Here is a 54,885-nt window from a genome sequence, read left to right as displayed (position 1 = left end):
CCGCCGTGGGGGCCGAGACGGCGGTGATCAGCGCCTGCGTCAGCCGCGAATAATAGGGCCGCGCCGCCAGGGGACGCGGCCCGTCCGAGCCTTCCGCCCCCTGGGCATCATAGATCACGATCAGGTCCAGGTCCGATCCGGCGTTCAGCGTGCGCGCGCCCAGCGATCCCATGCCCAGCACCACCGCGCCCCGTCCCGGCGGCGTGCCATGCTTGCGCGCGAAATCGGCCAAAGTCACGGGAACCAGCGCCGCGATGCAGGCGTCGGCGATGTCGGCGTACTGGACCGCCGCCTCGTCCGCGTCGATCAGCCCGCGCAGGTGGTGAACGCCGACGCGGAAATGCCATTCATGCGCCCAGCGGCGGGCGGCATCCAGGGCGGCCTCGTATCCGCCCCCCGGCCCCGTCAGTGCCGATTGAAGCATCTGCTCCGCTTCCGTGCGCAACCCTTGCGCGCCGGGCCAGGGCGAGAAGAAGCTGCCCCCCAGCACGGCGTCAAGGACCGCCGAATGGCGCGACAGATAGGCCGCAAGGCCCGGCGCGCTGCCGCAGATGTCGACCAGAAGGTCGATCAACTGGGGATTGGCCTCGAACAGCGAGAAGATCTGCACGCCGGCGGGCAGGCCCGACAGGAAGCCGTCGAATCGGCCAAGCGCCTCGGCCGGGTGGCCGGTGCGGGCCATGCGCGACAGAAGCTGCGGCTCGACCCGCTTGAAGATCTGCTGCGCGCGGAGCGACCGAAGCGCAGGATAGGCGTGCCAGCGGTCGATGATCGCCTGCGATTCCGCCGAGATCGAGGGCCGCTGGACGATTTCTCCGGGGGCGAAGAAGGTTTCGGTAAGCTCGTGCACATGCTCCAGCCGCGTGCGCAGGCGGGCCGACCAGGCGTCGGGGTCATCCTTTCCCATCATCGCGGCGATGAGGGCAATGCCGGACCTGTCCTTGGGCAGGCAGTGGGTCTGGGCGTCGTTGACCATCTGGATGCGATGCTCGATGTCGCGGTGTTCGCGATAGTGGTCGGTCAGGTGCTGCGCCACGTCCGCGGGAATCCAGCCCTTTGCCGCCAGTGCCGCAAGCCCGCCCACGGTGTCGCGCTGGCGCAGGCCGGGGTCGCGCCCGCCCGCGATCAGTTGGCGCGTCTGGGTGAAGAACTCGATCTCCCGGATGCCGCCCCGGCCCAGCTTCATGTTGTGGCTTGGAATCTCCAGCCGCCCGCCCAGGCCCTTGTGGTCGCGGATGCGCAGGCGCATGTCGTGCGCGTCCTGGATGGCGGCGAAATCCAGGTGCTTGCGCCAGACGAAGGGCCGCAGCTCGCGCAGGAAGCGCTCGCCCGCCGCGACATCGCCCGCCGCCGCGCGGGCCTTGATGAAGGCGGCGCGTTCCCAGGTCCGCCCTTCGGCCTCGTAATAGGCCAGCGCCGCCGCGGTCGAGATACAGACCGGCGTGACCGAGGCATCGGGCCGCAGCCGCAGGTCGGTGCGGAAGACATAGCCATGCGCCGTGACCTCGGACAGCAGGGCGGTCATCTTGCGCGTGGCCCGGATCAGGGCGGCCCGCGCCTCTTGCTGGTCCGCCTCGGCATAGGCGGTTTCATCGAACAGGACGATCAGGTCGATGTCGGAGCTGTAGTTCAGCTCTCGCGCGCCGCCCTTGCCCATCGCCAGGGCGAACAGGCCGCCGCATTCGGCGTCGCTGGGCGGCAGCTTGCCGCGTCGGCGTTCCTGCGCGACATGGGCGCGCAAGGCCAGATCGACCGCCCGGTCGGCAAGGTCGGACAGCACGGCCGTGACCTGCTCCAGCGGCCAGACGCCGCCCAGGTCGGCCAGTGCGGTGTAAAGCGCAACGCGGCGCTTGGCCCGGCGCAGGGCGATGGCCAGATCCTCGGCACCCAGGTCCTCGAAGCCCGCCGTTTCCCGCGCGACCACGTCGTCGTGGCCTAGGGCGCCGGGCAGCCACTCGGCTTCCTGCTGCAAGAGACCTGCCAGATAGGGGCTGCATCCCGCCGCGCCGCCGACAAGGGCGGCCAGGGACGGGTCCAGCGCAGGGAGCAGGGAAAGGACATGCTGCGCCCGGTCCGGGTCGGCGGCAAGGGGATGGCGGGTGATGCGGGCTGCGAAATCCATGCGCCGCATGGTTAGCCAAAGCCCCCGCCACGTCAATCTGAGCCCGTCAATCTGAGCCCGTCAATCTGAGCCCGTCAATCTGGGCCCATCAATCCGGGCCTGTCGATCCGGGCCGCCGGCGCCGGGTGCAGCGGCAGTTCGGCCTTTAACTCTTTCCCCGCTTGGCGTGTCACGCTTTCATTGTTAGGCTTTCGGCCAAATCCACAGTTGGGCAGACGGATCCTTTTCGGCGCATGATCAGTTCTGGAACGACAAACCGCCACAAGGGCCGCCGTTGATGCGCCATACCCTTCCCCATGCGCCGCAGTTCTATGTCACGGCTCCGCAGCCGTGCCCCTATCTGCATGGCCGGGCGGAACGCAAGCTGTTCACAGCGCTGCATGGCGACAACGCGTCCGACCTGAACAACGCCCTGTCCCGGCAGGGCTTCCGCCGGTCCCAGAATGTGCTGTACCGCCCCAGTTGCGAAAGCTGCGTCGCCTGCATGTCGGCGCGGATCCGCGTGGCGGATTTCCAGCCGTCGCGCACGCAGCGCCGTCTGCTGCGGCGCAACGCGGGCCTGCGGCGCCTTGCCACCAGCGCCTGGGCGACCGAGGAGCAGTTCGAACTGTTCCGCCGCTACCTCGACAGCCGCCATGCCGATGGCGGGATGGCCGACATGGACATCTTCGAATTCGCCGCGATGATCGAGGAAACGCCGGTCAAGACCCGCGTCATCGAATACCGTTGCAGCGCCGACCGGCCGGAACGGCTGGCGCCCGGCGACGACTTCCTGGCCGCCGTCTGCCTGACCGACGTGCTGGATGACGGCCTCAGCCTTGTCTACAGCTTCTACCATCCGATCCTGCAACCGGCCAGCCTGGGAACCTACCTGATCCTGGATCATATCGAGATCGCGCGCGCCGCGAAGCTGCCCTTCATCTACCTGGGCTATTGGGTGCCCGGCAGCCGCAAGATGGACTACAAGGCCAAGTTCTCGGCCCTGGAAATCTACAAGGGCGGCGTCTGGCAGAACATCGGCGACCCGCAGGATCACTCGAACGAGGCCCATCCCCTGTCGGTCGATCCGATCGTGGAACAGGTCGCCCGCATCGCCCTGCCGCAGTTCGATCGCTGAAATAGGCGAAAGAAAATTACAAATTTTGCGTGATTGGCGCCATTTTATCCGCGCCAGCCCATTGACCCCGCCCTGCCGTCTCCATAGTTTGCGCCGACGCGCGGGCGGGCTGCCTGCGTCGTCTTGATCTGATGGAGGAAGGCATGTCCCGAATGATGACGGGTGCAAGAATGGTTGTCGAAGCGCTGCGCGATCAGGGCGTCGACACGGTATTCGGCTATCCGGGCGGGGCGGTACTACCCATCTATGACGAGCTGTTCCAGCAGAACGACATCACCCACGTCCTGGTGCGCCACGAACAGGGCGCCGTCCACATGGCCGAGGGCTATGCCCGGTCCACGGGCAAGCCGGGGGTTGTCATCGTCACCTCGGGTCCTGGTGCCACGAATGCGGTGACCGGGCTGACCGACGCGCTGCTGGATTCGATTCCGCTGGTCGTGCTGTCGGGCCAGGTGCCGACCTTCATGATCGGCACCGACGGCTTCCAGGAAGCCGACACGGTCGGCATCACGCGTCCCTGCACCAAGCACAACTGGCTGGTCAAGGACACGGGCAAGCTGGCCGAGACGATCCACAAGGCGTTCCAGGTCGCCACCTCGGGGCGTCCGGGGCCGGTCCTGGTCGATATCCCGAAGGACGTGCAGTTCGCGACCGACGCCTATGTCGGCCCCAAGCAGGTCGATCCCGGCCGCTATCAGCCGGTCCGCAAGGGCGACATCAACGCGATCACGCGTCTGGTCGAGTTGATGGAGGGGGCCGAGCGTCCGATCCTTTATACCGGCGGCGGCGTCATCAACTCGGGTCCGGGGGCAAGCCAGCTTCTGCGCGAACTGGCCGAGGCTACGGGCTTTCCCGTCACCTCGACCCTGATGGGGCTTGGCGCCTATCCGGCGTCCGGCCGGAACTGGCTGGGGATGCTGGGGATGCACGGCCTTTACGAGGCCAACCTGGCGATGCACGGCTGCGACCTGATGATCAACATCGGCGCGCGCTTCGACGACCGCATCACCGGGCGCGTGGCGGATTTCAGCCCCCATTCGATCAAGGCGCATATCGACATCGACCCGTCCTCGATCAACAAGGTCATCCATGTCGACATTCCCATTGTCGGCGACGTGGGCCATGTGCTGGAGGATCTGCTGAAGGTCTGGAAGTCGCGCGGCCGCAAGGTGAACAGCCCGGCGCTTGCCCAGTGGTGGCAGCAGATCGAGGGCTGGAAAGCCAAGAACTGCCTTGGTTATCGGAACAGCGACACGCTGATCAAGCCGCAATACGCGCTGGAACGGCTGGAGGCGCTGACCAAGGGCCGCGACCGCTACATCACGACCGAAGTGGGCCAGCACCAGATGTGGGCCGCGCAATACCTGCATTTCGAGGGGCCGAACCGCTGGATGACCTCGGGCGGGCTGGGGACCATGGGCTATGGCCTGCCCGCCAGCATCGGCGTGCAGATGGCCCACCCGGATGCCCTGGTCATCAACGTCGCGGGCGATGCAAGCTGGCTGATGAACATGCAGGAGATGGGCACCGCGGTGCAGTTCCGCCTGCCGGTCAAGCAGTTCATCCTGAACAACGAACGGCTGGGCATGGTCCGCCAGTGGCAGCAGCTTCTGCATGGCGAACGCTACAGCCAAAGCTGGTCGGACAGCCTGCCCGACTTCGTCAAGCTGGCCGAGGCCTTTGGCTGCAAGGGCGCGGTGGTCAAGGACCCCGGGGATCTGGACGCGGCGATCCAGGCGATGCTGGACTATGACGGGCCGTTCATCCTGGATGTCCTGGTCGAGAAGCACGAGAACTGCTTCCCGATGATCCCCTCGGGCAAGCCGCACAATGAAATGCTGCTGGGCGAGGCCGCAACTTTCGGCGTGATCGAATCCGAAGGCGCCGTGCTGGTCTGATCGTCGGTGGGGGCGCTGCCCCCACACCCCCGGGATATTTGTGCCAAGATGAAGGCAAAACCATGAACGCTTTGAACATCCAGAAGGGCGCGTCCAGCCATTCGGCCTATGACCTGCGCGATCCGAACGCCCAGCTTGAGGAAAGCCATACCCTTGCCGTCCTGGTCGAGAACGAGCCGGGCGTCCTGGCCCGCGTGATCGGGCTGTTCTCGGGGCGCGGCTACAACATCGACAGCCTGACCGTGGCCGAGGTGGATCACACCGGCCACCGCTCGCGCATCACCCTGGTCACGCGCGGGACGCCTGCCGTCATTGCGCAGGTCAAGACGCAGCTTGGACGGATCGTGCCGGTGCACGAGGTCCATGACCTGACCGTCGAGGGTCCGGCCGTGGAACGGGAACTGGGCCTGTTCAAGGTTCGCGGCCAGGGCGAAAAGCGGGTCGAGGCCCTGCGCATCGCCGAGATCTTCCGCGCCAACGTGGTCGATTCGACGCTGGAAAGCTTTGTCTTCGAACTGGTCGGCACTCCGTCGAAGCTGGACGCCTTCGCGGACCTGATGCGTCCCCTGGGGCTTGCCGATCTGGCGCGGACGGGCGTTGCCGCGCTGTCGCGCGGCGTCTGACGGTCAGCGGGCGACCGAGGCCAGGGACGACTCGGCCTCGCCCGCGATCCGGTCCTGCATGTCGGGGGACGGGTTGCAGGCCACGAGGCGCAGATGCGGGCCCGATGGAATGCTGGCGCGCAGCATCTCGGGAAGGCCGGAATATTCCTGTTCGGACAACAGCGTGACGCGTCGGGCGTTACGCAGGGAGCCGACGACCTCGCTGTCCAGTTCGACCAGATCGCCCGGCTGCGGCCACCATGCGGCATTAACCATGTTTTCGCGGCCTTGGAGATAGGCCAAGGCTGCATGATCCTCGCACCAGATCACGGCCTTTTCGCGAACAACGCAACTCCACACAACGACGCCGATCATTCCGCATCTCCAAGCGGACGCCGTCGAGCGTCACGCGAACCATCAACCCACAGACATTTAATGTACGTGGTAAATACGACATAAGCAGAAATTCGCCACCCGGTCAGCATTTTTTTACACGCACATGCAGAAGCACGTTTACTGCGGTTGTATTGCAATACTTCGCTGCATTGCATCCGAAAATTTTGTGTAAATTTAAATAACTCGGTCGCATCGGCGGAATCAGGCCCGTTTTCAATGCTGCAAACAGGTCACGTGCCGTGACAATTCCGTTGCCGCGATGAGGAATTGGCTTGGCTAGCGAATGCGGCCGCTGCGCACGTCGTCCACCGCGCGGCGGACCTGCTCCAGCCGGGCGGCGCGCGCGGGGTGCGTTCCTAGGATGTGATCGCCCGGGTCGGGTATCCGCTGGAAGAACTGCGATCCCTTGATCGGATCGAATCCGGCATTCAGCGTCATCACCGCGCCCAAATAATCCGCCTGCAATTCCCAGTCTCGCGAGTAATAGCGCGACCCCACCGAGGCACCGATTCGCTGTGCCGTCTCGATAGCTTCCTGGTTGTTGCCGTAGACCGAGGCGATGCTGCCCAGGATCACCGCCCCTGCCGCCGCGGCGCCGGCCTTCTGGTCCAGGTGATTCAGCACATGGTGGCTTGCCTCATGGCCGACCACAAAGGCGAGTTCGTCGCCATTGTAGGCCTGCGCGATCAGCGACAGCGTGAAGCCGATGATCGGACGGCCGGCGGGGTCGATGGTCTGGAAGGCGTTCGCCTCTTGCCCGGGGCGGTCGTCCACAACGAACTGGAAGTCGCAGTTGATCGGCTGGGTGCGGCGCTGCAGGCATTCGCGTTCGACGGCGGGCTCCATCCGGCGCATGACGCCCACGAACATCCGGGCGGCGGATTGCGGGCTGCCGTCGTTGGTCAGGGACGGCGCGGGCTGGGGGGCGGCAGCGGGACCGGACGGCAGCGGCGCCTGTTCCGGCGGCAGGGGGGCGCAAGCCGCCAAGCCAAGAAGACCCGCACCCAGGATTGCCGCGACCTGCTTCATTGCTGTCCCCTGCCCATGCCGCATCTTGGCCCCGACGCGGTCGCTGCCTTGTTCCGGTCCGATCTTATCCTGTCGTGAAAAGGCGCGCAAACCCCACAGGCTTGCCCATCCCGGCACATCACGCGAATGTCGGCACAAACCGAGGGAGTTTGCGATGTTCACCATCGAGCATGATTTCGACGCCACCGTCATCACCCTGATCGACGAGGCGGACCCCGACACCGGCCCCTTGAACGAGGACGTGGTGATCCTGTCCTTCGACGACCGCGTGGTGCTTGAACAGGTGGGTCCCGATGACGAGGTGGTGCGCATCACCCTGTCGATGCACCAGCTGACCGAGCTGCGCCTGGCGCTGAACCTGCCCGAGGGGAACTATCGCATCGACAGGGGCTAGGCCGATCGCTTGCACGGGACACCGCTTTCGGAAAGAACGGGCGGGAAGGAGACTGCCATGACCTATCGCAACGATGCCGCGCTGGACTTCCTGGCGACCCGCCGGTCCCATCCGCCCAGGATGCTGCGCGCGCCCGCCCCTGACCGGGCCGAGATCCTGCGCCTGCTGACCCTTGCCGCGCGGACCCCCGACCACGGCAAGCTGGAGCCCTGGCGCTTCATCGTGCTGGAGCGCGCGGCGCTTGACCGGCTGGCGCCGATCCTGCGCGACCAGGTGCTGGCTTCGGGCCAGGATCAGGCGGTGGCGGACAAGGCGGCATCGGCCTTCGAATCGCCGGTGATCGTGGCGGTCGTCTCGGCCCCGGTCGCCAGCGACAAGGTTCCGGGATGGGAACAGTTCCTGTCTGCGGGCGCGGTCTGCCTGGGGCTGGTCAACGCGGCGCTCGCCTCGGGCTGGGGCGCGGCCTGGCTGACGGGACCGGCGGTGCTGGATGAAACCTTTGGCCGCACCCATCTGGGCCTGTCCGAGCAAGAGCGGATCGTCGGCCTGGTCCACCTGGGCAGCCGCGGGGAAACGCCGCCGGAACGGCCACGCCCGGATGTCGCGGCCAAGACAAGCTGGCTGGAATGATCGTCTTTCGCGCGCTGCTGCTGGGCTGGCTGGATCTGCTGCGCCCGCGCATCCTGACGCTGGCGCTGACGGGCGTGGCGCTGACAATCCTTTTGTTCGTGGCGCTGCAATCCGCGCTGTTCTGGGCGGTCCGCAGCCTTGTCCCCGGCGACCTGTCGCTGCCCTGGATCGGTACGCTGGATGTCGGATCGGCCCTTTCCTGGGGGTCGCTGGCGCTGTTCCCGCTGATGGGTTTTTTCCTGATGGCGCCGGTCGCCGCTGGCTTTGCCGGGCTGTTCGCCGAGCGTGTCGCCGACGTGGTCGAGGAGATGCACTATCCCACCCGGCGCGGCACCTCGCTGGACTTCCTGGACGGGCTGCTGGAATCGGTCGCTGTCGTGCTGGCGGTCCTGGCCGTCGCGATCCTGTCGCTGTTCCTGACTCCCGTCCTGGGTCCGCTGGCGCCCTTGCTGCTGTTTGCCGCGAATGGCTGGCTTCTGGGGCGCGAGTTCTTCCAGATGGCCGCGCGCCGTCACATGGACGAACCACAGGCCACCGCCCTGCGCAAGGCCAATGCGGGCCGGGTGACGCTGGCGGGCGTGCTGGTTGCCGTGGCCCTGGTCATTCCGGTCGTGAACATCGCCGTGCCCCTGCTGGCGGCGGCGGCCTTCACGCATCTGTTCCACCTGCTCAGCGGATCAGCCGGTCAAGGTTCGCGATATCCGCGCGGGTAACGAAGCCGCCCAGGATGACCGAGGCGATGACGGCCCAGATCAGCGCCGTGACGGCGGTCGTCCAGATCAGCTTGCGCTTCCAGCGCAGGTCGGCGGGGGCGCCGGCGGGGGTGCCGGGCACGATGGCGCCCGCGTCCTGCTGGCTGCGCTGACCGATCAGGACGACGATGAACAGCGTCAGGAACCACAGCACGGCGAACAGGACGATGCCTCCGGTCAGGTTCATCAGACTTGCTCCAGTTCGATCAGGCAGCCGTTGAAGTCCTTGGGATGCAGGAACAGCACGGGCTTGCCATGGGCACCGATCTTCGGTTCCCCATTGCCCAGGACGCGCGCGCCCTCGGCCTGCAGGCGGTCGCGGGCGGCTAGGATGTCGTCCACCTCGAAGCACATGTGATGGATCCCGCCCGAGGGGTTCTTGTCCAGGAAGCCCTTGATGGGGCTGTCCTCGCCCAAGGGATGCAGCAGTTCGACCTTGGTGTTCGGCAGGTCGATGAAGACCACCGTCACGCCATGATCGGGTTCGTCCTGCGGCGCCCCGACCTTTGCGCCCAGGGTGCCGGCATATTGCGCCGAGGCTGCAGCCAGGTCGGGAACCGCGATGGCGACGTGGTTCAGGCGTCCGATCATCATTTCCTCCGTTTGCCATGCTTCTAGGGCCTTCGCCGGGGCGGCGAAAGGAAAACCCTGCGGCGTTAACCGCTTCTTAGCGAATCGGCCGCTAACTGGAAGCGAGACATTGGTAAGGACAATGACATGCAGAACGACATCCTGTCCGACGTGGTCGACCCTTTGCCCATGTGGCGGGCCTCGACGCCGAACCGGCCCCTGGCGGGCCTGACCGTCCTGGTGGTCGAGGATTCGCGCTTTGCCAGCGAGGCCGTGCGCCTTTTGTGCCTGCGGTCGGGCGCGCGGATCCGGCGGGCCGATTGCCTTCGATCCGCCGCGCGACACCTGCAAACCTACCGTCCCGCGGTGGTGATCGTCGATCTGGGCCTGCCCGACGGCGATGGCACGGGGCTGATCCGCCAGATCGCCACGACCGAGCCTCGGGTGCCGGTGCTTCTGGGCATCTCGGGCGATCCGAACCTTGCTGACACGGCGCTTGCGGCCGGGGCGGACGGCTTTCTGGCCAAGCCGATCGAAAGCCTTGCGGTGTTCCAGCAGACGATCCTGTCCGCCCTTCCCGTCGAGGCGCGGGGGCGCGGCCTGCGCATCCTGCCCGACGAGGTGATCCAGCCCGACCCGTCGGGACTGCGCGACGATCTGGCGCATGTGGCGGAAATCCTGTCCAGCGCACAGGACACCACGGCGGTCGACTACATCGCCCATTTCCTTGCAGGCATCGCCCGGTCCTCGCACGATCCGGTGCTGGAGGCCGCGGCAACCGCCCTGGCGCGCGACCGAGAGGCCGGGCACGCCCTGGCAAGCGATCTGGCGCGGATCAGCGGGCTGGTGCAGGAACGGCTGGCTCGGGTCGCGGGCCTCTGATCACGCCGGCCCGTCGCGGCGGCCCGGCAGTGCCCGTTCCGTCAGGGCCGACAGGCTGCGGCGCTGCTGGCCTTGCGCATCGAAGTTGGCGGGGTCCAGCCAGGCGGCATGGGCCGGGGCCAGCAGCGCCCAGTCGTCGTCGGTGATCGCGAACCATGCCGTGTCGCGGTTCCGGCCCTTGACGATCATGTGGTTGCGGAACGTGCCCTCGTAGGTGAAGCCTAGGCGCAGGGCGGCACGGCGCGAAGGCCGGTTCAGCGCGTTGCATTTCCATTCCACCCGCCGATAGCCGTGGTCGAAGGCCCAAGCGATCATCGCCATCAGCGCGGCACTGGCCGTCCGCCCCCGCTGAAGCGCAGGCGTCAACAGGATGTTGCCGATCTCGATCACGCCATTGGCCGTGTCGATGCGCATGAACGACGCATGGCCAAGAGCCCGCGCCGTTTCGGGATCAAGGATGGCAAGGTAGAACGGGTCCCTCGACGCCTCTGCCCCCTCGACCCAGGTCCGGTATTCGCCGAGGTCCGCGAAGGGACCATAGGGCATGTAGGTCCACAGATCGCCCTGCCCCGCCTGCGCCCGGAACAGGTCGGAGGCGTGGCGGGCAGCCGACAGTGGTTGCAGCACCGGGTTGCCGATGGGCTGCGCCGATGGCCGTGGGGGTGCCACGAACGCCGCCAGGGGCAAGGCCGCTTGCCGGGTCGAACCGCTTTCCTGCATCCCTGCCTCCCTTCCCATCTCACGCCAGGATGCGCGGATTTTCCCCCATGTCGAGGCCGGGAAACACGTTCCGCTCCAGCAAGTCCGGGGCGACGCCGAAAAGATCGTGCAGGACCCAGGCGGCATGGGCGCGGATGTCGCGCAAGGGCATCAGGTCGCGCCCGGCGTAAAGGTCGCCCTCGCCAAGCCCCGGCCAGCCGCCGATCGCCCGGCCGCCCTTGATGTTGCCGCCCGCCACCAGCATCGCGCCGCCGGTGCCATGGTCGGTTCCCCCCGAGCCGTTCTCGCGCACGGTGCGGCCGAACTCGGTCATGGCCAGGATCGTGGTCCGCGACCAGTTCGCCCCCAGGTCCTTCCGCAGGGTCAGGATCGCGGCCGACAACCTTTGCAGCGCACGGTCGATGACCTGCGGCTGCCGTGCATGGCTGTCCCAGCCCGAGATCGAGAAGGTGGCGATCCGCGTCTCGCCGTTCAGGCGATCGGCCGCGAATCGCGCCAAGGCCTGCGCGTCGCGGGTTGGTCCGGTCTCGGTCTCGATCTTGGACAGCTCGTCGTTGATGATCTCGATCGCCTGCTCGCCCGCCGGGCGGAACAGCGGATCGTCGTGCCAGACATGCGTCAGCAGCCGCTGCCCCTGCGCGGAAAGGCGAAAGCGCGTCTGCGGCGCCCAGCTTTTGGCGGGTGCCGCACCGTCCAGGATGCGCATGTCGTCCAGGCCCACCGAATAGGCGGTTTCGGATTGCACGCCCGGCATCGCCTGCAGAAGGCGGTTCAGCCAGCCATCGCGCTGCCGCATGGTGTCGACATCGGTGCCGGTCCCGGCCTCCAGCATGTCCTGGCCGTCGAAATGGCTGCGCTTGTCGCGGTAAGGGGTGGACACGGCAGGCGCGAAGGCCATTTCCCCCCCGCGCCACAGCGGCACAAGCGGCGCAAGCGAGGGATGCAGGGCGAAAAAGCCGTCCAGGTCATGCGCGCCGTTCCCGGGACCGGCGGACAGGGTCTTGCGCAGCGTCCGCAAGGCGGGGTCGCCATAAGGCTGGAAGACGTCAAGACCGTCCATCGCACCCCGCAGGATGATGACGACCAGCCGGTTCTCGCCCGGCGCATTGGCAAAGGCGATCGAGGACAGGAACGGATGCGCGGCGGCCGAACAGCCGATCAGCGCGCTGGATTTCAGGAACAGGCGGCGGGACAGCATGAGGTTCACCTCCGGTTGAAGTCGGGCGAGCCCAGGATCACGGCCATTCCCTCGGCCGGGCTTTCGGCCTTGGGTACCGCCCAGCGAAGATCGTCCGAGGCGCTTTCGCCAAGCGCGGCCTGCATGAAGGCACGCGGATCGGGCAGATCCGGCCGCAGCTTCGGCAGCATCCGCATGGCCCAGTCGATGCGCCCGGCAAGCCCCTGCGCCGTCGCCCAGGCCGAGGCATCCTCGGGCCATCCGTCGGGGCCGCGCGGCAGGCCCCATTGCTGGCCCATGGCAAACATGCCGCCCATGACCAGGTTGTGAAAGACGCGCTGCTCCAACGCCATCACCTCCTGCCGCGTGAAGCCGCAGCCCCGCAACGCCGCCACGACGAAGTCGAAGGGCTGGCGGACCTTCTGGCGGAAGCAGTCCCGCAGCTCGGGCGCCTCGGCCAGGATCAGGTAGAGGGTCGGAAGATCGCCGTCGGTGTCGCGAAATGCCTGCGTCAGGCGCTGGACCAACGCCTCGGGCGGATCGTCCGAGATGAAATGCGCCGCAAGCTTGCGCGCGATGTGCCGCGCGGTGGCGTCGTGCCGGGCCAGGTCGTCGATCACCTCTCCGACCACGCCCTTGCCCCTGCCCCGCACATAGGTCTTGCCCAGAACCTCGAACGGGCCGGGTTCTGCCCAGTTCTTGTTGAAGAAGGCGGTCGCGTCGTGATTGGGCCGCACGGTCAGGCCGGTCAGCAACAAGGCCAACTGCCGCACGTCGCGCTGCGCATAGCCGGAACCCGCGCCCAGGCTGTGCAGCTCGATCATCTCGCGCGCGAGGTTCTCGTTGATGCCGAGGCGCTTGCCGGGGCGGCGACCCGCCACCGAATTGGGGCCGATCGAGTTCATCTGATCCAGGTACATGATCATGCGGGGATGCGTTTCGGCCGCCAGCATCATGGTCGCGTAACGGCCCGTCAGATGCGGACGGATCGCCTCGTCCACGAAGGCCGCCGAGGCCAGCGTGTCGAACAGGTTCGCGTTCGTCACCGTGAAGTGGTCGGCCCAGAACTGCACAAGGCGTTCGCCGAACCCGCCGGGATCGCCCACGGCGCGGGCCATCCTGATCTGTGCCACCCGGATGCCCGTGTCGCGCACCCGGTCGCGCAAGGCGTCGATCGCGGCCTCGTTCCGGTCGGCCTCCTTTGCATTCAGCTCGGCAAAGCGGGACCGGAAAGGCAGGTGGTCCCGAGCCATCGAGAACGCCTGATCATCCGGCCCGGCATCCCGGATCGACCGCACAAGCGCGACGGGATCGGCAGGAGGCGGGGCCAGGGGCGAAAGCCCATAGCCCAGCCTGATCGCCGCGAGTTCGGGATATGCCAGCATTCGCGCCCCCCTTGCCTTGTGAATTTCCTTGGCAGGCTAGGCACAGGGGACGGGAATGTCAGATCACTCTTTTGGCAAGGCGCGCAGGCGCAACTCGCGCAGCTGTTCGTTGGTGGGTTCGCTGGGCGCGCCCATCATCAGATCCTCGGCACGCTGGTTCATCGGGAACATGATGACCTGGCGGATGTTCACCTCATCGGCCAGCAGCATCACGATGCGGTCGATGCCGGCGGCGCAGCCCCCGTGCGGCGGCGCGCCGTATCGGAACGCCTTGACCATGCCGCCAAAGCGCTTTTCCACCTCGGATGCCGGATAGCCCGCCAGTTCGAAGGCCTTGAACATGATCTCGGGCTTGTGGTTGCGGATCGCGCCGGAAATCAGCTCGTAGCCGTTGCAGGCGAGGTCGTACTGGTAGCCCTTGACCTGCAAGGGATCGCCCGACAGCGCGTCAAGGCCGCCCTGCGGCATGGAAAACGGGTTGTGGCTGAAGTCGATCTTCCCGTCTTCGGTTTTCTCGTACATCGGGAAATCGACGATCCAGGCGAACTTGAACTGGTTTTCCTGGGTCAGGCCCAACTCGCGTCCGATCTCGTTGCGGGCGCGGCCCGCGACGGCCTCGAACTGCTCGGGCTTGCCGCCCAGGAAGAACACCGCATCGCCCTCGCCCAGCCCAAGCTGGGTGCGGATCGCCTCGGTCGGTTCATGGCCCAGGGCCTTGGCGATGGGACCGGCGGCCTCGGTGGACCCATCCTCGGCCTTGCGCCAGAAGATGTAGCCCATGCCGGGCAGCCCCTCGCGCTGCGCGAATGCGTTCATGCGGTCGGCGAACTTGCGGCTGCCGCCGGTCGGCGCGGGGATGGCGCGGACCTCGGTCCCCTCCTGCTCCAACAGCTTGGCGAAGATGCCGAAGCCTGATCCGCGGAAATGGTCGCTGACCACCTGCATCTCGATCGGGTTGCGCAGGTCGGGCTTGTCGCTGCCGTATTTCAACATCGATTCCGCGTAGGGGATGCGCGGCCATTCGGCATCGACGGGGCGGCCCCCGAACTCCTCGAACAGGCCCTGGATGACGGGCTGGATCGCGGCGAACACGTCTTCCTGATCCACGAAGGACATTTCCATGTCCAGCTGGTAGAAGTCGGTGGGGCTGCGGTCGGCGCGCGGGTCCTCGTCGCGGAAGCAGGGGGCGATCTGGAAATACTTGTCGAAGCCCGCGACCATGATCAGCTGCTTGAACTGCTGGGGCGCCTGCGGCAGGGCGTAGAACTTGCCCGGATGCAGGCGCGAGGGGACCAGGAAGTCGCGCGCGCCTTCGGGGCTGGAGGCGGTGATGATGGGCGTCTGGAACTCGGTAAAGCCCTGGTCCCACATGCGGTTGCGGATCGACCGGATCACCTTGGACCGCAGCATGATGTTGTCGTGCAGCGACTCGCGGCGCAGGTCCAGGAAGCGATAGGCCAGCCGCGTTTCCTCGGGGTACTCCTGGTCGCCGAAGACCGGCAGCGGCAGTTCGTCCGACGGCCCCAGGACTTCAAGGTCCGTGGCATAGACCTCGATCTCTCCGGTGGGCAGCTTGGGGTTGACCAGCGACGCGTCGCGCAGCTTCACGCGGCCATCGATGCGGACCACGGTTTCCGCCCGCAGCTTGTCCATCGCGGCAAAGGCCGGGCTGTCGCTGTCGGCCAGCACCTGCGTCATGCCGTAATGGTCGCGCAGGTCCACGAACAGAACGCCGCCATGATCGCGGACCCGATGGACCCAGCCCGACAGGCGGACGGTTTCGCCGGCTGAAGCGGCGGTCAGGTCGCCGCAGGTGTGGCTGCGATAGGCGTGCATGGTCGTTCCCCGAATAATCCGCCGTGCATCAAGCGCGGCGGGGACGGGAAGTCAACCTAGAACGGGCGCACCACGTTGCCGGTATAGAAATAGGCGCCCATCCCCACGGTGAACAGCACGTTTCCCGCGACCGCGTGCAGCACCCAGGCGGCGGGGAAGCCGTGGCGCAGATAGGCGCGGGCGAAGATCCAGCCCCCCACGAAGGTCATCACCGCCACCACGGACGACCAGTACATCAGATGCGCAAAGGAAAAGATGCTCGCATTGATCGCGATGGCCCCGTGACCCGAGGGCAGCAGCGCGCCGTAGCGGTGGAAGAACAGCGGCCGGAAGATCAGTTCCTGCGGCAGCGCCGACAGCAGCGGGTAGAAGACCCAGATCAGCGGCAGCATCCCCGACCGCAGCATGGTGAACAGCCGCTCGGGATAGGTGAAATACAGGATCACCGTGCCGGCCAGCAGGGTCGCGAGCGACAGGCCAAGGACCTCCAGCCAGGGCATCCTGCTCCACCCCCGGACAAGGGAACGGAAGCCGAACCCGCCCGTGCGCCACAACAGAAGCAAACCGATGACCGAAAAGACGGCCAGGGCCTCGAACAGGTGGCGGCCCGGCATGAACAGCGCAATGACCAGCGGCGCCCCGATATAGAGCGCCGCGAATTCGACCCGAAGCCAGAAGCTGGGTCTTACCGTGTCAGTCGAGTTTGCAACCATCGCACCCAATCCGCGCGGCTTCCGGCAAAGGCATTGAGGTCCGTGTTGCCCCGAATGCCCGGAACGATGCCGGTCCCGGTATACTGCCAGAAGGCCCAGCGCTGGCCCGGATAAGGTACGCTGGGATGGTTCGCCACCGAGCGCAGCCAGAACTCGGCCCGCATGTCGCCCAGGCGGTTGTCACGATAGAAATCCACCGTCGTGTAGATGATCGGACGCTGGCCGTAATGGCGGCCCACGATGTCCATGAACACCGAGGCCTGCCGCTTGATCTCGGCCGGGGAAGGCCGATACGGGCAGGTCTTCGAATGGGTCCATTCCAGGTCGATGACCGGCGGCAGCGACCCGATCTCGCGCGGGACCTGCTGGATGAACCAGCGGGCCTGCTCTGCCCCGGACCGGCAGAAGTAATAATAGTGATAGGCGCCGCGCGGGATGCGGGCCGCCGCGGCCTCGCGCCAGTAGCGGTGGAAGCTGGGGTCATAATGGTCGCCCCCTTCGGTCGCCTTGATGAAGGCGAAGCTGATGCCTGCATTGCGGACCCGGTTCCAGTCGATGTCCCCCTGCCAGCGCGACACGTCGATCCCGTGAACGGCATGACCATAGGGATGCCGCCCGCCCCAGTCGTGGGGTGCCGAATCGCCCAGTTGCGGATTGGCGCCCGGACCGGGCGCCGCACGATAGCCGCCCCGTTCCGGCGTCCGCGCGCAGGCGACCGCCAGCACAAGCATCAGCCCCATCAATATCTTGCTGAAATACCGCATCCTGCCCCTTCGACCTTGCCTTGGGCGCTTGGCGCGCCCTTTTGGCGCTTATCGCAAGGTCGTGAGGAAAAGTCACCGGGCCGTGACGGTCACGAGTGCGTCAGTCAGTTCGCATCCTCATCGGCAGGCGCGGCGTCTTCCGTGGCGGGCGCCGCTTCGGTGCCGCGCACTTCGCCTTCTTCGGGCTCGGGCAGGCCTTCCGGTGACACCAGCGGCGGAGCCGTGCCGTCGGTTCCCTCGGCATTGGTCACGGGCGTGCCGGCAGGGGGCGGCGTGGTCGCCAGCCCTTCGTTCTGCTCGTCCACTCCCGGCCGGAACACCATGAAGGCCAGGAAGGCCGCGATCAGCACGAAGGCGATGGCGATCAGCGCGGGCTTGTGGCGGCTGGCCGAGCGCTGGACGTTGTTGTCGTTGTGGGACATGGCGTTTTTCTCCGGTGGCTTGGCAAGGAAACTGCCGGGCGCTGGGCCTAGTTCCTGTCGGGCACCAGCTTTCCGGGGTTCAGAATGTCATGGGGGTCCAGCGCCGCCTTGATCTGGCCCATCAGCTCCCACCCCTCGCCATGCTGCGCGCCCATCAGCCCGCGCTTGCCGACGCCGATGCCATGTTCGCCGCTGATCGTGCCCCCCACGGCCAGCGCGCGTTCGGCCATGCGGGTGGCGATGCGCTTGGCCGCCGCGACCTCGTCCGCATTGGCCGGATCGACCAGCAGCAGCGAATGGAAATTGCCGTCGCCGACATGGCCCAGGATGGGACCGATCAGCCCCTCGGCAGCAATGTCGGCGGCGGCGGCATGGACGGCGGCGGGCAGGTGCGACATCGGCACGCAAACATCCGTGATCAGCCCCGAGGCGCCGGGACGCAGCGCCAGACAGGCGTGATAGGCTCCATGCCGCATCCGCCACAGACGCGCGCGATCTTCCGCCGTGGTGGCCCAGTCGAAGCCCTGCGCCCCGAACTCGGCCGCGATCTCTCCGAAGCGGGCGGCGTCCTCGCGCACGGCATTGGGGCTGCCGTGGAACTCGATCATCAGGTGCGGCTGCTCGGGCATGGCGCTGCCGGAATGCAGGTTGAAGGCCCGCGCGCTTGCCGCATCGACGAACTCGATCCGCGCCATAGGGATGCCCGACTGGATCGTGGCGCTGACGCATTCCACCGCATGATCCAGGCTGTCGAAGGCGCAGACGGCGGCGGCCACCTCCTCGGGCTGGCCATGCAGGCGCAGCGTCAGTTCGGTGATGACGCCCAGCGTGCCCTCGGAGCCGACGAACAGCCCCGTCAGGTCATAGCCCGCGCTGGATTTCGCCGCCCGCGTGCCGGTGCGGATGATCCGCCCGTCGGCCAGCACCACCTGCAAGGCCAGCACGTTGTCGCGCATGGTGCCATAGCGCACGGCGGTCGTCCCGCTGGCGCGCGTGGCCGCCATCCCGCCAAGACTGGCATTGGCGCCGGGATCGACGGGGAAGAACAGCCCCGTCGCGCGCAGTTCCGTGTTCAGCGCCTCTCGCGTGACGCCCGGCTGGACGGTGGCCTGCATGTCGGCGGCCCGGATCTCCTCCACCCTGTCCATCCGCGACAGATCGAGGCTGATCCCGCCCCGAAGCGGCAGCGCGTGACCTTCCAGCGAGGTTCCCGTGCCCCAGGCGATCACCGGCACGCGCGCATCGTTGCAGGCCGACAGGATCGCCGCGACCTCCTCGGCGCTGTCGGGCCAGCACACGGCATCGGGCGGGGCCGACCGGTGGAAGCTTTCCGACTGCGCATGGTGGTCGCGATCCGCTGCGATTTCGGACAGGCGTGTTCCCAGGATGCCACGCAGGCGATCGGAAAGTTCGGAGGGCAGGCTCATGATCATTCCCTTGGTTGCGGCGGGCAGGTTAGCCTTTCGGTGAACCCTGGCAATGCCCATGGCGTTCTGTCATCAACGGTTTACAAAAGTGCCATAACGTCGCGCCGAACCGCCGCCAGACTTCTTTGGACTGCCCAGGATACCCGATGGACACCACCCGGATCTCGCCGCTGTACCGCACCGCACCGCAAGGCAGCAACCATTCCCTGCCCGCCGGTCTGCGCGCCGAAACGAAAGCCCTGTCCGACCATGCCTATGTGACGCTGGTCACCAACCCCGACTATCTGCCGGGGGCCGAGGCGCTGCTGCGGTCGCTGAAGCTGACGGGCACCCGGGCCGACCTGGTGGTGATGCATCGCGGCCTTGGCCCAGCCCATCTGGCGCGGCTGCGCGCCCACGGCGCCCGGCTGATCGCGGCCGACCTGCTGCCCACGGGCGAGGCTTTCGACCGCACCCATGCCCGCGACGCCCTTCATGCCCGCGCGGCCTTCACCCGCGGCGGCAAGCCCGACTTCCACACGCCCCTGGACAACTTCGTCAAGCTGCGGCTGTGGCAGCTGGACTACGACCGTTGCGTCTTCATCGACGCCGACGCGGTGGTGCTGCGCCCTGTCGAAAAGCTGTTCGACCTGCCGGAGTTCTGCGCCGCGCCCAACGTCTATGACGGCCTCGACGGGTTCCACCGCATGAACTCGGGCGTGTTCACCGCGCGTCCCGACATCCGCACGTTCAACGCCATGATGGCGCATCTGGACCGGCCGGGCGTCTTCTGGCGGCGCACCGACCAGACCTTCCTGCAGGACTACTTCCCCGACTGGCAGGGCCTGTCGATCCACCACAACATGCTGCAATATGTCTGGATCAACATGCCGGAACTGTGGAGCTGGGAAGACATCCGCATCCTGCATTTCCAGTACGAGAAGCCGTGGCAGGACCACGACAAGGCGCCCCTGCTGCGCCCGCTGATCGACCTGTGGCGCGCGATCGCGGAAGGCCAGCCCGTCCCCGACCTGGCCGCGCAGGTCCGCCCGGCCGCCTGATGCGCATCGCCCTGGCCGGCGCCTCGGGCATCGTGGGCGGCTTCGTGCTGCGCGCCGCGCAGGCAGCGGGCCACCATGTCACGCGCCTGGATCGCGGCACCGGCTTCCACCTGGGCGACGCGCCCGACCTGTCGGGCGTCGATGCGCTGATCCATTGCGCCTTCGCCCACGCGCCCGGACGCTACCGCGGGGGCGAGGGGGACGATCCCGACCGCTTCCTGCGCCTGAACCGCGACGGCACGTTCCGGCTGTTCGACAAGGCGGCACGGGACGGCGTGGGCAGGATCGTCTTCCTGTCCTCGCGCGCCGTCCATGACGGGCATCCTGCGGGCATGACCTTGCCGGACGACCTGCCCGCCCGCCCCGTCAACCTGTATGGCCAAGTCAAGGCAGAGGCCGAGGACCACCTTGCCAACCTTCCCCTCAAGGGCACGTCGGTTCGCGCGACCGGCATCTACGGCCACGCCGCCAAATGGCGCGACCTGTTTGACGACTACCTGGCGGGACATTCTATCCAGCCCCGTGTCGCCACCGAAGTCCATGGCGACGACATGGCCGCAGCGATCCTGCTGCTTCTCTCTCAGACGGACCCGCCGCGACAGGTGAACTGCAGCGACCTGGTTCTGGACCGTCACGATCTGCTGGCCGAGGTCCAGGCGCTGACCGACTGCCCGCATCCCCTACCGCAGCGGGCCGATCCCGCACCCCTGCGCGTGCAGCGCTGCGACCGCCTGCGCACCATAGGCTGGCAACCCGGAGGCACCGCAAGACTGGGCGCCGCCATGCCCGGCCTGCTGGCTTCTTCGTTGTCCAAATACCCTCGGGGGTAGGACGCCCCGGGCGTCCGCAGGGGGTCCAGGACCCCCTGACACTGCCGGACGCGTCAGGCGCGCCGCGCCAGCGCGCGTGCCCGCTTGCGGGGATCGGCATCGAACAGCGCCGCCAGTTGCTCGGTGATCGCACCGGCAAGCTGGTCGGCATCCGTAATCGTCACCGCGCGTTCGTAATAGCGCGTCACGTCATGCCCGATCCCGATGGCCAGCAGTTCGACCATGCGCTTCTTTTCCACCATGGCGATCACGTCGCGCAGGTGCTTTTCCAGATAGTTCGCCGGGTTGACCGACAGCGTCGAATCATCGACCGGCGCCCCGTCCGAGATCACCATCAGGATCTTGCGCACCTCGGACCGGCGGACCAGGCGCTTGTGCGCCCATTCCAGCGCCTCGCCGTCGATGTTCTCCTTCAGCAGGCCTTCCTTCATCATCAGCCCAAGGTTCGGCCGCACCCGCCGCCAAGGCGCGTCGGCGGGCTTGTAGATGATATGGCGCAGGTCGTTCAGACGCCCCGGCTGGGCCGGACGGCCCGCCTGCAACCAGGCTTCGCGCGACTGCCCGCCCTTCCAGGCCCGTGTGGTGAAGCCCAGGATCTCCACCTTGACGCTGCAGCGTTCCAGCGTGCGTGCCAGCACATCGGCGCAGATCGCCGCGATGGAGATGGGACGGCCCCGCATCGACCCGGAGTTGTCGATCAGCAGGGTCACGACCGTGTCGCGGAACTCGGTGTCCTTCTCGACCTTGAAGGACAGGGGCGTGGTCGGGTTCGCCACTACGCGCGCAAGGCGGCCTGCATCCAGCACGCCCTCCTCCTTGTCGAACTCCCAGCTTCGGTTCTGCTGGGCCTGCAGGCGGCGCTGCAGCTTGTTCGCCAGCCGCGACACGGCGCCGCGCAGGGGTTCCAACTGCTTGTCCAGATAGGCACGCAGCCGCTCCAGTTCGGCCGGGTCTGCCAGATCCTCGGCGCGGATTTCCTCGTCCCAGGCTTGCGCGAAGACCTTGTAGTCGGCGCTGGCCTCGCTGACCGGGGGCGGCAGGTCGGGCGGGGTTTCCGACTCGGGCATCTCGGCCTCGTCGGTCAGCTGCTCGTCGGACTGGTCGTCCATGCTGACCTGGGCCTGGCGTTCGTCCTGCTGCTGTTCCTGCGACCGCTCGGGAGAGGCCTCGGCATCCTCGCTGTCGTCCTGGTCGCGGGACTGGTTGTCGCCCGCTTCCTCGTCCTGCTCGGCATTTTCCTCGGCGTCGTCGTCATCCGGCTGGTCGGGATCGTCGCCCAGCTGGTCGCCATAGCCCAGGTCGCTGATGACCTGCCGCGACAGGCGCGCAAAGGCCGCCTGGTCCGCCAGCACGTCGTTGACATGCGACAACGAGCCGCCCGCCTGCTGTTCCACGAAAGGCCGCCACAGGTCGGCCACATGCTGCGCCCCTGCAGGCAGCGCCCGGCCGGTCGCTGCTTGCCGGACGATATACCCCGCAGCCACGGCCAAGGGCGCGTCGGCGGGCGCCTTGATCTGGCCGTAGCCCTTCTTGTCGGCATCCGCGCCGATGCGCGCGTCGATATTGGACAGGGCGCCCGGCATGTCGCGGGCGCCAAGCGCCTCGCAGCGCGCGGTTTCCATGGCCTCGTAAAGCTCGCGCGCCATCGGACCCGCGGGCACGAATCGGGAATGGGTCGCCGCGTCGTGATGGCGCATCCGCATCGCCAAGGCGTCGGCGGTGCCGCGGGCCTGCAGAATCTCGTCCCGGCCCATGCGGCGGCTGACCTGCGGCAGGCGCATCGTGTCGCCCGCCACACCCGAGGGATCGGCGCTGAAGGTCACGTTCAACTCGCGGTCGTCAGCCAGCGCGCGGGTCGCCTCGGACAGGGCCTTCTTGAACGGATCGGCGGGGTTGTCGGACTTTTTCATGCTTTTGATAGACCACCCTGCCGCGTTCCAGGCAAGGCCCGTTGTGCGAAAAGGCGCATGGCGCTGTGCGCCTCCGCCGGTCGATTCTTCGAACCGCGGGCGCAAAGCGGCGTTAGTCTGGCCAGGCACATGAACCAGCAAGGACGGCCAGCATGACCAAGCCCCGCATCGGCGTCATCATCAGTTCCACCCGCGACACCCGCTTCGCCGACAAGCCGGCAGGCTGGCTTATGGAAAAGGTCAAGGATCATCCCGACCTGGCCTTCGAACTGGTCGATTTGCGCGACCAGGACCTGCCCTTCTTCAACGAGCCCGCGTCGAACCTGTGGATGCCCTCAAGCGATCCCCGGGCCGTGGCCTGGCAGGAAAAGCTGGCAGGCTTCGACGGCTTCGTCTTCGTGGTGGCGGAATACAACCGTTCGATCACCGGGGCGCTGAAGAACGCGCTGGACCAGGCCTACAAGGAATGGAACCGCAAACCCTTCGCGGCGCTGGCCTATGGCAGCCTGGGCGGCGCCCGCGCGCTGGAACACCTGCGCCTGATCGGGATCGAGCTTCAGATGGTGCCCTTGCGCAATGCGGTCCATATCGGCGGGGGCGACTTCTTCACGGTTTCGCCGCTTGGCGCGAATGGTCCGATGAGCGAGATCGAGGGGCATCTCGAAGGCTCCCTCAAGGCCATGCTCGAGGAACTGACCTGGTGGGCCAGGACCTTGCAAACGGCGCGCAGCTGAGGTTTCGGGCAGCGCCTGAACGGCGCTGCCCCGCAGGGGATCAGAAGCGATCCAGTTGCGCGTCGATCGCGGATGCGACCTCGCGCCGGATCACCGCCCGCAGATTGGCCGAGAAGCGCTGCCCCAGTTCGCCGTTCAATTCCTCCTGCACCATTTCGCGCAGCAGGTCGCGGATGTCCTGGTCCTTGTCCTCCGGTTCGGCTGCGGCCCTCAGTTCCGCATCGAAGGCTTCGGCCTCGGCCGCCAGCAGGGCGACAGGGTCGGCGTCGAGAGGCCGCGGCGACATGGCCCAGCCGGAAAGCCGCTGCTCGACCGGCTTCGCCTCCGCCGGCGCGGCAGGAACATGCACCTCCAGTTCAGGGCGCATCCGGGCCTTCCAGTCGAACGCCTCGGCGAAATCGTCGGCGTCGTCGGCCATGTCCTGCAGGACTTCGGGACGCAGGCTGACCGGAGGGCTGGCAGGCGCGGGCCCGGGCAGCGCCTCGGCGCCGGCATCGCGCGCCTCGGGGCGCAGCCAGGCCCGCCAGCCCGAAACCTTGGGCGCCTCCGCCTCCTCGATCCGACGCTCGGCCTCCAGCCGCAGCGGGGCGGCGTTCGTCTTGGACACGGTTTCGGGCCGGGCGCGCAGGATGAACTGGGGGATCGCCGGCGCCTCGGCGGATTCGGCCGGAACCGGCGAGGGCAGCGGGCGCACCGATGATTCGACCATCTGACGCGCCAGGGCCGCATTGCCGCCATGGCGACGGGCCAGAAAGTCGCCCGCGTCGTCCTGGACGACGCCCTTGTGCTTGGCCCGGATGTGGTCCCGCGCAGTGCTGAGCGCATCGTCGTCTGCGATCATCCGACGGATGGCGGTCAGAACGTCGCCGATGTCCTCGGACAGGCGGGCGGCGTTTTGCGAGAAGCGGGGGTCAGCCATGGGAACCCCCGCGAATCGTCAGGTCAGTTGCGCCCGATCGCGCGAAGCACGCGGTCGAGGCTTTCGCCCTGCTTGCTGGTGTAGGGCGCGTCGCGCACGGCGTTGTAGTACTGCGAAGGGTCATATGTCGGAATCCCCAGGTTGAGGTGTTCTACCGTCAGACGACCCATAGCAGCCAGAAGTTGATAATGTGCTAATTGCAGGTTGGCTTCCGCCGTGATCTTGTCGGCCCGCGCCTCGAGGAGCGACTGTTCCGCATCCAGCACGTCCAGCGTCGTGCGCGCGCCTAGGGCTGCTTCTTCCCGGACACCGTTATAGGCCTGCTGGGCTGCCGCGATCTGTTCGTCGATCGCACCGATCTGCGCGCGGGCCACGTCGATGTTGGCCCAGGATTCGCCGACCTGCTGGCTGATCTGCCGCGCCACGTTCAGCAGGTTCGCGCGCTGCTGATCCCGGACGGCCATGGCCCTGCGATGCTGCGCGGGCAACCGCCCCCCGGAATAGATGGTCTGGTTCAGTTCCAGCCCGACCGAGGCGCTGTTGCGGTTGTCGTATTCCCCCGTCCCGCCAAACTGGTTCTGCGGGCTGCGCGTCACGCCGGCGCCGATGTTGCCGGTAAAGGTGGGGTTGCGCTCGGCCGCTGCCGCCGCCACGCCCAGCTCCGCCGCGGCGGCCTGACGCTGCGCCTGGGAGATCAGGGGATGGTTGCGCTGCCCGATGGCCCGCGCCTCGTCAACGCTCGCCGGCAGGCGGGGCAAGGGCGGCGGGGCATCAAGCCTGTCCGGGAAACGCCCGGTCGCGGCAAGATAGCCCTCGCGGGCGATCTGCAGGTCGCCCTGCGCCGAAGCCAGCCCGGCCTGCGTCTCGGCAAGCTGCGCGTCGGCCAGGGCCACGTCGGTCACGGTGATCTCGCCCACGTCGAAGCGGTCCTGCGCGGCCTGCCGCTCTCGGGTCAGCACCTCGACCGAGTTCTGTTGCAGGGCCACGCGCTCGGTCGCCTGCTTTATGTCGAAAAAGGCGACCGCGGCCGCCAGAAGAATATCCTGCTCGACGGCGACAAGCCCTTGCCGCGTCGCCAGCACCTGTTCCTTGGCCGAGTCGATCGCCAGTTGCGACCGGCCCCAGTCGTAAAGCGTCATCTGCGCGCCGATCTGCAGCGAGGTCGAGCGGGCCGTGGTATAGCCCAGCAGGTTCTCGCTCCGGGTGACGGTGTGGCTGGCGGTCCATTGCACCACCGGGCGCAACTGGGCGATCGCAGCGGCCACGTCCTCGTCCGCCGCCCGCAGCACGGCGCGGTTCTGTTCGATCAGGGCCGAGTGGCGGTAGGCCGCCACCAACGTGTCGGCCAGGGACTCGGCCGTGGCCGCGCTGCTGAACGACATCAAGGCGATCGCGGCAATGCCGGCGAAGCGACGCAGGCCGATCATAGCGTGAACCCCCGCTCGCGTTCGAAGCCCGCAAGAAGCGGCGCTTGGGCGTTGAAGCCATAGCGCCAGTTGACCCGGCCATGCAGGCGGTGCCCGATCCTGACGACCCCGAGCGCCCCTTCCAGGAACAGGGCCGCGACGCGTCCGCCTTCCTTCAGCTGGTCCAGGATCGCGGCCGGCACCTCCTCGACGCCGCCGCCGATCAGGATCGCGTCATAGGGCCCCTGCTTCGGAGCACCCTCGGCAAGCGGGGCCTTCAGGACGGCGACGTTGAAGACGCCCGCCTCGTTCAGGCGACGCTCGGTCTCGGACGCCATCTCGTCGCTTTCCTCGATGGCGACGACGGCCTGGACCATCCGCGCGACGACCGCCGAGGAATAGCCATAGCCGCAGCCCAGATCCAGCACCATGTCGTCAGGCTGCAGATCCAGCATGTCGATCATCTTGCCCAGCGTCCGCGGCTCCAGCAGGACGCGTCCCTGGCCCAGATCCAGGTTCTCGCCCGAATAGGCCACCGCCCTCAGCGAGGCGGGGACGAAGTCCTCCATCGGGACCGCCAGCATGGCCTCGATCACGGGAAACTTGTTGACATCGTTGGGACGGACCTGGGTATCCACCATCATGGTACGACGCGCGGCGAAATCGCTCATCTTCGGAACCTTTACGACCTTCTTTCAGTCTTATTGGCATGATTCCGTGCACCTAGCAACGCCGCACGTTCCCATCTTGCAAGCCGCCCGCCGATCCTCTATGCCATGCAAACCTCGACGGCGGCGGGTTGGCGGAGAGGTTACGCAGCGGATTGCAAAGCCCCGCTGGTTTCCCACCGAATCAACCGCTTCTCTGAAAATTGTTATCAGGACAGACCGCGAACGGGCGGCGAACGTGATAACAGCCCTTCAAACCCTGAAATTGACACAACTGAAAACCCCGGCGCGCTGGCGGGCGCAACCGGGGCTGATCTGCATTCTTGGCTAGAATGGGTGGATCTTAGCATTCAGCGCGAGGCGGCGGCAAGATCCTTGCTGGAGGCCGTTCTGGCCTGTGATCCGCGCGACCGCATCCCGCTGATGGAACGGTTCATCGAGGCCATGCGGCCCGGCGCTCCGATCCCGGCATTCGGCAGCATCATGGCCGAGGCGGCATTCTGGGCAGATATGGCTTCGACCGCTGAACTGAAAGCCTATTCGGTCGCCTGCTATAACCGCATGTCCCGAACCGATCAGGTAGCCTTTTTGTCCTACGTGCAAAGGGGGGCTGCGGCATGACCAACAATATCTCAAAGCTACCGACTGCCGCAGTCAGCTACTACACCGTCGCCAAGCGCGGGAAAGCCTGGGCTGTGATGCTGGTCACGCCGGTTGAAGGCATGAAGCCCCTTAGGACGGCGCTCTATTCATCGGCAGACCGTGCCACAGCGGCAAATACGGTAAGGAAGTCGCAGCCCGGATGCTGCGCCCATTCAAGGAGGGGCGCGCATGACTGCCTTTCAGCAGCTTGACGACTATGACGCGCAACATCGTGCCGATACAGGCTATTCGCGCAAGAGCAAGATCGTCGGGAGGACTGCGGATATATCCGCAGCCATCCGGCCCGTTCACCGCATCCAGCCTGCCCTACGGTCCCGCTATCTGGTCAAGGGCTGGCTAGATCGAGGTGCTTTCAGCGTTGTTTATGGTGAAAGCAACGTGGGCAAGACCTTCTTTGCGATGGATCTGGCTATTCACGTTGCGGCAGGCGAGGACTGGCACGGCAACCGCGTTCCCGGTGGCGAAAAGTGGACAGGGCCAGTGCTTTACGTCGCAGCCGAGGGCGGCAGCGGCATCAACAACCGTATAGAGGCCATGCGCCGCGAACGCGCCGATCTGATGGACCGGATCAACGACAATGGCGATCTGTGCCTTCTCAATCTGCCGCTGGACCTCTGCACCTCGAACGACGCTCACTTCCTGATCGAGGCGATTCGCGAGGACTTCCCGCAAATGCCATCGCTGATCGTGATCGACACGCTGGCCCGCACGATGGGCAATGGCGACGAAAACGCGGCGAAGGACATGGGCCTGTTCGTCCGCAACATCGACATGCTGCGCAAAGAAACCGGCGCTCATGTCATGGTCATTCATCACAGCGGCAAGGATACAAGCAAGGGCGCGCGAGGCTCTGGCAGCCTACGAGCGGCGGCAGATACCGAGATCGAGCTGACCCGCAATGACGGCGTTGTCATGGCCGAGGCGCGCAAGCAGCGAGACCTGACTTGCGATGGCATCTTTGCCTATCGCCTCAAGTCTGTGTTCCTGGGCTTCGATGAGGACGGCGACAAGGTGACTTCCGCAGTCGTGGAGGCAACCGAACCCGTCAAGCGCAAGGTTAAGCTGACTGGCACCGACAAGATCGCCTTGCAGGCACTAGACGATTGCATCCGCGATCACGGCCAAAAGCTGATCAGCGACAACTACCCCCGCAACCGCCGTTGCGTGTCGCTCGAACGCTGGCGCGAGTATTGCGACCGTCACAGCCTTTCCAGCGGCGAAAGCGATAGCGCCAAGCGCAAGGCCTTCTTCACCGTCAAGAACCGCCTTCACGAAAAGGAACTAGTCCGCATTATCGACGGCTGGCTCTGGCGTGTAGCCCCGGACGATGAAGCGTTACCGGCGTTACCTACCGTTACCAGTAACGATGCTGGCGAAGGTCATGCCACCGTTACCGCCGTTACCGCGCTCTATAGGAGCGGTAACGCGGTAACGCAGACCCAAGCCAAGAACAGTGAACAGGAAGGCATCGTCAAAGTCAGCGTCGGTCATGTCTCTGCACTAGGCCATCGCGGCACGGGCTGCCCCCGTCCCGACCGTGAAAAGGTTGCTAAACTTGCCGACGACATAAAGCAGGCCGGGTTGAGCCATCCGATCCGTGTTGTTCCCGCCAAGGTCTATTTCAACGGTCAGCAGATCGACGGCTATCAGCTGATCGACGGCCTGCATCGCCTGGAAGCCTGCAAGAACCTGGGATGGTCGGAAGTCCCTGTCAGCATCATCGACCCAGACACCTACGACCCCGACATGTGGCGGTAAGCGCCTTAGTTGCGAACTATTCTCAACTAGACTATATTGGAACAAACCGAGACCACGCAAACGATGACCTATACTCGAACCCCTATCAGCCTTGCCGACCCGTTCGACTTAGACGAGGTGAAGCATCACGCGCGCGTTGACGGCGATCACGACGACATGGCCTTGGCCCGGATGGCCCGAGCGGCTGCCCGTGAGATCGAGGCGCATTGTGAACTGGCCCTGCTGCGGCAGTTGATCACCGTGACCGTGCAGGCCGAGGGCGAGGCTATCCCCCTGCCCTGTGGCCCTGCCGTGTCCAATGCTGCGGTAACGGTTGACGGGCTGGCCCTGGTCAATGGCCTGACAGGTGGCCGCTATCCCGTGTTGCACCTGCCCGACGATATGCGCGGCGCTGTTGTCGTGACCTATGAGGCGGGCTTCGGTGACGATGCAGCCAGCATCCCCGACGATCTGCAACTGGCGATCATGGATCAAGCAACCCGGTCCTATGACCTGCGAGGCAGCGAGGATGCAGCGCAAGGTCTATCGCTGGCAGCGTCCCGCATCGCGGCGCGACACCGCAGGGTGCGGGCATGACAGCGGCAGCGACCAAGGCGAAGGGGCGCAAGGGGGCGGTCGCATCTGGTCCCAATGCCCAGAAGCCTGCAAAGGCGGGGGACCGGCGGCGTAGTGTTCCGCTCTCTCTCCCGACCCCCGAAAAGGCCGATCTGGCGATTGCCTTCTTGGAAACCCTGAAAATTCCGGAGGGGAAAATGGCCGGCCAACCCCTCCGGCTGGCCGAGTTTCAGCGGCAATTCGTGCGCGGCGCTCTGGCCGATGGCGTCATGGTCGGCGTCCTGTCTATCGGGCGCGGCAACTCAAAGACTGCCACCTCTGCCGGATTGGCTCTAGGGCATCTGGTCGGCAAATGGGACGATCAGCCCAAGCGGGAAATCCTGTTCTGCGCGCGAAACAGGGACCAATCGAAAACGGCGTTCGCGTTTCTTGTCGGCTTCATTGAAGGGCTGCCCGAGGACGAGCAAGAGCGGTTTATCATCCGGCGCGGCTCCAAGCTGGAAGTCGAATACACCGGCAACGGCGGCGGCTTGGCCCGCTGTATCGCAGCCGATGGAAAATCCATCCTGGGCGGCGCTCCGACGCTTGCCATCATGGACGAACGGGCGGCATGGGAACGCGAGAAGGGCGACAACCTAGAAAACGCCATCCTCTCCGGCCTGGGAAAGCGCGATGGCCGGGCGCTGATCATCAGCACAAGCGCACCCGACGACGCTAACACCTTCTCCCGCTGGCTGGATGAACCCCCGCCCGGAACCTACGTGCAGGAACATCGGCCCGCCTTTGGCCTGCCTGCTGACGATCTGGAAAGCCTGCTGCAAGCCAACCCCGGCGCAACCGAAGGCATCGGATCCACCCCCGAATGGCTTGTGGCCCAAGCCAAGCGGGCCATTGCGCGCGGCGGTTCTGCACTTTCGTCCTTTCGGAACCTCAACAGAAATGAAAGAGTGTCCACGGAAGATCGTTCGGTGCTCGTCACCGTTGACGAGTGGCTAGGTGCAGAGTGCGCGCCAGATGATCTTCCACCCCGCGAGGGACCGTGCATCCTGGGTGTTGACCTGGGCGGCTCTCGCAGCATGTCGGCAGCGGCGTTCTACTGGCCCGACACCGGGCGCTTGGAAGCCATCGGCACTTTCCCGACTTCCCCATCTTTGGCCGACCGTGGGGCCGCTGATGGCGTCTCCGGGCGCTATGTCGAAATGCAGGAACGCGGCGAATTGTCCGTGATGGGTGACGCGACCGTCCCCCCTGGCCCGTGGCTGGCGGAAATCGTGCGCAAGCTGGACGGGATCCAGCCCGCTTGCATCGTGGGCGACCGCTTCCGCCATGCCGAATTTATCGAGGCGATGGAAAAGGCCGGGTTGGCCCGCGTCCCGTTCATCTGGCGGGGCTTTGGCTGGAAGGACGGCTCCGAGGACATTGAACGGTTCCGGCGCGCGCTCTTTGACGGCGAGGTGAAGGTTTCCCCGTCCCTGCTGCTGCGCTCTGCCTTCTCTGACGCCATCGTCCTTCTGGACCCGGCCAACAATGCCAAGCTGGCGAAAGCCCGCTCCCTGGGCCGCATAGACGCTGCTGCGGCGTCCCTGCTGGCTGTGGCCCAAGGGCAGCGCATGAAGGCGGCACCGACGCGGAAAGCGAGGCTGCAATGGGCGTGAAGCGCGACGATTGGCGGCGCTACTCCCGGCCCGTCCTGAAAACCAAACGCTGGCAAGTGCTGCGCCATGTCGTGCTGGAACGGGACGGATGGGCTTGCGTGGATTGCGGCACCCGGCGCGGGCGGCTGGAAATCGACCATGTGAAGCCCGTGCGGACCAACCCCGAACTGGCCTTTGACCCGGCGAATTGCGCCACCCGCTGTCCTTCCTGCCACACGAAGAAAACCCGGATCGAGTGCGGGCATCCCGCGCCGACCGTCACCCCCGAGCGGCAAGCCTGGGGGCAAGCTGTTGCCGAACTGGCGACAAACCCCAACCCGGCAACCACGAGGTAAACATGCTGGACTCTGTGCGACTGCAACGGCGACAGTCTGAAATTCGCCAAGAACTTTCGGCTCTGGTCGGCAAGACCGACACGACCGACGACGAGATCCGTTCCATCGAAAAACTGGACGGGGAATATCGCGCCAACGAAACCAAGTATCGGGCGGCGCTGATTGCCGAGGATCAGGAACGGCGCGAGGCCGGGGCCGATCTGGAAACCCGCTCTGACCGCGAGTTTGCGGAACTGATCGGGCGCTTTGAACTGCGGCAGGTGGCCTTGTCGCTGGACGAAGGCCGGGCGCTCTCTGGCGCGACTGCCGAGGTTGTGCAGGAACTGCGCAGCAAGGGCGGTTATCAGGGCGTCCCGATCCCGCTGGCGGCTCTGGAAACCCGTGCGGGCGAAACCCTGGCGGCGGACGTGCCGAACCCCAAGACGATCCGCCCGATCATTGACCGCATCTTCCCGAACTCGGTTGCCGAGCGTTTGGGGATCCAGCGTATCAACATCACGGCGGGCGAGCTGGCCTTCCCTGTGGCGACCGCTGGCGCTGTCTTTGGCTGGCAGACGACCGAACTTGGCAACGTGGGCGGGCCTTCCGCTTTCGACACCTCCGAACGCAGCCTGAACCCGGACCACACCGGCGGCGCGCAAATGGTCCTTAGCCGCAAAGCGTTGAAACAGGCGGGCGAAGGGCTGGAACAGGCGATCCGGCGCGACCTCAACGCGGCCATCGGCGCGGAACTGGACCGGGTTGTCGTCAACGGCAGCGGCGCAGCTGGTGAACCTCTGGGCATCATTCCCGGCGCGGCAACCTACGGCATCCCCTCGACCGCCGTTGGCGCGACCGCGACCTGGGCAGCCTTCCGAGCGCAGATCGTGGCGTTCATGCAGGACAACGCCATCACGGCAGCCAATCAGGTGAACCTGGGCTTTGACCCCGCCATCTGGGCGGACCTGGACGACGCGCTGATCACCGGCACGGCTGTTTCGGAATGGGACCGCCTGACCAAGCATGTCGGCACCCCGGCAATCTCGAACGTGATCCCGGCGGAAACCGCGATCATGACCGCGACCGTGCAGGGCGTGGCTCCCGGTTATCTGGGCATCTGGGGCGGCGTTGACCTGATCCGCGATCCCTACACCAAGGCGGCATCGGGCCAGCTGGTGCTGACCGGCCTTGTGACGGCCGATTTCACCGTCCCGCGGGGAATGCAAACCCGCATCCTGACCGGCATTGGTGAACCCTGATGCTGTGGGGCGGCAATCTCGGAACGCTGGAAATCCGGGCCGAGGGCGGGACAACCCGCCTGACCGCCCGCTTTCCCTATGGGCTGGAAACCGAACTGGCACCGGGGCGGCATGAGGTTGTCGCCTCGCGGGCTTTCGCTGACCGGATCGAGGCAGGGGGCGAAATCCACCTGCTATCCGGTCACGATTACAACCGCCCGCTGGCATCGACCACGGCGGGCAACCTGACCCTGACAGACGGCGACGACGCGCTGACCGTGCGGGCCGAAATCGACGGTTCGACGAGCTGGTCAAAAGACTTCCTGGCGGCTCATGCCAACGGGCTTATTCGTGGTCTTAGCCCTGGCTTTCGCGTGGAACAGGGCGGCGAACGGATCGAACGGCGAAGCGCCGGCATCCTGCGGACCATCACGCGGGCCAGCCTCTTTGAACTGTCCGCCGTGACCCGGCCCGCCTATCCGGCGGCGCAGATCGAGGCGCGGGCATGGGAAACCCATTGGGACCGGCTGCCCTATCGCGGCCCTGCCCATCACCTGAACCGTTGGAGGGTCTAATGGGCATCATGGATCTATTCCGGCGCAATGCGTCCAAGTCTGGACAGATTGAACAGCGGGCCATCCAGCCGGGCTATACCGCCTCCCTCATGGCAGCCCGTGAAGCCTGGATTTCCGGCACCTGCGGCCTAGCCGAACTGACCGGGGCTGTGCAGACCTCTGTGAGCCTCTGGGAAGCCGGTCTAAGCCTTGCAGACGTGACCGGCACCGACTTGCTGGACCGGCGCACAATGGCTATTGCTGCGCGCTCTCTGGCGCTCCGGGGCGAATGCCTGTTCCTGATCCGCGACCGGCTCATTCCGGCGACTGATTGGGACATATCGACCCGCTACGGCTTGCCCCGCGCCTATCGCGTGGGACTGCCCGAAATCGGCGGCGGCAGGAACGAAACCGTCCTGGCGGGCGAGGTGCTGCATTTCCGCATCGGCTGCGATGCCGTCACCCCCTGGGCTGGCTCTGCCCCCCTGTCGCGGGCGCGGCTGTCGGCGCAACTGCTGGAACAGATCACCGAAGCCTTGCGCGACGTGTTCCGCGATGCCCCCCTTGGCAGTCAGATCGTCCCCGTTCCCGAGGGCAGCGCCGAGGATATGGAAGGGCTGCGGCGATCCTTCCGGGGCAACCGGGGCGCGGCTCTGGTTATCGAGGGCGTAGCGCAGGCGACACAAGCGGGCATGAACCCGAACATCGGAAAGTCACCGGATCAGCTTTCCCCGGATCTGTCCCGCACCCTGGCCGACCGGCTGCTGGCCGAAGCCAAGGGCGAGGTGTTCGGCGTCTTTGGCATCCTGCCCGGCCTGCACAACCCCGCCACGACCGGGCCAATGGTCCGCGAGGCGCAGCGGCACCTGGCGCAGTTGATCCTGCAACCGATCTGCAACTTGATGGCCGAGGAAGCCTCCGAAAAGCTGGCGGCAACCGTGGCGATTGATTGCGTCCGCCCGATGCAGGCTTACGACCACGGCGGCAAGGCGCGGGCGCTCAACACCATGTTGCAGGCGATGGCGCAGGCGAAAGAGGCGGGCCTGGACGACGCGACCGTCAAGGACGCGCTGCAATTCATTGATTGGGCGGACTGATGGAAAGCACCGCGTCCAAACTCAACCGGATGGCCAGCTTCTACAGGCCGGAAACCTACCGCGACCCGGACGGGCAGATGATCCATGACTATGTGCTGCAATTCACCGTTGCGGCCCACGTCCATTACCTGCGCGGCTCCGAGGCCGTGATGCAGGCGCGGTTGCAGTCGAAAAGCCCGGCGATCATCACCGTCCGCCGTTCCGTGCAGGCGCGCGAGATCACCTCCGAATGGCAGGTGAAGGTGGACGACCGGACCTTTGAAATACGCGAAGATCCCCGACCGGATCAGGCGCGGCGAACGCTGGCGATGCTGGCAGAGGCATAGGGCCGGGATGCGCCCTGCGGATCATGTCCACCGCGAAGCATCTGCACAAGACGGCGAGTGTGCGGCTTATGGGAGCCATAACCCCGTCAAGGCGCGGTCCTTACTCTGGGGACGCGGCGCAGGCAGGCACGGCGACACCGGGGCTTGTCACCTGCCCGAGCAAGGGCATTCCCTCCGCCGAGGGACAGGGGCCGGGTGGCGTCGGGACGGCGCACCGGCCCCGCTTCATTCGTTTTCCGGCAGCTTAATCTTGTCGATGATTGATTGCATGGCATCTGCGGAAAGGTTTCCGCCCAGTTCAAACATCAGTCGGCTCATCAGTGCTTTATGAAGACGTTCTTCTAGCCACGCCCTTTCAATGTCAGCGGCGGCTTGGCTCATCTCAGTAAGAGTTTCCTGACTGTAAGTGTCCTGTAATCTTTGGATTATTTCGGCGTTCATGGATCGCCCATTAGCGTCCGCAGATGCCTTGATAAGTTCGCGCATCCCTTCGGGAAGGCGAAGCATGAACTTGTCTTGTTGATCGCTTGGATACGCACTCTTTGCCATGATAGCGACTAGACACTATTTCACCATTGACGCAATAGTGTCGAATCGCTACCTGTATAGTGGCAACTCGACATAGAGGCGTAAAATGACCGACCGAAAGCCCTTGCAGCTGCGCCTGCCAACTGACCTGAAGGCGTGGGTTGCGGCGCAGGCCGCGAAGAACGCTTCCAGCCAGAACTCGGAGATCGTGCGCGCTGTCCGCGAACGGATGGAGCGTCAAGAGGCTGCAACAGCCTGACCATTGAAGGAATGGACTGTTCGCAATTATCCCGCTCGTGGGCAACCTCTTGTAAATCTCAAGAGCACCTCTTGCATTATCCCAGAGCTATGCTATCCTCTGGTAAATACCAAGAGGTGAAACAATGACCAATCTTCCGACTAAGACCAATCTGCTAGCTACTACCAAGCTGGCTTGTGAGATCGCCAACATCAATCCCGACCGCTTCAACGAGTCGATTCATTCTAATTTCTATCCCTGCGCCCCTAAGACCTCGCCGGGAAAGGCTCGCTCGTTCAACGTTGACGATATTGTGGCGCTGCGCCTGTATCAGCGGTCCATTAGCGCAGGCATGAGTGCCGCAGCCGCTGGCACTAAAGCCTGCAAGGTTCGGGAGTTTATGCAGACGAGCCCTGACGCATCCCGCGTCTATATCGTCGCAACCGACTTCGAGGTGGTGGACTATCTGCTGCCCGATTGGGACGTGACCCAGACAAAGATCATGATCAACGCCACGCAGGCCATCGACGTAATCGGCTGCGAAGTGATCGATCTCGATTGGCATCGCGTTCGCGTCGTTCACTACATCACCGAGGCGGACAAGCACCGCGTCGTCGGAGACTAAGCTACATGACCAAGGCATTGCCCCTCTGGGCCAGCGAGAAAACTGCGGCATCGCTTCTCGACATGAAGCCCTGCGAGTTTAGGGCGCTGGTCGCGGATGGGCATCTGCCACGGGGCCGCGAGATCGCCCCCGGATTGATCCGCTGGAACGCTGACGACCTTCGCGCAATCGGGCGGGGCGAAGCCATTGAAGGAGGTATTGGCTGGTGAGGAAAGCAGGCCGAAAGCCCTATGTATTCGAGTCCAAGCCCGGATACCTCTACTTCCGCAAAGGCGGCAAATACCTGCACCGCTTCACTGCCCCAGAAGGCACCGAAGAGTTTGACCGCCAGTATTGGGAGGTCATGACCGGCAAGAAGGCCGAGGCTAAGCGTTCTTGGGGTGCAGCTATCCAGATCCTGCGCGAGTCGGATCGTTGGGCCGAGAAGTCTGTCCGCTACAGGCAAGACCTTGAGCCTGTCCTGGCCTACCTTATCGACAAGATTGGCAAGCGCGATGTATCCCGGCTATCGCAGCCGGACATTTACGCAGCGATGGATGCAAACAAGCATCGCGTTCGTTTCGCCAACTACATCCCCGTTGCCATTAGCATGATCGCCAAGGAAGTGATTCGGCGGCGCTGGCTTGACGACAATCCGGCCAAGGGCATCGAACGCCTGACCGTTCCGAAAGAACGCAAGCAGCCGCATGTTCCTTGGCCTGATGCGGCCGTCGCCAAGTGGCGGGCCGAGGCTGGACCGCTTGAACGGCTGATCTTCGAGATCGGCGTGGGCAGCGTCCAGCGGCCTAGCGATTGGGTCGGCTTCACTTGGGGCGACTATGACCCGGCAGGTGATGGAACGCTGCGGCTGCGGCAGAACAAGACTGACGTGGCCCTGGTCCTGCCCTGCACCGTTGCATTGAAGGCGGCACTAGACGCGGCCAAAGCAGCCTTGCCTTTTGCGCCGCTGCCCGCCCGATACATCATCACTAAGCAGGACGGCAGCCGCATGGACTACCGGCGCATGGCCGAGGTGATGCTGGCCGAGCGACGGAGGCTTGGCCTGGAAGCCTATGACCTTCACGCACTGCGCTATCGCGGCGTCATGGAATTGGCTTGGGCTAACTGCGACGACGACGAGATCATGTCCTACAGCGGCCATTCCACCAAGGCGATGGTGCGGAAGTATGCCGGGGAAGCCCGGCAGATCATGCGGGCGAAACAAGCCCGCGCCAAGCGGTCCTGATCCAGAACAGAACGGGGCCAGAACATGAATGTGATAAATGGAGTGATAACCCCCTTGACCCTCTCAATCGAAAACCTTAGCAAACGCGAGGCTCCGGCGGGTTGGCGGAGAGGTTACGCAGCGGATTGCAAATCCGTGAAGACCGGTTCGATTCCGGTACCCGCCTCCACCTTTCCCCGATCCTGACGGTCAGCCCTTGCCCTGGCGGCGCAGGGTGATCGACATCTGCCACGGCGCGCCATAGGTCAGCCACAGGGCCGAGACCCACCACAGCGCCAGCATCGCCCAGACATCCACGGCCATGCGGCGCGCCACGCCCTGCCCCAGCGGGTTCATCTGGAACGCGTCGCCCAGGACCGACAGCAGCACGCAGGCCAGGAACGAGAACAGCCCGCCACGGCCGATCTGCTGCAGCGCGACGCCCAGGCGGCTGGCGGCCATCCGTTCCATGATGCGGGCCAGGGGCACGGCGACCAGCCAGCTTGCGCCCATGATCGCCATGTAGCGCGTGCCGTCCAGGTCCCACTTGCCGATCTCGCCGCCGTAGATCAGGCGCAGCGCGTCGCGCAGCGGCAGCGCGGGTTCGCCGAACTTGGCGGCGATCACGATGGCAGAGCCGAACACGAACATGCCCGTGGACAGCACCGTCAGCAGCTTTCTGTGCTGCATCAGCACCGGCATGATCTGCTGCCGGTAAAGGCCCATGGCGATGCCGGAAAAGAACAGCATCTGCCAGCCGAAGGGGTTGAACAGCAGCCCGCCCAGCCGGTGGTTGGGCACAAAGGCGTTCAGCACGGGCGCAAAGCACCACAGCGCGAAGGACCCCGCCGCGAAGCTGAGCGGATGGCGCATCATCACCGGCACCAGGATCGGAACCGAGGCAAGCAGGATGACATAGACCGCCAGCACGTCCAGAAGGTTCGGCTGCAGCCACATGGTCGCCAGCACGCCGAAAAAGCCGATCGGATTTTCCAGGACCCAGATCGCGTATTGATGCCAGATCGCGGTGTGGTCCATGTCCATGGCCAGCAACCCGGCGGATACAAGCGCCATGACCAGGCCGCCGAAGACCAGGGCGCGCCACACCTCGAAGGCGCGCCGGGCGAAGCGCCACTGGGCGGCGCGAAGGCCCTGCCTGGTCTCGACCGACAGCCAGACCATGCCGACCAGGAAACCGGACAGCAGCACGAACAGTTCGGCCGCGTCGAAGATGGCGAAGTTCGCCAGCGTGAACCACCGCAAGGCCGAGATCGGCATGTGGTCCAGCATGATGCAGACCAGCGCGTAGCCGCGCAGCATGTCCAGAGCGATCAGCCGCCTCATGAAGGAAGCAGGCTCCATTGCCGCAGCAGGTCGGGATCGGAGACCAGCGCGTCCGTTTCGTCGCGCGTCAGGTAGTTCAGCGCCTCGGTCCGGGTGCGGGCATGGGCGATCTTGGCGCCCGCGGTGATGCGGTTCAGGCGCTTGTCCTCGGGCAGGGGCGGGTTGGCGGGCAGCAGGGCGATGTGACGCTCGATCATGTCGCCGTCGCCTGCCAGCTTCAGAAGGCCGGCGGCGCCCTTCAGGGGCCGGGGCATCGCGCGGAAGACCGCGCCGGCCTCGGACAGGACGGCGGGGGGGTCGCGTTCCTCGGGCGTGACAAGAAGGCCGCGCATCCGGGCCCAGCGGCCGAAGACGGGGCTTGCCGAATAGCGCGAGGTCACGGGCGACAGGATCAGCCCCGCCAGGATGGGCGACAGCCAGATCAGCTGCGCGGGGGAAAACTGCGCCAGCACGATCAGCGTGCCGATGCCCAGCAGCACATGGACCCAGTGGCGCGCGATGACCACGTTCCAGTCGGGCATGGAGCCTGCGCGAACCTGCGCGTTCCAGCCGCTGTCCCGGCCGCGCAGGATCTCGTAGATCTGGCGGGTCTGGATCAGCATCTGCACGGGGGCGATCAGCGCCGACAGGAGGATCTCGAACATGGCGCTGGCAAAGATGCGCACCGGCCCGCCCGAGTTGCGCGCGAGCGGCCGGGACCAGGCGCGGAAGGTGGCGATCAGCTTGGGCAGCAGCAGCAGCGCCATCGATACGACGAACAGCCAGAACATCCGCCGCGCGTCGAAGACCGGCCAGTCGGGGAACAGCTGATAGGCGGTCGGGAAGTATTCGGGCGTCGAAAGCAGCACCGTGGCCGACAGCACCAGACCCACCAGAATCAGGGCCAGCCACAGCGGGCTCATCAGGAAGCCCAGGATGCCGATGGTGAAATGGGCCAGCGTGATGGCGCGCGCGCCCCGCATTCCGAACAGGCGCGAATGCTGCAGGTTGCCCTGCGCCCAGCGGCGTTCCCGCACGGCCATGTCCAGAAGCGTCGGCGGGCAGCCCTCGAAGCTGCCGCGCAGGTCGTGGTCCAGCCGGACCTTCCAGCCCGCCCGGCACAGGGCCGCCGCCTCGACGAAATCGTGGGACAGGATGGTGCCCCCGAAGGGCGGCCTGCCCGGCAGGCGCGGCAAGCCGCAGGATTCGGCAAAGGCCGACAGGCGGATAATGGCGTTGTGGCCCCAGAAGTTGCCGGTATTGCCCGACCAGGCCGACACGCCGCGCGCGATCATCGGGCCATAGACGCGGCCCGCGAACTGGGTCAGGCGCGCAAAGATCGTCTCGCCGCCGACCAGGATGGGCATGGTCTGGATCAGCGCAAGCCGGGGATCGGCGTTCATGCGCGCCGACAAGGCCCGGATCGTGGCGCCGGTCATGATGCTGTCGGCATCCAGCACGACCATCTGGTCATAGCGCCCGCCCCAGCGGCGGATGAAGTCGCTGATGTTGCCGGTCTTGCGGTCCTCGTTGGTGATGCGGCGCCGGTACCAGATCGGCAAGGGCGACATCTTGCGGGCCGCGTCGATCACCATGGTCTCGTTGACCGCGATCACCGGATCGCGGCTGTCGGACAGCACGAAGATCTCGGTCCGGTCGGCCATGCCCTCGCGCTCGATCTCGCGGGCAAGGGCGGTCAGCAGCCCGATGCTTTTGGCGGCATCCTCGTGATAGATCGGCATGACCACGGCCACGCGGGCGTGGTTCGGCTCCTCGGGCGTCGTCAGGCGCGGCGCGAACAGCCCCGCCAAGACCCCGCAGAATGAAAAGCCCACCCAAGCGAAGGTCGGAACGAATAGCGCCAGCAAGGCCCACTGCATCGGCGTCGGGTTGACGCCAAAGGTCTGCAGCATCTGCAGAAAGCCCACGACGGCGATGGCAGCCGTTCCGCCAAAGGCCACGAGCCGGGCCATCCAGACCCGCCAGTCGTTGCGCAGCCGGGGAAAGGCTTGCCGCGGGGGCGCACCGAAGTCCTGGACGGGCATGGCCAGCGGCGATTCGGGCGGGGTGGCCGGCATCGTCGCCGCCGGGGCGGTGGGCTGATCCATGGGGGTCATGCGGTCCAGCGGGCCAGCCAGGTTTCGCTCAGCGCGACGCCTTCTGCGTTGGTCAGCACCGCCTGCAATTCGGCCAGGGTGGCATCGCCCGGTTCGAATTCGAAGGCGAGGCGCAGCACGCCCTGGTCGGGCAAGGCCTTGAGATAGGCATGGACGATGTTGCCGGCCGAGGTCGTGACCTTGGATTCGGGAAGCGTGTCGGAAAACAAGGACAGGTCGAAGTCCACGATCACGCTGCGCGCCGCCTGGGCATTGATCGACTGGCCGGTCCGCGCCTGCACCACCTTGGCCAGCGGAAGATCGTTTGCCGGCAAGGGCGCAAAGGACAGGCGATAGCGGTATTCGTGGCGCTTGTCGCGGACCAGCGGTTCCTTGGGAACCCAGCAGGTGACGATGTTGTCGTTGAACTCGTTCTCGACCGGGATCTCGACCAGCCGGACCTCGCCCTCGCCCCAGGGTTCCTCGGGCTGTATCCACGCCGAGGGACGCAGGTGATACATCGCCTCGGCGTCCTCGTAGTCGTCGAAGGCCCGCTTGCGCTGGATCAGGCCGAAGCCGCGCGGATTGTTGTCGACAAAGGACGAGATCTGCAGCGTCTTGTGCGCGCCAAGCGTCCGCCACAGCGCCTGCCCCGCGCCCGTGTGCATCTCGACCCCGTCGCTGTCATGCACGGAAGGGCGGTAGTCGTCCACCTGGCGCCGGCTGGCCGGGCTGAACCAGAACATCGAGGTCAGGGGCGCAAGCCCGGTGTTCTGCAGATCGACGCGCGGGAACAGCGCGACCCGCACCCGGATCATCGACACCGCGCCGGGATTGATGTCGAACTGGTAGGCGCCCGCCACGGACTTGCTGTCCAGCAGCGCATAGATGCGAATCCATTCCGACGTGTCCGACGGTTCCTGGATCCAGAAATCCGTGAACAACGGGAACTCCTCTCCGTCCGGGCTGCCGGTCTTGATGGCAAGGCCGCGCGCGGACAGGCCATAGATCGTGCCGCGCGCCACGGCGCGGAAATAGGTCGCGCCCTGGAAGACCAGGAACTCGTCCAGAACGCCGGGACGGTTCAGGATCGTCCGCATCCGGAAGCCGGACCAGCCCATCTCGCCCTTGTTCTGCAGGTCCACGCCGTCCGGAAACTGCGACGGATCGAAATCCAGCATCGAGGGGTCGAATTCCAGCCGGTGCGGCACGCCGTTGCGGACCACGTTGATGTTGACCGGCTCGTAATAGATAGAGCCCGGCGGCAGCAGGTCCATCCCGAAGCGGGGATTGCCCGCGAAGGGATCGCGGTCGCGGCGGAACCGGATGGCGCGGTACTGGTCGTAGCTCAGGTTGGCAAAGCTGCCCACCTGCTCGGCCACCGGCTGCTCGTAAACACGCGTGGCGCGTTCCGCCGCAAGCGAGGCAACCTCCTCGAAACCGAAGACAGTCGGTGCGGGCGCCGGCGGGGCGCTGCCCGCTGCGTCTGCCGGTGCCCCCTCGTCCGGTGCGGTCTGGGCCTGCGCGGGCACGGCGGCAAACGAGCCTCCGGCGGCCAGGGCGGTGGCTGCGTTGAGAAATTGACGGCGCTTCATATCAGGTGATGGTTGCCAAAAACCGTTTCACTATAAGGGTGGTGGCTTGCTGCAGCAAGGCGCAAGCCTAACACGATCAGGTTCATCAAGGTTGCCTTTCGCTGGTCCCGGCCATCGGCCGCTGCCTTATCCTGCGGCTTTCCGCCTATTGCTGCGCCAGCCACTCGGTCACGGGGCGTCGAAGATTGGGCAGGCCCGAATCCAGGCCCTCGTCGATGACCCGCCGCAAGTCGGTGATGGACACCCGGCGGATCAGGTGCTTGACCGGCCCGATCGAGGCCGGGCGCATCGACAGGCGCCGGATTCCCAAGGCTGCGAAGGTCAGCGCCTCGACGGGACGGCCCGCATCCTCGCCGCAGAAGGACAAAGGCACGCGGGCGTCCTCGCAACGCTCGATGATCTGGCGCAGCAGCAGCAGGAAGGACGAGTTCAGCGTGTCGTAACGCCGCCGCACCCGCTCGTTCTCGCGGTCGGCGGCGAAGAAGAACTGCTTCAGGTCGTTGCCCCCGATCGAGATGAAGTCGCACATCTCAAAGAACTTCTTGGGCGCGAAGGCCAGCGAGGGCGTTTCCAGCATCGCCCCCACGCGGATGTCCGTGGGCATGGCATGGCCCAGGCGCTGTTCGCGCGACAGTTCCTGCATCAGGATGCGGTAGGCGGCCTCGTATTCGCTGATGTCGGCCACGAAGGGGAACATCACGTGCAGCGGCCGCCCGACAGAGGCGCGGATCAGCGCCTGCAACTGCATCCGCAGCACCCCGCGCTTGTCCAGACCCACCCGGATCGCGCGCCAGCCCATCGCCGGGTTCGGCTCGTCCTGCGGCTTCATGTAGGGCAGGACCTTGTCCGACCCGATGTCCAGGGTCCGGAACATCACCGGCTTGCTGTGGGCGTTGTCCAGGACGCGCCGATACAGTTCGGCCAGTTCGCCCCGGCGGGGGACGTGGTTGCGGATAAGAAATTGCAGCTCGGTGCGGAACAGGCCCACGCCCTCGGCCCCCGACCCGTCGAGCGAGGGCAGATCGGCCATCAGCCCGGCATTCATGTAAAGCTGGATCGTGGTGCCGCAGGTGCCGGTGGCCGGCAGGGTGCGCAGGCTGGCATAGCGGTTCTGCGCCTCGGCCTGCATGGCGATCTTGTCCAGGAAGGCCTTGTAGACCGTTTCCTCGGGGCGCAGGTGGACGATGCCCTGGTCGCCATCGACCAGGATCGTGTCGCCGTTCAGCGCCTCGGTCGTGATGCGGCCGGCATGGATCACCAGCGGGATCGCCAGCGCCCGCGCCACGATGGTCGCATGGCTGCCGACGGAACCGTCCTCCAGCACCACGCCGCGCAAGCGGCGGCCGTATTCCAGCAGTTCGGCCGGGCCGATGTTACGCGCGACCAGGATCGGGTTGTCGGGCATGGCGGCCCCGGTGTCGGCCCCCTGCCCCGTCAGGATCCGCAACAGGCGGTTCGACAGGTCGTCCAGGTCGTGCAGCCGGTCGCGCAGATAGGGATCGGCGGCCATCTCCAGCCGGGCGCGGGCGGCGGACTGTTCCTTTTCCACCGCGGCCTCGGCCGACAGGCCCAGCCGGATGTCCTCCTCCATCCGCTTCAGCCAGCTTCGCGAATGGGCGAACATGCGATAGGTTTCCAGAACGGCCGCGTGTTCGCCGTCGCCACCCATGTCGGCGGCAGCCACCATCGAATCGACGGTGCTGCGCAGCATGTCCACGCCTTCGTGCAGGCGCGCAAGCTCTCGGTCGGGATCGTCGCCCACCGGGTTCGTGACGACCACGCGCGCCTCGTGCAGCCAGACGCGCCCTTCGGCGGCGCCTTCCTGTCCGACCGACCCGCGGATCATCAGCGGAAAGCGGTGCGCCGGGGGCAGGCTGTCGGTCTGCGTGCCCTGGAAGGCGCCAAGCTCGGTCATCTCGGCAAGAACCATGGCCACGACTTCCAGGCCATAGATCTCGTCTTCGGAAAACAGCCGCGCCTCGCGGCACTGGACCACTAGGACGCCCAGGCGTTCGCCGACCCGCTGGATCGGCACGCCAAGGAACGAGGGGAACACTTCCTCGCCCGTTTCCGGCATGAAGCGGAAGCCGGGTTCGGAGGGCGCGTCGGCGGTGTTCACATGCCGCCCGGTGCGCGCCACGCGGCCCACCAGCCCCTCGCCCAGGCGAAGGCGGGTGCGGTGGACGGATTCGGGGCGCAGACCCTCGGTCGCGCACAGTTCCAGCGTGTCGGCATCGCGGAACAGGTAGATCGAGCAGACCTGCGTTCCCATCGAATCGGCGATGTGATGGGTGATCTGGTCAAGCCGGTCCTGGCCGCCGCCGGGCGCGGCCAGAATTCCCTTCAACCGTTGCAGCAACTTGCGAGAGTCGCTGTCCTTGCGGTCTTGCATCGCCGGCCCGCCTTGCTTTGCGATAACCCGCCGCCGCCGCAAAGGGGCGGGCCGTCAGAGAATGTCAGGCCGCTTCCAGGCCAAAGGCATCATGCAGCGCCTGCACGGCCAATTCCATATACTTGCGGTCGATCAGCACCGAAATCTTGATCTCGCTGGTGGCGATGACCTTGATGTTGACGTTTTCGTCGGCAAGCGCCTTGAACATCTTCGCGGCCACGCCCGCATGGCTGCGCATCCCGATGCCCACGACGCTGACCTTGGCGACCTCGGTGTCCACGACCAGTTCGTCATAGGCGATGTGACCCGCGGCCTTGGCGTCCTCCATCGCGCGCTTGGCGCGCTCCACCTGGTTGATCGGGACCGAGAAGGTCATGTCGGTCACCGAACCCGGATGATCCTCGTAGTCCTTTTCCGAGATGTTCTGGACGATCATGTCCACGTTCACGCCCGCCTCCGCCAACGGCGCGAAGATGGCGGCGGAAATGCCGGGCCGGTCCTCGACCGTGACCAGGGTGATCTTGGCTTCGTCGCGCGAGGAGGCGACGCCGTTGACGACTTTCGATTCCATGATTTCCTCCTCGGCACAGATCAGGGTGCCCGAATTTTCGTCCGTGTCCTCGAACGAGGATAGCACGCGCAGCCGCACCTTGAAGCGCATCGCCAGTTCGACGGACCGCGTCTGCAGGACCTTCGCGCCAAGGGACGCCAGTTCCAGCATCTCCTCGAAGGCGATCTTTTCCAGCTTGCGGGCCTTCGTGGTGATGCGCGGGTCGGTCGTGTAGACGCCGTCCACGTCGGTATAGATGTCGCAGCGCTCGGCCTCGAAGGCGGCGGCGAAGGCCACGGCGGTCGTGTCCGACCCGCCCCGGCCCAGCGTGGTGATGCGCCCGTCGGGGCCAAGCCCCTGGAAGCCCGCGACCACCGCGACCTTGAAGCCCTCGGCGAACTTCTGGTCGATGTTGGCGCGCGGGATGTCCACGAACCGCGCCGACGAATGCTGCGCCGTGGTGTTGATCGGCACCTGCCAGCCCTGCCAGGACCGCGCGGGCACGCCCATTTCCTGCAGGGTCAGCGCCATCAGCCCGGCGGTCACGTTCTCGCCGGAACTGACGACCGCGTCGTATTCGCGCGCGTCGAACAGGGGCGAGGTCTGCTCGACCCAGCCCACCAGCTCGTTCGTCTTGCCCGACATGGCGCTGACGATGACGATGACGTCATAGCCGCGCTCGACCTCGCGCTGCACCTTCAGGGCGGCACTCCTGATGCGGTCCAGATCCGCAACCGACGTGCCGCCGAATTTCATCACCAGAAGCGGCATCGCGGGCCTCCAGGCAAGGGTTTCTGCTGGCCGCGGCTTTTATGGGCGGGGGGGCGAAACCGCAAGGGCGGAAAGGGGATAAGCGCGATTGTTCTTGCGATCAGTTCGTCTTCTGGCGCGGAATGAAGGGCAAGGGCGCCACCGGCACGCCCTCCTCGATCAGCTTCCGGGCTTCCTCGGGCCGGGCCTCTCCGTGAATCGCGCGGCTGGGCGCGCGCCCCTCGTGCATGGCGCGGGCCTCGTCCGCGAATTTCAGGCCGACGTAATCGCTGTTCGCCTCGACCTGCTGGCGCAGGGCGTTCAGCGCAGCCTCGACCGGGTTTGCGTCAGACCCGGCCTGCCGGGGCGCGGACACGGCGGGAGCCATCAGCGATTTCTCGACCTTGGTGGACCCGCATCGCGTGCAGGCGGCATGACCCGCCGCCCGCATCGTCTCGAACGCCTCGGACGAGCGGAACCAGCCGTCGAAATCATGTCCCTGGTCGCAGCGCAGGCTATAGCGGATCATCGGTCAAATCCCATTCCCTTCCCTGCCTATATCGTGTCGGCGGGACGTCGCTGCAAGCTGGCGCAGGTGGGCGATCAGGGCGGCAGGATCGCCCGCGCGATCGTCAAGCACCCGCCGCGCCGCCAGCCCCATCCGCCGGGCGTCCCAGGGATCGCCCGCCAGGCGCGTCACCTGGTCCGCCAGGGTCGCCGCATCGACCCGCCTTGCCCCACCCGCCGCATCCAAGGCCGCATAGGCGTCGGTGAAGTTGCCGACATGGGGGCCGTGCAGGATCGCCGATCCGTGCGCGGCGGGCTCCCACGGGGTATGGCCGCCCCGGTCGGTCAGCGATCCCCCGACAAGGCACAGGCCCGCGGCCTCGTACCAGCGATGCATCTCTCCCAGGGTGTCGGCCAGCAGCACATCCCCGTTCGCACCGCCTTGCGACCGGCGCTCGAAGGCGATGCCGCGCCGCGCCAGCAGGGCCGCGACCTCGTCGCCCCGCTGGGGATGGCGGATGGCCAGGATCAGCCGCAGGCCGGGGCAGCGGCGGCGCGCCTGGTCCCACGCCTCCAGCGCCAGGGCTTCCTCGCCCTCGTGGGTCGAGGCGGCCAGCAGCACCCGGTCGCGCAGCGCCGAGGGGGCGGGCGGAACCACGCCTGCCGGCGCCAGCAGCTTCAGGTCCAGCCGCGGCAGGACGGCCTCGTCCCGCAGGCCCAGGGCCCGCAGCCGTGTCTCGCTGCCCGAATCCTGGGCAGACAGGGTGGTCAGGCGGCCCAGCACCGGACCGATCACGCGCGGCAGGCGCGCCCAGCGGTCCGCCGAGCGCTGCGACATGCGCGCCCCGATCATCGCCTGCGGAATGCCGCGCGCGGCCAGGACCCGCGATCGCAGGGGCCAAAATTCGCCCTCGACCGTGACCTGCAGGCGCGGACGGACCTGATCCAGAAAGCGCGCCAGGGCGCCCGGCACGTCCAGGGGCGCCAGCCGCGCGGTCAGCCCCCATTCCGATGCCAGATCCCGCCCCGTGGCGCTGTTGGCCGTCACCAGCACGCGATGCGACTGCGCCAGGGCCTGGACGATGGGACGGGCCGAGGCCAGTTCCCCCACCGAGGCCCCGTGGAACCAGATGTCGGCAGGCCCCACCTCCTCCAGCGCCAGGCGTTGCCGCAGCCGATGCTGTCCGCGCGGCATGGCGCGCAGCCGAAGGGCGGTTTCAAGGACACGAGTTGCGGCGCGATAGATCATGCGAACCGCTATAGCGGATGTGCCACAGGGCCTGAAGCCCGGCGGAACCCGAGGCACGAGATGACGTTGGCTCTACAACCGCATGGAGTCAGGAGTTTCTCATGAAGGGTCTTGTAGCGTGGTGGCTGGGCGTGCCGGTCATTGTCATCGTCATCCTGTATGTGCTGGGTGTCTTCTAGCGGCAGGCCGGAGGCGTGCAGCAAGCCTTGACGCGCCTGCTTCAGAACCGGGACCGGCCCGCATCCGGCACGGCTGCAAGGCAGCGATGCCCGCAGCCCTTCTGCTGATCCCGTCTCCTTGGGGCGTGGCGGCTTGACGTGACCGCCAGCGCCGGTCTGCCGGATCACCCAACCGGGCGCAGGCCGGGGGCGGCGGCCAGGAAGCCGTTCGCCAGGGATGCGCCGGGCATCAGGGCCTGCAGGCGGGCGAGGGCATCGCCCGCGGTGATGTCCTGCCGCGCCATCTTGTCGTAAAGCCGGACCAGGCCGGGAAAGCCGCTTGCCTGGGGGGACAGCCGGAGGGCGCTGACGCCGGCCTCGGCCAGATCCGCGACCTGTCCCGCGACGGTGGTATGCGCATGGCCCAGCGTCTGCACGCCGTTCACCGTCAGGAAGGCCCGGCCGTCCAGCGTTTCCACGTCGCGCCCATCGGGATCGTCGCCGCAGACGAACTGGCAGCTGTCCTTGGCGCGGTCGTGCAACCGGGCGTGATAGCACCGCCCCGAGATCGCCAGCGGCGCACGGCCATGGCCCCAGACCTCGATCGCGACACCCGCCGCCCGGCCCGCCCGCGCCAGCACGGCGACCGATGCCAAGGGCAGTTCCGGCGGCAGGCAGACCCGCGTGGCTCCCTTGCGTGCAAGCCATTCCAGCGTGCCCTCGTTGTAGACATTCACCGTCGGACCGACCTGGAACGGCACGCCTTCGGGAAGGTATCGCAACGCGCCCAGGTCGGCGATCTCGACGGGAAGCCCGGCCTCGAACAGGTCGGCGGTCTGGCGACGCTCGCGGCGCAGCGTCACAAGGGCCAGCGTGGACAGCGCCACCTCCTTGCCCGCAGCCGACAGGACCTCGACCGCGCCGGGGATTTCGTCCTGCCAGAACGGCAGGCGCTTGGAACACACCCATTCGCCGATCACCACCCGCCGGGCGGGGCTGGCGGCAAGGTCGCGGTAGAAGCCGCGCACCGTCTCGGCGGTCCAGAAGAAGGCGACGGGGCCGATGGTCAGGTCCATGGCTTACCTCCAGGTCTTGGCATAGGCGCCGGTGGTGGCGGACTGGCCCTCGGTCAGTTTCGCCAGCAGCCCGGCGGGCATGGGGGCGCCTGCCTCGGCGGCCTCGACGGCGGCGCGGAAGGCGCGGACCACTTGGGCCACATAGGCGCGGGACCGCTGCCGACCTTCGATCTTCAGGGCCGTCACCCCGGCCCTTTGCAGGCGGGGGATCAGTTCGGTGGCGTCCAGGCTGACGGGGTCTTCGAAGATGTGCCCGGTCTGGGCCGGGCCGGTGTCCGTGGCGGGCGCGGTGAAGCAGCCCTTGCAGAGCGTGGGATAGGGCACCGGCGCCCCTTTCGGCGTGCGGTGGATCAAGAGCCCGCCAAGCCGCGCCTCGTTCTGGCCCGCCACCTCGTCATAGACGACATGGCTTGCGGGCGAGCAGACGCCGTTCATGTTGGGCGACAGGCCCGTGGCCCAGGACGACAGCGAACAGCGTCCCTCGGCCATGACGCAAAGGCCGCCAAAGACGAAAACCTCGGTTTCGATGTCGATCTCGCGGTTGATGGCGGTGATCTCCTCGACCGTCAGGACGCGGGGCAGCACCACGCGGCGGATGCCGAAGCTTTCGGCATAGAAGTTGATCGCGTCGGGGTTGGCGGCGGCGGCCTGGACCGAGAGGTGCAGCCGCAGGTCCGGATGCGTGTCCGCCGCATGGGCGATCAGGCCCGGATCGGCCAGGATCACCGCGTGCGCGCCCGCCCCATGCGCATCGGCCACCGCGCGGTGCCACAGCGCCTGTTCGCCCGCGCGGGGAAAGGTGTTGATGGCAACCAGGACCCGCGCGCCGCGGGCCTTGGCATAGGCCACGCCCTCGGCCATCTCGGGGCGCGAGAAGTTCAGCCCCGGAAAGTTGCGGGCATTGGTTTCGTCGGCAAAGCCGCAATAGACGGTGTGCGCCCCCGCATCCACCGCCGCCCGCAGGGCCGCGGGCGTGCCCGCCGGGCAGACCAGTTCCATCATTCCTCACACCTCTCGGGAAAGCACATAGCCGCTGCGGCGGGCGGCGGCCGCCATCATCCGCCGCAGCCAGACGTCCAGCGGCGGGCGGGCCAGCGCCTCCAGTTCCGCGGTCAGGTCCAGTTCGGCATCGTCCAAGGCGTTGCGCAGCGCCAGAACGGCCGAGGTATCGCCCGCGATCGCCAGTTCGCCCGAAAAGAACAGCGCATCGCCATCCTCGGACCCGTGCAGCATGGCCAGGAAGGCCGCCAGCCGTCCCCGGATCGCCGCATCATGGCCGGGCACGGGGGCGGCGCTGCGCCGGTGCGCGGTCATGCGCTGCGCCTGCGGCTCCATCAGCAGCAGAAGGGGCGCGTCGGTCACGTCGATCAGAAAGCGCGCCGCGCCATGAGGGCCGAGGCGCGACAGGATCGCCGGGTTCCTTCGGGCAATGCGGCGCAGCAGGGCGCTCAGCGCCCGGCCGGCAAGGGCGGGGGACAAGGGCGGCGCGGGCAGGCGCCGCAGCATGGCGGGAAGGGGTGGGGCCAAGGTCATGCCTGCCGGGTTAGCGGGGAAAATCAGGGCTCTCCTTGACTATCGTCAAGCAGGACGCCCCTGCCCCGCGCTAGACGACATGTCCATGACCCTGTCCCCGCCTCCCCCCCGCAGCCTTCCCTTGTTTCCCGATCTGCGGGCCTTCCTGGCCCATGCCGAGGCGCGCGGCGATCTGGCGCGGATCGGCGCGCCCGTGTCCCTGCGCCACGAGATGACCGCCGTGCAACTGGCCGCCCTGCGCCGCCAAGGGCCGATCCTGCGCTTCGATGCACATGACGGGCCCACCCTGCCGGTGATCGGCAACCTGTTCGGCACGCGCGACCGGGTGGCGGCGGGGCTGGGGCTTCTGCCCGACCAGATCCCCGCCTTCGGCGAACTGCTGGCCAGCCTGCGCAGCCCGACGCCGCCGCGCGGGATGCGCGACGCCTGGTCCCGCTGGCCGATGCTGCGCGCGGCCCTGTCGGCGCGGCCCACGATCCTGCGCAACGCCCCCGTGCAGGGGGACGGCCTGCCGGGACTGGACGCGCTGCCCGTGCAGACGCCCTGGCCGGGCGACGGCGGGCCGCTGATCACCTGGCCGGTGGTGCTGACCCGCCCGCAGGGGTCCGAGGATCTGGGCGACTACAACCTTGGCGTCTATCGCGCGCAGGTGCTGGGGCCGGACCGGCTGATCCTGCGCTGGCTGGCCCATCGCGGCGGCGCGGCGCACCACCGGACCTGGATGCGCGCGGGCCAGCCGATGCCGGTCGCCATCGCGCTTGGCGCCGATCCGGCGCTGCTTCTGGCCGCTGCCCTGCCGCTGCCGGAAACCGTGTCCGAGCTGGGCTTCTCCGGCGTGCTGCGCGGCCAGCGGACCGAACTGGTCGCGGCCCGCACGGTGCCGCTGATGGTCCCCGCCCGGGCCGAGATCGTGGTCGAAGGCTGGGTCCACCCCGGCGAGACCGCGCCCGAGGGCCCCTTCGGCGATCACACCGGCTATTACAACGCGGTCGAGCCCTTTCCGGTCATGCGCGTTTCCGCGATCACCTGCCGCCGCGATCCGCTGTATCTGTCCACCGTCACCGGCCGACCGCCCGACGAGCCCTCCGTGATCGGAGAGGTGTTCAACGACCTGGCCCTGCCGGTGATCCGCGCCCAGATCCCCGAGGTGCGCGACCTGTGGCTGCCGCCCGCCGCCTGTTCCTATCGCATGGCGGTGGTCCGCATCGACAAGCGCTATCCCGGCCAGGCGCGACGGGTGATGATGGCGCTGTGGGGGATGCTGCCGCAGTTTTCCTATACCAAGATCGTGGTCGTGGTGGATGGCGACATGGACATCCGCAACTGGGACGACATCGCCTGGGCGCTTGCCACGCGCATGGACCCCGCGCGGGACGTGATGGTCATCGACCGCACGCCGATGGACTACCTGGATTTCGCATCCCCGCTGGAAGGTTTGGCGGGCAAGATCGGCCTGGACGCCACCACCAAGATCGGCACGGAAACCGCGCGCGACTGGGGGCAGGTCATGGCGCTTGATCCCGCCCATGCCGCGCGGGCCGAGGCGCTGCTGGCCGGGATCATGGCATGAGGGTGGTTCTGGGCGTATCCGGCGCCTCGGGGGCGGTTCTTGCGCTGGATTGCGCGGCGGCGCTTCATCGCGCCGGTGCGGCGGTGGACCTGGTCCTGTCGGCCATGGCGGAACGCACCCTGGCCGAGGAAGCTGGCCCGGACGCCGCGGACCGGCTGCGCGCGATGGCCGCGCGGGTGCATCCGCTGGGCGATCTGGGCGCCAGCATCGCGTCGGGGTCCAGCCCGGTCGCCGGCATGATCGTCGCGCCCTGTTCCATGCGCAGCCTTGCCGCCATCGCGCATGGCTTGGACGACAACCTTCTGACCCGTGCCGCCGGGGTGCAGCTCAAGGAACGCCGCCCCGTGGTCCTTCTGGCCCGAGAGGCGCCGCTGACCCTGGCCCATCTGCGCAACATGCAGGCGGCGACCGAGATGGGGGCGATCATCCTGCCGCCGGTCCCCGCCTTCTACCTGCGCCCGGAAAGCCTTGCCGACGCCACCGCACAGATCGCGGCCCGCGCCGTCGATCTTCTGCACCTCGCCCCGCCGCTGGCACGGGCCTGGGTTCCCTTGCCCGCCAGCAGTTCGTTGAAGGAGCGGCGGAATGGCCGATAACCCCCCGGAGCCCGTTGACCGCATCTGGTCCGGCGCGATTTCCCCCACCGAGGACATCATCGACGAGGCCCGCAACGGCCGCATGTTCATCCTGGTCGACCACGAGGACCGCGAGAACGAGGGCGACCTGGTCATCCCCGCCCAGATGGCCACGCCCGCCGTCATCAACTTCATGGCCACCCATGGCCGCGGGCTGATCTGCCTGTCGCTGACCGGCGCCCGCATCGACGCGTTGGGCCTGCCGCTGCTGTCCCCCAAGAACTCCAGCCGCCACGAGACCGCCTTCACCATGTCGATCGAGGCGCGCGAGGGCGTGACCACCGGCATCTCGGCGCAGGACCGGGCGCATACCGTAGCGGTGGCCATCGACGCGGCCAAGGGCGCGGCCGACATCGCGACGCCGGGCCACATCTTTCCCTTGCGCGCCCGCGACGGCGGCGTGCTGGTCCGCGCGGGCCATACCGAGGCCGCGGTGGACGTGGCGCGGCTGGCGGGGCTGAACCCCTCGGGCGTGATCTGCGAGATCATGAACGACGACGGCACCATGGCGCGCCTGCCGGATCTGGTGGCCTTCGCCCGGAAGCACGGGTTGAAGATCGGCACCATCAGCGACCTGATCGCCTATCGTCGCCGCCACGACAACCTGATCGCCGAACGCGGCCGGATGGCCGTCCAGTCCGTCCATGGCGGCGACTGGACCATGCGCCTTTTCGCCGACGAGACCACGGGCGCCGAACATATCGCTCTGACCAAGGGCGACCTGACAGCCCCCGGCCCCGTCCCGGTGCGGATGCACGTTCTGGATCCGCTGCACGACTTGCTTGGCATCGGGCGGGAAAACGCGGGCACCCTGGGCCAGGCGATGCGCATCATCGCCGACGAGGGCCGGGGCGTGGTCGTGCTGTTCCGCGACATCGCCCCACGCCTGCCCCGCCAGGACGAGGTGTCCTCCCACGTCCTGCGGCAATACGGATTGGGGGCGCAGATCCTGTCCAGCCTGGGGCTGTCGGAACTGGTGCTGCTGACCAATTCGGCGCCCGTGCGGGTGATCGGTCTTGATGCCTACGGGCTCTCGATCCATTCCACGCGTCCGATACCGAAGGAATAGGCACATGGCCGCCATCACCGAACATCACCAACTGCCCGTTCCCCGCATCGAAGGCGCGCGCCTGCTGATCGTGGTGTCGCCCTACTACCGCCAGATCGCCGAAGGGCTGGTCGCCGGGGCCCGCGCCGTCACCCAATCCGCAGGCGGCGACGCGGACCTGGTCGAGGTGCCGGGCGCGCTGGAAATCCCGACGGCCATCGCGCTGGCGGCCAGCCGCGATCTTTACGACGGCTATGTGGCGCTTGGCTGCGTGGTCCGGGGCGAGACGACGCACTACGACACGGTCTGCAACGACAGCTCTCGCGGGCTGACGCTGCTGGGGCTGCAGGGCCACTGCATCGGCAACGGCATCCTGACGGTCGAGACCATCGCCCAGGCCGAGGTTCGAGCGGACCCCGAGGGTCAGAACAAGGGCGGCGGCGCGGCGGCCGCAGCGCTGCACCTGATTGCACTGAAACGTCGATATGCCTCGATGTGAGCAGATCAAGACCCGCGCCGCGATCAACACCGAGATCCGCCCGCATCGCCCGCATCGCCCGCATCGCCCGCATCGCCCGCATCGCCGGGCTGGACCAGTCCTGGATCGACGTCCAGATCGACGCTGCCGCCGATGCCGACACCGCCCGTTGCGCCGCCTTCGAGGCGCTGGCGACCCGCAGCGCGCCCACGATCCGCACCGAACAGGTGCGCGTCGAGATGAGAGAGAGCCACGACGACCCGGCCCTGCGCGCCCGTCAGATGGGCGAGGCCCTCTATGCGCGCATCAACCCACGCCACAACCTGAGCGAACCCGCCCGCCGTTATGCCTATGCCACGCCGGTGGACATGGCCAAGGACCTGCTGACCCTGCGCGGCGAGTCCACGATGGCGCTGTCGCCCGCCAGCCTGGTGACCCGTGCCCTGCACACCACGTCTGACTTCCCGATCATCCTCGGCAACACCGTGGGCCGCGTGTTGCGGGATGCCTACTAGGCCGCCCCTTCCGGCATCCGCCGCCTCGGTCGCCAGACCTCGGCACGGGACTTCCGCTCGGTGAACAAGATCATGCTCGGGGAAGCCCCGCTGCTGGAGAAGCTGAACGAGGCGGGCGAGATCAAGGCCGGGACCATGGCCGAGGCGCGCGAGGCCTACAGGATCGAGACCTGGGCCAAGAAGATCGGCATCACGCGGCAGGTGCTGGTCAACGACGACCTCGGGGTGTTGATTTCCACCTAGAAGTGACCCAGGCAGGCACATAATTTCCATTGAGATTTGACCCATGTGACCCTTCCCCGACGCGGTGAG

The 54,885-nt window shown here is 66.7% G+C and carries 57 protein-coding genes and 1 tRNA gene (1 of these 58 only partly in view); 30 read left to right on the top strand and 28 right to left on the bottom strand.

Annotated elements, in window-relative coordinates:
- Window positions 1-2,122 carry the 5' portion of a [protein-PII] uridylyltransferase family protein gene (locus J0F76_RS05795; protein WP_207466737.1) on the bottom strand. 683 nt of this gene lie to the left of the window's left edge, so only the first 2,122 of its 2,805 coding nucleotides appear in the window; its start codon is at window positions 2,120-2,122; its stop codon lies off the left edge, out of view.
- Window positions 2,123-2,399: 277 nt separating this feature from the next.
- Between J0F76_RS05795 and J0F76_RS05790 the strand changes: the two genes are divergently transcribed.
- From J0F76_RS05790 to ilvN, 3 genes are all read left to right on the top strand, one after another.
- Window positions 2,400-3,239: an arginyltransferase gene (locus tag J0F76_RS05790; protein ID WP_207466735.1), complete on the top strand. Its 840-nt coding sequence runs from the start codon at window positions 2,400-2,402 to the stop codon at window positions 3,237-3,239.
- A gap of 143 nt (window positions 3,240-3,382) precedes the next feature.
- Window positions 3,383-5,137 (top strand): acetolactate synthase 3 large subunit, encoded by a 1,755-nt coding sequence (locus J0F76_RS05785; protein WP_207466733.1) that lies wholly within the window; start codon window positions 3,383-3,385, stop codon window positions 5,135-5,137.
- Between the two features lie 62 nt (window positions 5,138-5,199).
- Entirely contained in the window at window positions 5,200-5,760 is a 561-nt protein-coding gene (gene ilvN / locus J0F76_RS05780) for an acetolactate synthase small subunit (protein ID WP_207466731.1), read from the top strand.
- Between the two features lie 3 nt (window positions 5,761-5,763).
- Here the strand turns inward: ilvN and J0F76_RS05775 are convergent, their stop codons facing one another.
- Both J0F76_RS05775 and J0F76_RS05770 read right to left on the bottom strand, forming a co-directional pair.
- Window positions 5,764-6,015 carry a hypothetical protein gene (locus J0F76_RS05775; RefSeq protein ID WP_242690014.1) on the bottom strand — a complete coding sequence of 84 codons (252 nt, stop codon included), beginning with the start codon at window positions 6,013-6,015 and terminating at the stop codon, window positions 5,764-5,766.
- Between the two features lie 396 nt (window positions 6,016-6,411).
- Window positions 6,412-7,164 (bottom strand): M48 family metallopeptidase, encoded by a 753-nt coding sequence (locus tag J0F76_RS05770; protein WP_207466721.1) that lies wholly within the window; start codon window positions 7,162-7,164, stop codon window positions 6,412-6,414.
- A 154-nt stretch (window positions 7,165-7,318) separates the two neighbouring features.
- On the opposite strand from J0F76_RS05770, the gene J0F76_RS05765 reads away from it, so the two are divergent.
- The 3 genes from J0F76_RS05765 to J0F76_RS05755 are packed head-to-tail and all read left to right on the top strand — an operon-like array spanning window position 7,319 to window position 8,901.
- Window positions 7,319-7,558 (top strand): hypothetical protein, encoded by a 240-nt coding sequence (locus J0F76_RS05765; RefSeq protein ID WP_207466719.1) that lies wholly within the window; start codon window positions 7,319-7,321, stop codon window positions 7,556-7,558.
- A 57-nt stretch (window positions 7,559-7,615) separates the two neighbouring features.
- Window positions 7,616-8,188, top strand: a complete 573-nt coding sequence (locus J0F76_RS05760) for a nitroreductase family protein (RefSeq protein WP_207466717.1) — start codon at window positions 7,616-7,618, stop codon at window positions 8,186-8,188.
- Entirely contained in the window at window positions 8,185-8,901 is a 717-nt protein-coding gene (locus J0F76_RS05755) for an EI24 domain-containing protein (RefSeq protein WP_242690013.1), read from the top strand. Before J0F76_RS05760 ends, J0F76_RS05755 begins: the two co-directional genes overlap by 4 nt.
- Here J0F76_RS05755 and J0F76_RS05750 read toward each other — a convergent pair.
- Window positions 8,858-9,127: a DUF1467 family protein gene (locus tag J0F76_RS05750; RefSeq protein ID WP_207466715.1), complete on the bottom strand. Its 270-nt coding sequence runs from the start codon at window positions 9,125-9,127 to the stop codon at window positions 8,858-8,860. The genes J0F76_RS05755 and J0F76_RS05750 overlap by 44 nt on opposite strands.
- Window positions 9,127-9,531: a methylmalonyl-CoA epimerase gene (mce, locus tag J0F76_RS05745; protein WP_207466713.1), complete on the bottom strand. Its 405-nt coding sequence runs from the start codon at window positions 9,529-9,531 to the stop codon at window positions 9,127-9,129. The genes J0F76_RS05750 and mce overlap by 1 nt, the downstream gene beginning before the upstream one ends.
- Window positions 9,532-9,657: 126 nt before the next feature.
- Here mce and J0F76_RS05740 point away from each other — a divergent pair, with 126 nt between their 5' ends.
- Window positions 9,658-10,392 carry a response regulator gene (locus tag J0F76_RS05740; RefSeq protein WP_377707362.1) on the top strand — a complete coding sequence of 245 codons (735 nt, stop codon included), beginning with the start codon at window positions 9,658-9,660 and terminating at the stop codon, window positions 10,390-10,392.
- On the opposite strand, the gene J0F76_RS05735 is transcribed toward J0F76_RS05740, so the two are convergent.
- From J0F76_RS05735 to J0F76_RS05700, 8 genes are all read right to left on the bottom strand, one after another.
- On the bottom strand, window positions 10,393-11,112 hold the full coding sequence (locus J0F76_RS05735; RefSeq protein WP_207466711.1) for a GNAT family N-acetyltransferase: 720 nt from the start codon (window positions 11,110-11,112) through the stop codon (window positions 10,393-10,395).
- 19 nt (window positions 11,113-11,131) lie between these two features.
- Window positions 11,132-12,310, bottom strand: coding sequence for a DUF1501 domain-containing protein (locus J0F76_RS05730; protein ID WP_207466709.1), 1,179 nt, complete (start codon window positions 12,308-12,310; stop codon window positions 11,132-11,134).
- A gap of 5 nt (window positions 12,311-12,315) precedes the next feature.
- Window positions 12,316-13,674, bottom strand: a complete 1,359-nt coding sequence (locus J0F76_RS05725) for a DUF1800 domain-containing protein (protein WP_207466707.1) — start codon at window positions 13,672-13,674, stop codon at window positions 12,316-12,318.
- 63 nt (window positions 13,675-13,737) lie between these two features.
- Window positions 13,738-15,510 (bottom strand): aspartate--tRNA ligase, encoded by a 1,773-nt coding sequence (gene aspS / locus J0F76_RS05720; protein WP_207466705.1) that lies wholly within the window; start codon window positions 15,508-15,510, stop codon window positions 13,738-13,740.
- Between the two features lie 56 nt (window positions 15,511-15,566).
- Entirely contained in the window at window positions 15,567-16,223 is a 657-nt protein-coding gene (locus J0F76_RS05715) for a CPBP family glutamic-type intramembrane protease (protein ID WP_207466703.1), read from the bottom strand.
- Window positions 16,196-16,963 carry a glycoside hydrolase family 25 protein gene (locus J0F76_RS05710; protein WP_242690012.1) on the bottom strand — a complete coding sequence of 256 codons (768 nt, stop codon included), beginning with the start codon at window positions 16,961-16,963 and terminating at the stop codon, window positions 16,196-16,198. Before J0F76_RS05710 ends, J0F76_RS05715 begins: the two co-directional genes overlap by 28 nt.
- 128 nt (window positions 16,964-17,091) lie before the next feature.
- Entirely contained in the window at window positions 17,092-17,409 is a 318-nt protein-coding gene (locus J0F76_RS05705; RefSeq protein WP_207466699.1) for a hypothetical protein, read from the bottom strand.
- A 47-nt stretch (window positions 17,410-17,456) separates the two neighbouring features.
- Complete coding sequence (locus tag J0F76_RS05700) at window positions 17,457-18,836, bottom strand: FAD-binding oxidoreductase (RefSeq protein WP_207466697.1); 1,380 nt, start codon at window positions 18,834-18,836, stop codon at window positions 17,457-17,459.
- A 146-nt stretch (window positions 18,837-18,982) separates the two neighbouring features.
- Between J0F76_RS05700 and J0F76_RS05695 the strand changes: the two genes are divergently transcribed.
- Together J0F76_RS05695 and J0F76_RS05690 are read left to right on the top strand one after the other, a co-directional pair.
- Window positions 18,983-19,876 carry a glycosyltransferase gene (locus J0F76_RS05695; protein ID WP_242690011.1) on the top strand — a complete coding sequence of 298 codons (894 nt, stop codon included), beginning with the start codon at window positions 18,983-18,985 and terminating at the stop codon, window positions 19,874-19,876.
- Entirely contained in the window at window positions 19,876-20,706 is an 831-nt protein-coding gene (locus tag J0F76_RS05690; protein WP_207466696.1) for an NAD-dependent epimerase/dehydratase family protein, read from the top strand. Before J0F76_RS05695 ends, J0F76_RS05690 begins: the two co-directional genes overlap by 1 nt.
- Window positions 20,707-20,759: 53 nt before the next feature.
- Here J0F76_RS05690 and cobT read toward each other — a convergent pair whose 3' ends face one another.
- The gene (cobT, locus tag J0F76_RS05685) at window positions 20,760-22,616 is read right to left on the bottom strand and encodes a cobaltochelatase subunit CobT (protein ID WP_207466693.1); all 1,857 of its coding nucleotides are present in this window, start codon (window positions 22,614-22,616) and stop codon (window positions 20,760-20,762) included.
- A 152-nt stretch (window positions 22,617-22,768) separates the two neighbouring features.
- Here cobT and J0F76_RS05680 point away from each other — a divergent pair, with 152 nt between their 5' ends.
- Entirely contained in the window at window positions 22,769-23,350 is a 582-nt protein-coding gene (locus tag J0F76_RS05680) for an NADPH-dependent FMN reductase (protein ID WP_207466685.1), read from the top strand.
- A gap of 40 nt (window positions 23,351-23,390) precedes the next feature.
- On the opposite strand, the gene J0F76_RS05675 is transcribed toward J0F76_RS05680, so the two are convergent.
- The 3 genes from J0F76_RS05675 to J0F76_RS05665 are packed head-to-tail and all read right to left on the bottom strand — an operon-like array spanning window position 23,391 to window position 26,346.
- Window positions 23,391-24,269: a hypothetical protein gene (locus J0F76_RS05675; protein WP_207466683.1), complete on the bottom strand. Its 879-nt coding sequence runs from the start codon at window positions 24,267-24,269 to the stop codon at window positions 23,391-23,393.
- Window positions 24,270-24,292: 23 nt separating this feature from the next.
- The gene (locus tag J0F76_RS05670; protein WP_207466681.1) at window positions 24,293-25,696 is read right to left on the bottom strand and encodes a TolC family outer membrane protein; all 1,404 of its coding nucleotides are present in this window, start codon (window positions 25,694-25,696) and stop codon (window positions 24,293-24,295) included.
- A complete protein-coding gene (locus tag J0F76_RS05665; RefSeq protein ID WP_207466679.1) occupies window positions 25,693-26,346 on the bottom strand; it encodes a protein-L-isoaspartate O-methyltransferase family protein in 654 nt (217 codons plus the stop codon). The genes J0F76_RS05670 and J0F76_RS05665 overlap by 4 nt, the downstream gene beginning before the upstream one ends.
- A 105-nt stretch (window positions 26,347-26,451) precedes the next feature.
- On the opposite strand from J0F76_RS05665, the gene J0F76_RS05660 reads away from it, so the two are divergent.
- The 9 genes from J0F76_RS05660 to J0F76_RS05620 all read left to right on the top strand — a co-directional run bounded on the left by J0F76_RS05660 (window position 26,452) and on the right by J0F76_RS05620 (window position 34,503).
- Window positions 26,452-26,964, top strand: a complete 513-nt coding sequence (locus J0F76_RS05660) for a hypothetical protein (protein WP_207466829.1) — start codon at window positions 26,452-26,454, stop codon at window positions 26,962-26,964.
- 210 nt (window positions 26,965-27,174) lie between these two features.
- Window positions 27,175-28,764 carry an AAA family ATPase gene (locus J0F76_RS05655; protein ID WP_207466677.1) on the top strand — a complete coding sequence of 530 codons (1,590 nt, stop codon included), beginning with the start codon at window positions 27,175-27,177 and terminating at the stop codon, window positions 28,762-28,764.
- A gap of 63 nt (window positions 28,765-28,827) precedes the next feature.
- Window positions 28,828-29,340, top strand: a complete 513-nt coding sequence (locus tag J0F76_RS05650) for a phage head-tail connector protein (RefSeq protein ID WP_207466676.1) — start codon at window positions 28,828-28,830, stop codon at window positions 29,338-29,340.
- Entirely contained in the window at window positions 29,337-30,974 is a 1,638-nt protein-coding gene (locus tag J0F76_RS05645) for a terminase large subunit domain-containing protein (protein ID WP_207466674.1), read from the top strand. Before J0F76_RS05650 ends, J0F76_RS05645 begins: the two co-directional genes overlap by 4 nt.
- Window positions 30,965-31,309 carry an HNH endonuclease gene (locus J0F76_RS05640; protein WP_207466672.1) on the top strand — a complete coding sequence of 115 codons (345 nt, stop codon included), beginning with the start codon at window positions 30,965-30,967 and terminating at the stop codon, window positions 31,307-31,309. The genes J0F76_RS05645 and J0F76_RS05640 overlap by 10 nt, the downstream gene beginning before the upstream one ends.
- A gap of 2 nt (window positions 31,310-31,311) precedes the next feature.
- A complete protein-coding gene (locus J0F76_RS05635) occupies window positions 31,312-32,547 on the top strand; it encodes a phage major capsid protein (RefSeq protein WP_207466670.1) in 1,236 nt (411 codons plus the stop codon).
- Window positions 32,547-33,101, top strand: a complete 555-nt coding sequence (locus tag J0F76_RS05630) for an HK97 family phage prohead protease (RefSeq protein WP_207466659.1) — start codon at window positions 32,547-32,549, stop codon at window positions 33,099-33,101. Before J0F76_RS05635 ends, J0F76_RS05630 begins: the two co-directional genes overlap by 1 nt.
- Complete coding sequence (locus J0F76_RS05625; protein ID WP_207466657.1) at window positions 33,101-34,177, top strand: phage portal family protein; 1,077 nt, start codon at window positions 33,101-33,103, stop codon at window positions 34,175-34,177. The genes J0F76_RS05630 and J0F76_RS05625 overlap by 1 nt, the downstream gene beginning before the upstream one ends.
- Window positions 34,177-34,503, top strand: coding sequence for a phage head closure protein (locus J0F76_RS05620; protein ID WP_207466655.1), 327 nt, complete (start codon window positions 34,177-34,179; stop codon window positions 34,501-34,503). Before J0F76_RS05625 ends, J0F76_RS05620 begins: the two co-directional genes overlap by 1 nt.
- Before the next feature lie 225 nt (window positions 34,504-34,728).
- On the opposite strand, the gene J0F76_RS05615 is transcribed toward J0F76_RS05620, so the two are convergent.
- Complete coding sequence (locus J0F76_RS05615) at window positions 34,729-35,052, bottom strand: Arc family DNA-binding protein (RefSeq protein WP_207466653.1); 324 nt, start codon at window positions 35,050-35,052, stop codon at window positions 34,729-34,731.
- An 85-nt stretch (window positions 35,053-35,137) separates the two neighbouring features.
- Between J0F76_RS05615 and J0F76_RS05610 the strand changes: the two genes are divergently transcribed.
- The 5 genes from J0F76_RS05610 (at window position 35,138) to J0F76_RS05590 (ending at window position 37,288) form a co-directional block, all read left to right on the top strand.
- Window positions 35,138-35,290: an Arc family DNA-binding protein gene (locus tag J0F76_RS05610; protein ID WP_207466651.1), complete on the top strand. Its 153-nt coding sequence runs from the start codon at window positions 35,138-35,140 to the stop codon at window positions 35,288-35,290.
- A 124-nt stretch (window positions 35,291-35,414) separates the two neighbouring features.
- A complete protein-coding gene (locus J0F76_RS05605) occupies window positions 35,415-35,894 on the top strand; it encodes a hypothetical protein (protein ID WP_207466649.1) in 480 nt (159 codons plus the stop codon).
- 5 nt (window positions 35,895-35,899) lie between these two features.
- Entirely contained in the window at window positions 35,900-36,103 is a 204-nt protein-coding gene (locus J0F76_RS05600) for a hypothetical protein (protein ID WP_207466647.1), read from the top strand.
- Window positions 36,100-37,119, top strand: coding sequence for a tyrosine-type recombinase/integrase (locus J0F76_RS05595; protein WP_207466645.1), 1,020 nt, complete (start codon window positions 36,100-36,102; stop codon window positions 37,117-37,119). Before J0F76_RS05600 ends, J0F76_RS05595 begins: the two co-directional genes overlap by 4 nt.
- A gap of 95 nt (window positions 37,120-37,214) precedes the next feature.
- Window positions 37,215-37,288, top strand: a tRNA-Cys gene (locus tag J0F76_RS05590).
- 20 nt (window positions 37,289-37,308) lie between these two features.
- Here the strand turns inward: J0F76_RS05590 and opgC are convergent.
- From opgC to ubiT, 10 genes are all read right to left on the bottom strand, one after another.
- Window positions 37,309-38,442: an OpgC domain-containing protein gene (gene opgC, locus J0F76_RS05585; RefSeq protein WP_207466643.1), complete on the bottom strand. Its 1,134-nt coding sequence runs from the start codon at window positions 38,440-38,442 to the stop codon at window positions 37,309-37,311.
- On the bottom strand, window positions 38,439-40,538 hold the full coding sequence (mdoH, locus tag J0F76_RS05580; protein ID WP_207466641.1) for a glucans biosynthesis glucosyltransferase MdoH: 2,100 nt from the start codon (window positions 40,536-40,538) through the stop codon (window positions 38,439-38,441). Before mdoH ends, opgC begins: the two co-directional genes overlap by 4 nt.
- The gene (locus J0F76_RS05575; RefSeq protein WP_207466639.1) at window positions 40,535-42,112 is read right to left on the bottom strand and encodes an OpgD/OpgG family glucan biosynthesis protein; all 1,578 of its coding nucleotides are present in this window, start codon (window positions 42,110-42,112) and stop codon (window positions 40,535-40,537) included. The genes mdoH and J0F76_RS05575 overlap by 4 nt, the downstream gene beginning before the upstream one ends.
- 145 nt (window positions 42,113-42,257) lie before the next feature.
- Complete coding sequence (gene ptsP / locus J0F76_RS05570) at window positions 42,258-44,504, bottom strand: phosphoenolpyruvate--protein phosphotransferase (RefSeq protein ID WP_207466637.1); 2,247 nt, start codon at window positions 44,502-44,504, stop codon at window positions 42,258-42,260.
- A 64-nt stretch (window positions 44,505-44,568) separates the two neighbouring features.
- Window positions 44,569-45,825 (bottom strand): aspartate kinase, encoded by a 1,257-nt coding sequence (locus J0F76_RS05565; protein WP_207466634.1) that lies wholly within the window; start codon window positions 45,823-45,825, stop codon window positions 44,569-44,571.
- A 100-nt stretch (window positions 45,826-45,925) separates the two neighbouring features.
- Window positions 45,926-46,333 carry a DUF1178 family protein gene (locus J0F76_RS05560; protein WP_207466632.1) on the bottom strand — a complete coding sequence of 136 codons (408 nt, stop codon included), beginning with the start codon at window positions 46,331-46,333 and terminating at the stop codon, window positions 45,926-45,928.
- Between the two features lie 3 nt (window positions 46,334-46,336).
- Window positions 46,337-47,560: a 3-deoxy-D-manno-octulosonic acid transferase gene (locus J0F76_RS05555; protein ID WP_207466630.1), complete on the bottom strand. Its 1,224-nt coding sequence runs from the start codon at window positions 47,558-47,560 to the stop codon at window positions 46,337-46,339.
- Between the two features lie 343 nt (window positions 47,561-47,903).
- A complete protein-coding gene (gene ubiV / locus J0F76_RS05550) occupies window positions 47,904-48,794 on the bottom strand; it encodes a ubiquinone anaerobic biosynthesis protein UbiV (protein ID WP_207466628.1) in 891 nt (296 codons plus the stop codon).
- Between the two features lie 3 nt (window positions 48,795-48,797).
- Entirely contained in the window at window positions 48,798-49,793 is a 996-nt protein-coding gene (ubiU, locus tag J0F76_RS05545; RefSeq protein WP_207466817.1) for a ubiquinone anaerobic biosynthesis protein UbiU, read from the bottom strand.
- Between the two features lie 6 nt (window positions 49,794-49,799).
- Window positions 49,800-50,327 carry a ubiquinone anaerobic biosynthesis accessory factor UbiT gene (gene ubiT, locus J0F76_RS05540; protein WP_207466626.1) on the bottom strand — a complete coding sequence of 176 codons (528 nt, stop codon included), beginning with the start codon at window positions 50,325-50,327 and terminating at the stop codon, window positions 49,800-49,802.
- 85 nt (window positions 50,328-50,412) lie between these two features.
- Here ubiT and J0F76_RS05535 point away from each other — a divergent pair, with 85 nt between their 5' ends.
- Genes J0F76_RS05535 through J0F76_RS20870 form a run of 6 tightly spaced genes read left to right on the top strand, consistent with a single transcriptional unit; the run spans window position 50,413 to window position 54,816 of the window.
- A complete protein-coding gene (locus tag J0F76_RS05535; RefSeq protein ID WP_207466624.1) occupies window positions 50,413-51,897 on the top strand; it encodes a UbiD family decarboxylase in 1,485 nt (494 codons plus the stop codon).
- Window positions 51,894-52,493 carry a UbiX family flavin prenyltransferase gene (locus J0F76_RS05530; protein WP_207466622.1) on the top strand — a complete coding sequence of 200 codons (600 nt, stop codon included), beginning with the start codon at window positions 51,894-51,896 and terminating at the stop codon, window positions 52,491-52,493. The genes J0F76_RS05535 and J0F76_RS05530 overlap by 4 nt, the downstream gene beginning before the upstream one ends.
- Window positions 52,483-53,601, top strand: a complete 1,119-nt coding sequence (gene ribB, locus J0F76_RS05525) for a 3,4-dihydroxy-2-butanone-4-phosphate synthase (RefSeq protein ID WP_207466619.1) — start codon at window positions 52,483-52,485, stop codon at window positions 53,599-53,601. Before J0F76_RS05530 ends, ribB begins: the two co-directional genes overlap by 11 nt.
- A gap of 4 nt (window positions 53,602-53,605) precedes the next feature.
- Window positions 53,606-54,079, top strand: coding sequence for a 6,7-dimethyl-8-ribityllumazine synthase (locus tag J0F76_RS05520; protein WP_207466617.1), 474 nt, complete (start codon window positions 53,606-53,608; stop codon window positions 54,077-54,079).
- The gene (locus J0F76_RS20875; RefSeq protein ID WP_242690010.1) at window positions 54,076-54,573 is read left to right on the top strand and encodes a hypothetical protein; all 498 of its coding nucleotides are present in this window, start codon (window positions 54,076-54,078) and stop codon (window positions 54,571-54,573) included. Before J0F76_RS05520 ends, J0F76_RS20875 begins: the two co-directional genes overlap by 4 nt.
- Window positions 54,574-54,633: 60 nt before the next feature.
- The gene (locus tag J0F76_RS20870; RefSeq protein WP_242690009.1) at window positions 54,634-54,816 is read left to right on the top strand and encodes a phage major capsid protein; all 183 of its coding nucleotides are present in this window, start codon (window positions 54,634-54,636) and stop codon (window positions 54,814-54,816) included.
- The last annotated feature ends 69 nt before the right edge of the window (window positions 54,817-54,885 follow it).

Origin of the sequence: Paracoccus fontiphilus, assembly GCF_017356265.1 — a bacterium.
Taxonomy (GTDB): Bacteria; Pseudomonadota; Alphaproteobacteria; order Rhodobacterales; family Rhodobacteraceae; genus Paracoccus; species Paracoccus fontiphilus.
The sequence above is the reverse complement of the archived record's forward strand: the minus strand, read 5'-3'. Positions and strand labels throughout refer to the sequence as shown.

Coding starts and splice junctions, on each gene's coding strand:
- J0F76_RS05790 (WP_207466735.1), top strand. CDS start 2,400: ATGCGCCATACCCTTCCCCATGCGCCGCAGTTCTATGTCACGGCTCCG.
- J0F76_RS05785 (WP_207466733.1), top strand. CDS start 3,383: ATGTCCCGAATGATGACGGGTGCAAGAATGGTTGTCGAAGCGCTGCGC.
- ilvN (WP_207466731.1), top strand. CDS start 5,200: ATGAACGCTTTGAACATCCAGAAGGGCGCGTCCAGCCATTCGGCCTAT.
- J0F76_RS05775 (WP_242690014.1), bottom strand. CDS start 6,015: ATGGTTAATGCCGCATGGTGGCCGCAGCCGGGCGATCTGGTCGAACTG.
- J0F76_RS05770 (WP_207466721.1), bottom strand. CDS start 7,164: ATGAAGCAGGTCGCGGCAATCCTGGGTGCGGGTCTTCTTGGCTTGGCG.
- J0F76_RS05765 (WP_207466719.1), top strand. CDS start 7,319: ATGTTCACCATCGAGCATGATTTCGACGCCACCGTCATCACCCTGATC.
- J0F76_RS05760 (WP_207466717.1), top strand. CDS start 7,616: ATGACCTATCGCAACGATGCCGCGCTGGACTTCCTGGCGACCCGCCGG.
- J0F76_RS05755 (WP_242690013.1), top strand. CDS start 8,185: ATGATCGTCTTTCGCGCGCTGCTGCTGGGCTGGCTGGATCTGCTGCGC.
- J0F76_RS05750 (WP_207466715.1), bottom strand. CDS start 9,127: ATGAACCTGACCGGAGGCATCGTCCTGTTCGCCGTGCTGTGGTTCCTG.
- mce (WP_207466713.1), bottom strand. CDS start 9,531: ATGATCGGACGCCTGAACCACGTCGCCATCGCGGTTCCCGACCTGGCT.
- J0F76_RS05740 (WP_377707362.1), top strand. CDS start 9,658: ATGCAGAACGACATCCTGTCCGACGTGGTCGACCCTTTGCCCATGTGG.
- J0F76_RS05735 (WP_207466711.1), bottom strand. CDS start 11,112: ATGCAGGAAAGCGGTTCGACCCGGCAAGCGGCCTTGCCCCTGGCGGCG.
- J0F76_RS05730 (WP_207466709.1), bottom strand. CDS start 12,310: ATGCTGTCCCGCCGCCTGTTCCTGAAATCCAGCGCGCTGATCGGCTGT.
- J0F76_RS05725 (WP_207466707.1), bottom strand. CDS start 13,674: ATGCTGGCATATCCCGAACTCGCGGCGATCAGGCTGGGCTATGGGCTT.
- aspS (WP_207466705.1), bottom strand. CDS start 15,510: ATGCACGCCTATCGCAGCCACACCTGCGGCGACCTGACCGCCGCTTCA.
- J0F76_RS05715 (WP_207466703.1), bottom strand. CDS start 16,223: ATGGTTGCAAACTCGACTGACACGGTAAGACCCAGCTTCTGGCTTCGG.
- J0F76_RS05710 (WP_242690012.1), bottom strand. CDS start 16,963: ATGGGGCTGATGCTTGTGCTGGCGGTCGCCTGCGCGCGGACGCCGGAA.
- J0F76_RS05705 (WP_207466699.1), bottom strand. CDS start 17,409: ATGTCCCACAACGACAACAACGTCCAGCGCTCGGCCAGCCGCCACAAG.
- J0F76_RS05700 (WP_207466697.1), bottom strand. CDS start 18,836: ATGAGCCTGCCCTCCGAACTTTCCGATCGCCTGCGTGGCATCCTGGGA.
- J0F76_RS05695 (WP_242690011.1), top strand. CDS start 18,983: ATGGACACCACCCGGATCTCGCCGCTGTACCGCACCGCACCGCAAGGC.
- J0F76_RS05690 (WP_207466696.1), top strand. CDS start 19,876: ATGCGCATCGCCCTGGCCGGCGCCTCGGGCATCGTGGGCGGCTTCGTG.
- cobT (WP_207466693.1), bottom strand. CDS start 22,616: ATGAAAAAGTCCGACAACCCCGCCGATCCGTTCAAGAAGGCCCTGTCC.
- J0F76_RS05680 (WP_207466685.1), top strand. CDS start 22,769: ATGACCAAGCCCCGCATCGGCGTCATCATCAGTTCCACCCGCGACACC.
- J0F76_RS05675 (WP_207466683.1), bottom strand. CDS start 24,269: ATGGCTGACCCCCGCTTCTCGCAAAACGCCGCCCGCCTGTCCGAGGAC.
- J0F76_RS05670 (WP_207466681.1), bottom strand. CDS start 25,696: ATGATCGGCCTGCGTCGCTTCGCCGGCATTGCCGCGATCGCCTTGATG.
- J0F76_RS05665 (WP_207466679.1), bottom strand. CDS start 26,346: ATGAGCGATTTCGCCGCGCGTCGTACCATGATGGTGGATACCCAGGTC.
- J0F76_RS05660 (WP_207466829.1), top strand. CDS start 26,452: ATGCAAACCTCGACGGCGGCGGGTTGGCGGAGAGGTTACGCAGCGGAT.
- J0F76_RS05655 (WP_207466677.1), top strand. CDS start 27,175: ATGACTGCCTTTCAGCAGCTTGACGACTATGACGCGCAACATCGTGCC.
- J0F76_RS05650 (WP_207466676.1), top strand. CDS start 28,828: ATGACCTATACTCGAACCCCTATCAGCCTTGCCGACCCGTTCGACTTA.
- J0F76_RS05645 (WP_207466674.1), top strand. CDS start 29,337: ATGACAGCGGCAGCGACCAAGGCGAAGGGGCGCAAGGGGGCGGTCGCA.
- J0F76_RS05640 (WP_207466672.1), top strand. CDS start 30,965: ATGGGCGTGAAGCGCGACGATTGGCGGCGCTACTCCCGGCCCGTCCTG.
- J0F76_RS05635 (WP_207466670.1), top strand. CDS start 31,312: ATGCTGGACTCTGTGCGACTGCAACGGCGACAGTCTGAAATTCGCCAA.
- J0F76_RS05630 (WP_207466659.1), top strand. CDS start 32,547: ATGCTGTGGGGCGGCAATCTCGGAACGCTGGAAATCCGGGCCGAGGGC.
- J0F76_RS05625 (WP_207466657.1), top strand. CDS start 33,101: ATGGGCATCATGGATCTATTCCGGCGCAATGCGTCCAAGTCTGGACAG.
- J0F76_RS05620 (WP_207466655.1), top strand. CDS start 34,177: ATGGAAAGCACCGCGTCCAAACTCAACCGGATGGCCAGCTTCTACAGG.
- J0F76_RS05615 (WP_207466653.1), bottom strand. CDS start 35,052: ATGGCAAAGAGTGCGTATCCAAGCGATCAACAAGACAAGTTCATGCTT.
- J0F76_RS05610 (WP_207466651.1), top strand. CDS start 35,138: ATGACCGACCGAAAGCCCTTGCAGCTGCGCCTGCCAACTGACCTGAAG.
- J0F76_RS05605 (WP_207466649.1), top strand. CDS start 35,415: ATGACCAATCTTCCGACTAAGACCAATCTGCTAGCTACTACCAAGCTG.
- J0F76_RS05600 (WP_207466647.1), top strand. CDS start 35,900: ATGACCAAGGCATTGCCCCTCTGGGCCAGCGAGAAAACTGCGGCATCG.
- opgC (WP_207466643.1), bottom strand. CDS start 38,442: ATGAGGCGGCTGATCGCTCTGGACATGCTGCGCGGCTACGCGCTGGTC.
- mdoH (WP_207466641.1), bottom strand. CDS start 40,538: ATGACCCCCATGGATCAGCCCACCGCCCCGGCGGCGACGATGCCGGCC.
- J0F76_RS05575 (WP_207466639.1), bottom strand. CDS start 42,112: ATGAAGCGCCGTCAATTTCTCAACGCAGCCACCGCCCTGGCCGCCGGA.
- ptsP (WP_207466637.1), bottom strand. CDS start 44,504: ATGCAAGACCGCAAGGACAGCGACTCTCGCAAGTTGCTGCAACGGTTG.
- J0F76_RS05565 (WP_207466634.1), bottom strand. CDS start 45,825: ATGCCGCTTCTGGTGATGAAATTCGGCGGCACGTCGGTTGCGGATCTG.
- J0F76_RS05560 (WP_207466632.1), bottom strand. CDS start 46,333: ATGATCCGCTATAGCCTGCGCTGCGACCAGGGACATGATTTCGACGGC.
- J0F76_RS05555 (WP_207466630.1), bottom strand. CDS start 47,560: ATGATCTATCGCGCCGCAACTCGTGTCCTTGAAACCGCCCTTCGGCTG.
- ubiV (WP_207466628.1), bottom strand. CDS start 48,794: ATGGACCTGACCATCGGCCCCGTCGCCTTCTTCTGGACCGCCGAGACG.
- ubiU (WP_207466817.1), bottom strand. CDS start 49,793: ATGGAACTGGTCTGCCCGGCGGGCACGCCCGCGGCCCTGCGGGCGGCG.
- ubiT (WP_207466626.1), bottom strand. CDS start 50,327: ATGACCTTGGCCCCACCCCTTCCCGCCATGCTGCGGCGCCTGCCCGCG.
- J0F76_RS05535 (WP_207466624.1), top strand. CDS start 50,413: ATGACCCTGTCCCCGCCTCCCCCCCGCAGCCTTCCCTTGTTTCCCGAT.
- J0F76_RS05530 (WP_207466622.1), top strand. CDS start 51,894: ATGAGGGTGGTTCTGGGCGTATCCGGCGCCTCGGGGGCGGTTCTTGCG.
- ribB (WP_207466619.1), top strand. CDS start 52,483: ATGGCCGATAACCCCCCGGAGCCCGTTGACCGCATCTGGTCCGGCGCG.
- J0F76_RS05520 (WP_207466617.1), top strand. CDS start 53,606: ATGGCCGCCATCACCGAACATCACCAACTGCCCGTTCCCCGCATCGAA.